Source organism: Pseudidiomarina aquimaris (assembly GCF_003987395.1).
Classification (GTDB): Bacteria; Pseudomonadota; Gammaproteobacteria; order Enterobacterales; family Alteromonadaceae; genus Pseudidiomarina; species Pseudidiomarina aquimaris.
This window is the reverse complement of sequence record NZ_PIPT01000007.1, coordinates 1-57,671: the sequence shown is the minus strand read 5'-3', so window position 1 is coordinate 57,671 and position 57,671 is coordinate 1. Positions and strand designations below refer to the sequence as shown.

Annotated in this window: 42 protein-coding genes and 1 pseudogene (1 of these 43 running past the window's edge); 24 read left to right on the top strand and 19 right to left on the bottom strand. The window is 51.2% G+C overall.

Features of this window, described 5'->3' with window-relative positions:
- The 4 genes in view from CWE21_RS09515 to CWE21_RS09500 are tightly spaced (at most 2 nt apart) and all read right to left on the bottom strand, a layout consistent with a single transcriptional unit that may run on beyond the window.
- Positions 1-562, bottom strand: the start of a protein-coding gene (locus CWE21_RS09515; protein WP_126834211.1) for a sugar MFS transporter. It extends 716 nt beyond the left edge of the window; only the first 562 of its 1,278 coding nucleotides appear in the window; its start codon is at positions 560-562; its stop codon lies off the left edge, out of view.
- 2 nt (positions 563-564) lie between these two features.
- Positions 565-1,689, bottom strand: a complete 1,125-nt coding sequence (nagA, locus tag CWE21_RS09510) for an N-acetylglucosamine-6-phosphate deacetylase (protein WP_126834210.1) — start codon at positions 1,687-1,689, stop codon at positions 565-567.
- Positions 1,689-2,684, bottom strand: coding sequence for a glucosamine-6-phosphate deaminase NagB-II (nagB-II, locus tag CWE21_RS09505; RefSeq protein ID WP_126834209.1), 996 nt, complete (start codon positions 2,682-2,684; stop codon positions 1,689-1,691). Before nagB-II ends, nagA begins: the two co-directional genes overlap by 1 nt.
- Complete coding sequence (locus CWE21_RS09500) at positions 2,681-3,595, bottom strand: glucosamine kinase nucleotide-binding domain-containing protein (protein ID WP_126834208.1); 915 nt, start codon at positions 3,593-3,595, stop codon at positions 2,681-2,683. Before CWE21_RS09500 ends, nagB-II begins: the two co-directional genes overlap by 4 nt.
- A 112-nt stretch (positions 3,596-3,707) precedes the next feature.
- Between CWE21_RS09500 and CWE21_RS09495 the strand changes: the two genes are divergently transcribed.
- From CWE21_RS09495 to CWE21_RS09480, 4 genes are all read left to right on the top strand, one after another.
- A complete protein-coding gene (locus CWE21_RS09495; RefSeq protein WP_126834207.1) occupies positions 3,708-4,991 on the top strand; it encodes a hypothetical protein in 1,284 nt (427 codons plus the stop codon).
- Positions 4,992-5,130: 139 nt separating this feature from the next.
- Positions 5,131-6,720: a sodium:solute symporter gene (locus CWE21_RS09490; RefSeq protein ID WP_126834206.1), complete on the top strand. Its 1,590-nt coding sequence runs from the start codon at positions 5,131-5,133 to the stop codon at positions 6,718-6,720.
- Between the two features lie 11 nt (positions 6,721-6,731).
- On the top strand, positions 6,732-7,655 hold the full coding sequence (gene murQ, locus CWE21_RS09485; RefSeq protein WP_126834205.1) for an N-acetylmuramic acid 6-phosphate etherase: 924 nt from the start codon (positions 6,732-6,734) through the stop codon (positions 7,653-7,655).
- On the top strand, positions 7,652-8,842 hold the full coding sequence (locus tag CWE21_RS09480; RefSeq protein WP_126834204.1) for an exo-beta-N-acetylmuramidase NamZ family protein: 1,191 nt from the start codon (positions 7,652-7,654) through the stop codon (positions 8,840-8,842). The genes murQ and CWE21_RS09480 overlap by 4 nt, the downstream gene beginning before the upstream one ends.
- Here the strand turns inward: CWE21_RS09480 and CWE21_RS09475 are convergent.
- The gene (locus CWE21_RS09475) at positions 8,839-9,687 is read right to left on the bottom strand and encodes a MurR/RpiR family transcriptional regulator (protein ID WP_126834203.1); all 849 of its coding nucleotides are present in this window, start codon (positions 9,685-9,687) and stop codon (positions 8,839-8,841) included. The two genes, CWE21_RS09480 and CWE21_RS09475, sit on opposite strands and share 4 nt — an antisense overlap.
- A gap of 119 nt (positions 9,688-9,806) precedes the next feature.
- On the opposite strand from CWE21_RS09475, the gene CWE21_RS09470 reads away from it, so the two are divergent.
- Positions 9,807-12,530, top strand: coding sequence for an FAD-binding and (Fe-S)-binding domain-containing protein (locus CWE21_RS09470; RefSeq protein WP_241970273.1), 2,724 nt, complete (start codon positions 9,807-9,809; stop codon positions 12,528-12,530).
- Between the two features lie 8 nt (positions 12,531-12,538).
- A complete protein-coding gene (locus CWE21_RS09465) occupies positions 12,539-13,699 on the top strand; it encodes a M14 family zinc carboxypeptidase (RefSeq protein WP_126834202.1) in 1,161 nt (386 codons plus the stop codon).
- Here the strand turns inward: CWE21_RS09465 and CWE21_RS09460 are convergent.
- On the bottom strand, positions 13,686-15,509 hold the full coding sequence (locus tag CWE21_RS09460; RefSeq protein ID WP_126834201.1) for a glycoside hydrolase family 3 protein: 1,824 nt from the start codon (positions 15,507-15,509) through the stop codon (positions 13,686-13,688). The genes CWE21_RS09465 and CWE21_RS09460 overlap by 14 nt on opposite strands.
- Before the next feature lie 465 nt (positions 15,510-15,974).
- On the opposite strand from CWE21_RS09460, the gene CWE21_RS09455 reads away from it, so the two are divergent.
- The 3 genes from CWE21_RS09455 (at position 15,975) to pbp4b (ending at position 22,928) form a co-directional block, all read left to right on the top strand.
- Complete coding sequence (locus tag CWE21_RS09455) at positions 15,975-18,851, top strand: TonB-dependent receptor domain-containing protein (protein WP_198675100.1); 2,877 nt, start codon at positions 15,975-15,977, stop codon at positions 18,849-18,851.
- A gap of 97 nt (positions 18,852-18,948) precedes the next feature.
- Positions 18,949-20,457, top strand: coding sequence for a tryptophan halogenase family protein (locus tag CWE21_RS09450; RefSeq protein WP_241970272.1), 1,509 nt, complete (start codon positions 18,949-18,951; stop codon positions 20,455-20,457).
- Complete coding sequence (pbp4b, locus tag CWE21_RS09445) at positions 20,454-22,928, top strand: penicillin binding protein PBP4B (RefSeq protein ID WP_126834199.1); 2,475 nt, start codon at positions 20,454-20,456, stop codon at positions 22,926-22,928. Before CWE21_RS09450 ends, pbp4b begins: the two co-directional genes overlap by 4 nt.
- Here the strand turns inward: pbp4b and CWE21_RS09440 are convergent.
- Entirely contained in the window at positions 22,915-24,270 is a 1,356-nt protein-coding gene (locus CWE21_RS09440) for an amidohydrolase family protein (protein WP_126834198.1), read from the bottom strand. The two genes, pbp4b and CWE21_RS09440, sit on opposite strands and share 14 nt — an antisense overlap.
- Positions 24,271-24,446: 176 nt before the next feature.
- Between CWE21_RS09440 and olsF the strand changes: the two genes are divergently transcribed.
- Together olsF and CWE21_RS09430 are read left to right on the top strand one after the other, a co-directional pair.
- Positions 24,447-26,183, top strand: coding sequence for a bifunctional ornithine lipid synthase OlsF (olsF, locus tag CWE21_RS09435; RefSeq protein WP_126834197.1), 1,737 nt, complete (start codon positions 24,447-24,449; stop codon positions 26,181-26,183).
- Positions 26,184-26,243: 60 nt separating this feature from the next.
- Positions 26,244-27,068 (top strand): prephenate dehydratase, encoded by an 825-nt coding sequence (locus CWE21_RS09430; protein WP_126834196.1) that lies wholly within the window; start codon positions 26,244-26,246, stop codon positions 27,066-27,068.
- A gap of 84 nt (positions 27,069-27,152) precedes the next feature.
- Here the strand turns inward: CWE21_RS09430 and cydB are convergent, their stop codons facing one another.
- A complete protein-coding gene (gene cydB, locus CWE21_RS09420; protein WP_126834194.1) occupies positions 27,153-28,154 on the bottom strand; it encodes a cytochrome d ubiquinol oxidase subunit II in 1,002 nt (333 codons plus the stop codon).
- A gap of 2 nt (positions 28,155-28,156) precedes the next feature.
- The gene (locus CWE21_RS09415; RefSeq protein WP_126834193.1) at positions 28,157-29,560 is read right to left on the bottom strand and encodes a cytochrome ubiquinol oxidase subunit I; all 1,404 of its coding nucleotides are present in this window, start codon (positions 29,558-29,560) and stop codon (positions 28,157-28,159) included.
- A 205-nt stretch (positions 29,561-29,765) separates the two neighbouring features.
- Here CWE21_RS09415 and CWE21_RS09410 point away from each other — a divergent pair, with 205 nt between their 5' ends.
- The 3 genes from CWE21_RS09410 to CWE21_RS09400 all read left to right on the top strand — a co-directional run bounded on the left by CWE21_RS09410 (position 29,766) and on the right by CWE21_RS09400 (position 32,909).
- Positions 29,766-30,266: a TIGR00645 family protein gene (locus CWE21_RS09410; RefSeq protein WP_126834192.1), complete on the top strand. Its 501-nt coding sequence runs from the start codon at positions 29,766-29,768 to the stop codon at positions 30,264-30,266.
- Positions 30,267-30,380: 114 nt separating this feature from the next.
- Complete coding sequence (locus CWE21_RS09405; protein WP_126834191.1) at positions 30,381-32,462, top strand: S9 family peptidase; 2,082 nt, start codon at positions 30,381-30,383, stop codon at positions 32,460-32,462.
- 9 nt (positions 32,463-32,471) lie between these two features.
- Positions 32,472-32,909, top strand: coding sequence for a YqaA family protein (locus CWE21_RS09400; protein WP_126834190.1), 438 nt, complete (start codon positions 32,472-32,474; stop codon positions 32,907-32,909).
- Here the strand turns inward: CWE21_RS09400 and CWE21_RS09395 are convergent.
- From CWE21_RS09395 to CWE21_RS09375, 5 genes are all read right to left on the bottom strand, one after another.
- Positions 32,875-33,978: a dipeptide epimerase gene (locus CWE21_RS09395; protein ID WP_126834189.1), complete on the bottom strand. Its 1,104-nt coding sequence runs from the start codon at positions 33,976-33,978 to the stop codon at positions 32,875-32,877. The genes CWE21_RS09400 and CWE21_RS09395 overlap by 35 nt on opposite strands.
- 12 nt (positions 33,979-33,990) lie before the next feature.
- Positions 33,991-35,433, bottom strand: coding sequence for an NlpC/P60 family protein (locus CWE21_RS09390; protein WP_198675099.1), 1,443 nt, complete (start codon positions 35,431-35,433; stop codon positions 33,991-33,993).
- Positions 35,434-35,507: 74 nt separating this feature from the next.
- Positions 35,508-36,611 carry an alanine racemase gene (alr, locus tag CWE21_RS09385; protein WP_126834188.1) on the bottom strand — a complete coding sequence of 368 codons (1,104 nt, stop codon included), beginning with the start codon at positions 36,609-36,611 and terminating at the stop codon, positions 35,508-35,510.
- A 14-nt stretch (positions 36,612-36,625) separates the two neighbouring features.
- Positions 36,626-38,239, bottom strand: a complete 1,614-nt coding sequence (locus tag CWE21_RS09380) for a serine hydrolase (RefSeq protein ID WP_126834187.1) — start codon at positions 38,237-38,239, stop codon at positions 36,626-36,628.
- 15 nt (positions 38,240-38,254) lie between these two features.
- Complete coding sequence (locus CWE21_RS09375) at positions 38,255-39,628, bottom strand: Na+/H+ antiporter NhaC family protein (protein WP_126834186.1); 1,374 nt, start codon at positions 39,626-39,628, stop codon at positions 38,255-38,257.
- Positions 39,629-39,747: 119 nt separating this feature from the next.
- On the opposite strand from CWE21_RS09375, the gene CWE21_RS09370 reads away from it, so the two are divergent.
- From CWE21_RS09370 to CWE21_RS09360, 3 genes are all read left to right on the top strand, one after another.
- The gene (locus CWE21_RS09370) at positions 39,748-40,593 is read left to right on the top strand and encodes a MurR/RpiR family transcriptional regulator (RefSeq protein WP_126834185.1); all 846 of its coding nucleotides are present in this window, start codon (positions 39,748-39,750) and stop codon (positions 40,591-40,593) included.
- 123 nt (positions 40,594-40,716) lie between these two features.
- Positions 40,717-42,834 carry a TonB-dependent receptor gene (locus CWE21_RS09365; protein WP_126834184.1) on the top strand — a complete coding sequence of 706 codons (2,118 nt, stop codon included), beginning with the start codon at positions 40,717-40,719 and terminating at the stop codon, positions 42,832-42,834.
- Positions 42,834-43,883, top strand: a complete 1,050-nt coding sequence (locus CWE21_RS09360) for a PepSY-associated TM helix domain-containing protein (protein ID WP_126834183.1) — start codon at positions 42,834-42,836, stop codon at positions 43,881-43,883. The genes CWE21_RS09365 and CWE21_RS09360 overlap by 1 nt, the downstream gene beginning before the upstream one ends.
- Here the strand turns inward: CWE21_RS09360 and dinB are convergent.
- Positions 43,880-44,962: a DNA polymerase IV gene (gene dinB / locus CWE21_RS09355; protein ID WP_126834182.1), complete on the bottom strand. Its 1,083-nt coding sequence runs from the start codon at positions 44,960-44,962 to the stop codon at positions 43,880-43,882. The two genes, CWE21_RS09360 and dinB, sit on opposite strands and share 4 nt — an antisense overlap.
- A 140-nt stretch (positions 44,963-45,102) precedes the next feature.
- Between dinB and CWE21_RS09350 the strand changes: the two genes are divergently transcribed.
- Complete coding sequence (locus CWE21_RS09350; RefSeq protein ID WP_126834359.1) at positions 45,103-45,486, top strand: c-type cytochrome; 384 nt, start codon at positions 45,103-45,105, stop codon at positions 45,484-45,486.
- 197 nt (positions 45,487-45,683) lie between these two features.
- Positions 45,684-48,260 carry a sensor domain-containing phosphodiesterase gene (locus CWE21_RS09345; protein ID WP_126834181.1) on the top strand — a complete coding sequence of 859 codons (2,577 nt, stop codon included), beginning with the start codon at positions 45,684-45,686 and terminating at the stop codon, positions 48,258-48,260.
- Here CWE21_RS09345 and rep read toward each other — a convergent pair.
- Positions 48,257-50,269 (bottom strand): DNA helicase Rep, encoded by a 2,013-nt coding sequence (rep, locus tag CWE21_RS09340; RefSeq protein WP_126834180.1) that lies wholly within the window; start codon positions 50,267-50,269, stop codon positions 48,257-48,259. The two genes, CWE21_RS09345 and rep, sit on opposite strands and share 4 nt — an antisense overlap.
- Before the next feature lie 129 nt (positions 50,270-50,398).
- Here rep and CWE21_RS09335 point away from each other — a divergent pair, with 129 nt between their 5' ends.
- Positions 50,399-50,650, top strand: coding sequence for an accessory factor UbiK family protein (locus CWE21_RS09335; protein ID WP_126834179.1), 252 nt, complete (start codon positions 50,399-50,401; stop codon positions 50,648-50,650).
- A 2-nt stretch (positions 50,651-50,652) separates the two neighbouring features.
- On the opposite strand, the gene CWE21_RS09330 is transcribed toward CWE21_RS09335, so the two are convergent.
- Positions 50,653-51,282, bottom strand: coding sequence for a hypothetical protein (locus CWE21_RS09330; protein ID WP_126834178.1), 630 nt, complete (start codon positions 51,280-51,282; stop codon positions 50,653-50,655).
- A 107-nt stretch (positions 51,283-51,389) separates the two neighbouring features.
- Between CWE21_RS09330 and CWE21_RS09325 the strand changes: the two genes are divergently transcribed.
- Complete coding sequence (locus CWE21_RS09325; protein WP_126834177.1) at positions 51,390-52,133, top strand: ferredoxin--NADP reductase; 744 nt, start codon at positions 51,390-51,392, stop codon at positions 52,131-52,133.
- Positions 52,134-52,252: 119 nt separating this feature from the next.
- Positions 52,253-53,302 (top strand): isopenicillin N synthase family dioxygenase, encoded by a 1,050-nt coding sequence (locus CWE21_RS09320; protein WP_126834176.1) that lies wholly within the window; start codon positions 52,253-52,255, stop codon positions 53,300-53,302.
- A 97-nt stretch (positions 53,303-53,399) separates the two neighbouring features.
- Here CWE21_RS09320 and CWE21_RS09315 read toward each other — a convergent pair whose 3' ends face one another.
- On the bottom strand, positions 53,400-54,167 hold the full coding sequence (locus CWE21_RS09315; protein ID WP_126834175.1) for a hypothetical protein: 768 nt from the start codon (positions 54,165-54,167) through the stop codon (positions 53,400-53,402).
- Between the two features lie 447 nt (positions 54,168-54,614).
- On the opposite strand from CWE21_RS09315, the gene CWE21_RS09310 reads away from it, so the two are divergent.
- Positions 54,615-56,147, top strand: coding sequence for an RHS repeat domain-containing protein (locus CWE21_RS09310; RefSeq protein ID WP_126834174.1), 1,533 nt, complete (start codon positions 54,615-54,617; stop codon positions 56,145-56,147).
- 519 nt (positions 56,148-56,666) lie between these two features.
- Positions 56,667-57,149 carry a hypothetical protein gene (locus CWE21_RS09305; RefSeq protein WP_126834173.1) on the top strand — a complete coding sequence of 161 codons (483 nt, stop codon included), beginning with the start codon at positions 56,667-56,669 and terminating at the stop codon, positions 57,147-57,149.
- A 119-nt stretch (positions 57,150-57,268) separates the two neighbouring features.
- On the opposite strand, the pseudogene CWE21_RS09300 reads toward CWE21_RS09305, so the two are convergent.
- A pseudogene (locus tag CWE21_RS09300) lies at positions 57,269-57,570 on the bottom strand (transposase); the annotation flags it as partial.
- Between the last annotated feature and the right edge of the window lie 101 nt (positions 57,571-57,671).

The window sequence follows — 57,671 nt, the reverse complement described above, 5'->3', positions numbered from 1 at the left end:
TGATCTTCGCGGCCATTGCCGCGACTTGGTCAGCGCGCTCGCTGGCGCTGAGCTCGGCAATGCTGGCGGCGGTGACATTCGGAAAGTCGGCCAGCACTAGCCAAGTAAAGAAGACCGGCGCAATCACGCCAGCTATCTTATTTAGAATCCCCATAATGGCGATACGGGCGGCGGCGGATTCGTGAGGACCGATACGCACAATGTAGGGGTTCGACGCGGTTTGTAAAATCGTTAGACCCGAACCGACAACAAACTGGGCCAGCAGAAAGATACTGAAGTAATGGGTTTGCGCGGCAGGTACGAAGAGCAAAAGTCCGCAACCAATGAGCGCTAAGCCAACGACCATACCGTTTTTGTAGCCAGTACGGTCAAGCACCCACGACATCGGCAATGCCATGACAACGTAGGCGATATAAAAACAGAAGGCGATGAGCAAGGCCTGAAACTCGTTCAAGTCAGAAATGATCTGTAAAAACGGTATCAAAGCGCCGTTAAGCCAGGTCACAAAACCGAAAATAAAGAATAATAAGCCAATGACGAGCATCGGAATAAAAGTGGCCATGGTTACCCTTCCTGTTGCGTAGGTTCACCGTGCAGCCAGAGCTGCGCAATGTTTAAATGTTCATCTAATAACATGAAATTGGCGACATGACCGGCGGCGATACAACCGAACTCATGTTCGAGGCCAAGCATTTTTGCGGGGGTCGTCGCTGCCATTTCGACAGCATCGGCGAGGGGTACGCCGCACATGTTGACGGTATTTTTAACGGCGTCCAGCATGGTTAAGCAGGAGCCCGCAAGGGTACCGTCTGGCGTTGTTAGCTTGTCGCCGTCGCGGAGGATCTTAGTGTCAAAAAATGGCACTTCGGTTGCCTCGGTTGCGGCCAAAGCCATGGCATCGGTGACCAGCATCATCTGCTGTTTGCCTTTTGCACGAAAGGCAATTTGGCACGCCTGCGGGTCGACATGGTAGCCATCAACAATGAGGCCGGCATAGGCGTCGCGAGCAAGACACACACCGACCATGCCTGGCGCTCGAGAGTGCAACTGCGACATCGCATTAAAGAGGTGCGTGAAACCAATAGCACCGGCATCGAGCGCTTCGTTAACTTGCTCTGCGTTGGCATCCGAGTGACCCAAGAAGACTTTGATCCCTGCGTCACTCAGCTTTTTGATGACCTGCGTTGAGGCGGTTTCTGGGGCCAAGGTGACCATGACCAGCCCGAGTTCAGGGTCGGTCAGCAGCGCGAGTTCGGCGTCGCTAGGTTCACGAATATACTTTTCACTGTGCACGCCTTTGCGCTTAACGCTCAGCCAAGGGCCTTCGAAATGCACACCCAAAATACCGGGGATGCCTTGTTGCTTGGCATCTTTCACCGCTTGGGCGGCGTCGAGCATGGCCTCAACACTATCGGTAATCAACGTAGGCATCATGCCGATCGTGCCGTACTTCAGGTGCGCGGCCATGATTTGTTGCAGCGCTTTCGGTGTACGTTCTTGGTTAAACAGCACACCACCGCCGCCATTGACTTGCACGTCGATAAAACCGGGCACCAGTCGGCCGTGATAGACCGGCAAGTCGTGCTGTGCGGGCGCATCGTGAATCGCTTTCACGCGGCCGTGTTCGAGGATGACTTGCTGATTGTGTAGCCAGCCCTGCGGCGTAAGTACGTAGTCGCAAACAAACATTAGTGTGTTTCCGTTACTTTTTTCAGGCCAGGCGGTGCATCGGGATTCAGTCCGAGCTGCCGCGCGGCGTGTTCAATATCAAGATAAAAGCGCTGCATTACCGCAAGCGGTTGCAGGCGCGGGTGAAGTGTCTCGGTGGCAGGCATTTGCACCAGGTGTGCGCCGCGTTTTTTGATATCGGCTAACTGGCGTCGGTGCATGTCACTGCCTTCATCATGAATATGCACGTTGAAAACTGTGAGATGGCGCTCGACCAGTGTTACTGGGCCGTGCAAAAATTCAGCGCTACTGAAAGCTTCGGCGTGAATGCCGAGCACTTCTTTGAGTTTGAGCGCAATTTCACGCGCGATGGCATAACCGAAGCCGCGACCGAGCACCACGCAATGGCGCAAGTCCTGTAATTGCTCTGCGTGAAGACAAGCCGGTGCACGTTGGGTTTGTTCGAGCTGCTCTGGCAGTGCGTTGAGCGCGTCTTTTAGCGCTTGGTCTTGCTGCCAAGAGGCGCAAATTTGGCTTAGCGCACTCAGGCTGGCGAGGTAACTTTTTGTTGCGGCCACGGCCAGCTCAGGGCCGGCGTGCAGGGGGAGCACGGTATCGGCGAGTTGCGCTAACGGCGAGTCGGTGACATTCACAATCGCAACAAGACGTGCGCCACCAGCTTTCGCGCGCTTCGCTTGCTCAACGATGTCGGGGCTTTGTCCCGACTGCGAGATGCAAATCGCCAGATAGCCGTTAAGTTGCAACTGGCTATCGTAAACACCCGCAACCGAAGGTGCGGCGGCAAACACCGGCGTATGAGCTTCGACTTCAAAGAGGTATTTGGCAAACACCCCGGCATGGTCAGAAGTACCGCGGCCGATCATCATGATCCCGGTCGGTGGCTGTTGGCGCAACTCAGCGCCAAGTTGTTCACAAATCGGTGCGTTTGCGGCAAGTTGTGCACGGATGATAGCAGGCGTGGCTTGCGCCTCAATCTGCATACGACTCTCAGTCATGCATTTGCTCCTTGGTTAAATGCGCCATGCTGGTAAAGCATGATGGCACCCCATTCCGGCCCGTGGGTGCTACTGGTGAGTTTTGCTTGAACGTCGCTATCGAGCAGCGGTTGCAGGGCATGCGCGACACCACCTGCCAGCACGAGCGCGCCGTTGCTCTGTTGTATTGCCTTGCGCGCGATTGCGCTAAGGTACTCACAGCCCTCTTTTACGAGCGCTTGCGCAGTGGGCTCCGCATGATGGGCTAACTCGAGAATGATCGGGCAAAGTTCACCAAACACGCCAGGATTCGCTTGGTTCAGTTTGTCGACCAGAGCGGTTGCGCTATGCGCTTGATAGTGGTCGCAAACGGCCTCGGCCAGTTGCCCTTTGGGTTGGATAGCGTCGATAGCCTCGAGGGTGTGCACTACAGCCTGCTTGCCGAGCCATGCACCACTACCTTTGTCGCCAAGTAGAAAGCCGTGACCGCCAAACTGTGTCAGCTCGCCATCTTTCAGTGCCGCGGCGCAAGAGCCCGTACCTATAACGAGAACTGCACCGTTCGCTCCGTCGTGGGCGCCGTAGAGGGCGGTGTGTAGGTCAGAGGTGAAATAAAAGCTATGAAATGGATGCTGCCATTGTTTCAGCGCATTACTGGCTGACGGCAAGTTTGCCCCGGCGAAACCGCCACAAGCGAGCGTACTTGCCAGTGTTTCCGGTGGCAGGTTGGCGTGTTCGATAGCAGCCTTGACTGAATCAAGAATTGATTGCCTTGCGACGTCGCCGTTGCGCGCAATATTAGCAGCACCCGCCACACCGGCACCCAGCAGGTTTCCTGTTGTGTCATAGAGCTCGGCGCGACACTTGGTGCCGCCGCCGTCGATTCCGACAAAATACAGCGGTGTAGGCTCTGACGATTTCTTCTGCGACATAAACTATCTTTCTTTAAGTGTTCGTGTTTTGTTATAGCAGACATACTGCCATACTTTGCCACCTGTTTTGTAATACTTTATTCTTAATCTGGGAATAATAAGGAATCAAACGATGAAAAAAACAACAAAATACGTTTTAAGCTGCTGCGCTTTGCTGCCACTCATTGCTTGCACAGCCGAAGAGCCGACGGGGCTTGCTTATTACGAACAGGTTATGGGGGCAGCACCATTGAAGCCGGCAAATGCTGAGCAGCGTTGGCAGGCCTGCGCACCTAATATCAGTGCAACCGACGCGCGCTATGCCACTGTTAGTGAAGTAGGGCGTGAGCGTGGCTGGGTCGAGCGCAGTGCGCATAATTGGGAGCACTTTGACTTCAGTGACGATGCCGGCAAGGTGTTGGTGATTGATTATGCCCAAAAAGGTGATGAGCTTGCCTTTCGCTACCTCGCAAACGACGAAACCCACGATGATCTCTATGAGCCTTGGAGCTCCTCAAAAATTATGGCCTATGCCGGTGCGATGTCTTTGTTTAGCGACAATTTCGCTCAGCCTGATACAGTCGTGGGTGAGGTCAAGCTAGCCGATCTCATTACCAGCGTGCATAGCTACGAGGCTTCTGGCGCTGCTGACGGCAACTCGAACGCGATTGCCTATTATTTTGCCAATGTCGCCGGGCGCGATTATTTGACCGCATTATTTCATGACGCCTGGCTCAACATCGGCCAGTCGGAAGTGAAATTTCGCGGTGCTTATGGACCTTCTGCGTTTGCTCCGAGTGATACCTATTGGCGCACGGCCTCGCGCTCCGTCAGTGCACAAATTGTTGCTCGCGATAGCGATCCGGGCGCACTCAGCTACCGCTGTGAAGAGTGTGGCCTGACTGGCAATAAACCGATGACGACCCTCGCTTCCGCCGAGTTTCTGAAGCGTTTGGCGACCCATAAACGCGTCCCTTCAACGCGTATGCCTGGACTGAGTGATGACGCGGTGATGATGCTCTTTTATGGTCCTGGGCACAGCGAGAATAGCGCAGATGCTGGGGGCATGATGGCGGGCGCAAGCCTAACCCCGCACCGCGCCGTCGCGCAAGCGTTGCAGGCTGAATACCCAGAGCTGGCTGACCTCAGCGTGCAAGAGACACTCGACACCGCCACTAACGGCAATTGGCGTATTTTCCATAAACTTGGCGCAGGCCCAAGTGAAACCCGCGGCACCAGTGAAGTCGTAGCGTTAGCCCACATCTGTCTACCATTGGCTGACGGTACCCGCGAGTTCACCGTTGCCGCACAAGCCAGCGTACCGGAAAACACCGAAGCCAACGTCGGCCACGCCGGTGCCAAACTCGAGACTCTGCTACGCCGCACCGTCCAACAACTCATAAGCGAACGCCCCTAACCCATGTGCGCCCGCAACCCACACCAGCGTAAAAAGAGAGGGCAGCCCTCTCTTTTTATTCCAAATTTATATTCCGTATATACATTCGTAGTGGAATAATTTATTTTAGGCGTATGATGACTCAAAGAAGCGACGGACGATGCTAGGTCAATATTCCTTTGCCGATATTCTGGTCTTTGTGGCTTACGGTTTAGTGCTGCTGGGTAGTGGCTGGTTGTTTAATCGTAAGAGTAGTTCGACACAAGACTACTTTCTTGGCGGTAACAAAATGTCGATGTGGGTGGTGGCGATTTCGGTGCTCGCCACTTCGCAATCGGCGGCGACGTTCCTCGGTGGTCCTGATCAGGGCTACCGCGGCGATCTCACCTATTTGGCGACCAATATTGGTGCGTTTATTGCGGTCGGGTTTGTCGCACTATTTCTCATTCCTAAGTTCTACGAGCAGCGCGTTTACACGGTCTACGAGTTACTTGAGCAACGCTTTGGTGAGCGAGCCAAACGCGAAGCCGGGCTGATGTATTTGTTTGGTCGGGTATTTGCCAGCGGCGCGCGCCTGTATATGGCGGCTATTGCGGTGGCCATGATCTTGTTCGGCAATATTGATGCCGATAGCGTCATCACCGCTACTTTGTTACTCACCTTCATTGGTCTCGTTTACACCGTGTATGGCGGGATTCGTACGGTTATTTACTCGGATGTGTTGCAAGCTGTGGTATACGTAAGCGCTGCAATAGCTGTAATAATCGTGCTTTACAATGCCATCCCAGTAAGCTTCGGTGAGCTGGTGAGCGCTTTGCAAAATCCAGCGCCAGGCGAGCCGTCGAAACTGACCTTGATTGATACCAACGTGGATTTCAGTAGCTCTGGGGTATTCAATATTTGGTCGGTATTGACCGGCTTTGTTTTGTTGAACATTGCAGCTTTCGGCCTCGACCAAGATATGACCCAACGGGTGCTAACCTGTAAAGATGCTAAAGAGGGTAGCAAGGCTATCTTGATGTCGGTGGTAATGGTGATTCCGGTGATGCTGCTGTTTATTATCATCGGTTTACTGTTGTTCATCTATTACCAGCGCCCCGATATTATGGCGAGCGGTCAAGCCGACGGTCCAGTACCGACCTTTGCGGGTGAAGCGGTCACTATTTTTATGTACTACGTATTGACCGAAATCCCTGCGGGCGTGCGTGGCTTGGTGACCATCGGTATTATCGCCGCGGCATTGTCGACGCTTAACTCAGGTCTCAATTCTATGTCGAGTGTGGTGATTCAAGATATCTACCGGCCGTGGCAGCAACGCAAAGGTAAACAGTATAGTGACGAGCACTATGTGAAGGCGGGCCGCGTGGGGATGGCGGTGGTCGCTGCTGCGCTCGGACTGATGGCGTGCCTATGTTATTACTGGCAGCAATATACCGAAACCCCGTTACTGCAGTTTGCCTTGAGCGTGATGGTGTTCTCATACAGCGGTCTGCTTGGCGTCTATTTTGTCACGCTGTTTAGCAAACGAGGCAGTAGTCGCTCGGTAACCACCGCACTCGTTGTTGGCTTCTTTGTCCCATTAGTGATGCAGCCGTATACGCAGCAACTATTATTACCGGCAGACTGGGTGACCGATATTGGTTTCACCTGGCAATTGATGATCGGTACTGCAATTTCAACGCTGATTTGTTTGGCCGGTAGTCAATCGAATACGGCACCAACAAATCAGCGCAAAGTAAGTGAAGCATAACCATGGAAGATATGAATAAAACTGAAGACCTGTTGGCACAACTTAACAGTATTGTTTCGGAGGGGCGTAATCCCGACACGCTCGACATTGATTTATTGTCGAGCGAGGCGATTCTCCGAAAGATTAATCACGAAGACGCTCAAGTTGCCCCAGCCGTTGCAAGTCAGATCCCGCAAATCGCACAAGCGGTCGATGCCATCGTCGACAAGTTGCAAAGTGGCGGGCGACTATTCTACATCGGCGCTGGTACCAGTGGTCGTTTAGGGATTCTTGATGCGGTTGAATGTCGGCCGACCTTTAGTGTTCCTGATGACTTGGTGCAGGGGATTATCGCCGGCGGTGAGCATGCGATTCAATTCGCCGTAGAGGGTGCTGAGGATGATCGCGAAGCGGGTGTTAACGATGTAAAAGCTGTGAACTTAAGCGCCAATGATGTACTCGTCGGGCTCTCGGCTAGTGGTCGCACCCCTTATGTTGTGGCCGCACTTGAGTATGCGAACAGCATCGGCTGCGCTACTGCGTCAATTACCTGTAATCCGAATTCGCCGTTAATGACCACCGCTAAAATAGGTATTTGCGCGGTGGTGGGGCCTGAGGCCTTAACGGGTTCAACGCGGATGAAATCAGGTACCGCACAAAAACTGGTGCTAAATATGCTGAGCACCGCAAGCATGATTCGCTTAGGCAAAACCTACGAAAACCTGATGGTTGATGTGAATGCTAGTAATGAAAAACTGCGTGCGCGGGCCATTAGAATTGTTATGCAAGCCACCTCATGCGAGCGCAACGTCGCCGAAAATGCACTCAAAAGCGCCGATAATCGTGCAAAGTTAGCAATTTTAATGATTCTTACTGGTTTGCCAGCAGAACAAGCTGAAAACTTACTACAAGAAAAGCATGGCTTTTTGCGCCGCGCCGTGGAGTCGCAACAATGAAACGCTGGTTGACCCTCCTAGTTGCTGCACTGGCGCTCACAGCTTGTGCCGATCAGTCTCAACAGTCGGCTCCAAATACCCAGCTTACGGTAGGCGCTGAACAAGCCGAGCGCTATTTGCCTCAGCTGGCTGACAAGAATGTCGCACTGGTGGTGAATCAAACTTCGCGCGCCCACGACCAGCATTTGGTGGATTATTTACTCGCGCAAAATATCCATGTCACCAAAGTGCTGGCCCCCGAGCACGGCTTCCGAGGCGATGCTGGCGCCGGAGAAACCATTGATGACGCCATTGACCCCAGTACCGGCCTACCGATCTTGTCGATTTACGGCAAAACCAAAAAGCCGACCGCCGAGATGTTAGCGGACATCGATACCATCGTTTTTGATATCCAAGACGTCGGTGCACGTTTTTACACCTACATCAGCACCATGCATTACGTGATGGAAGCGGCGGCTGAACAAGGTATCGAGATGTTGGTACTGGATCGTCCGAATCCAAACGGTGCTTTTGTTGATGGGCCGGTGCTCGAAAAACAGTTTCAGTCCTTTGTCGGTATGCACGAGATACCTTTGTTACACGGCATGACCGTCGGCGAACTGGCACAAATGATTAAAGGCGAAGGCTGGATCAACGAGGCACCAGCACTCGACCTCACGGTGGTCCCAGTCACCAATTATCGCCGCGACATGGCGTATGACTTGCCTGTTGCACCAAGCCCTAATTTGCCGAATGCCCAGGCTATCCAGCTGTATCCGTCGCTCTGTTTGTTTGAGCCTACCGCAGTAAGTATTGGCCGCGGCACGGACTTTCCGTTCCAAGTGCTAGGGCATCATCAAGTGGCGTTGGGCGACTTTCAGTTCAGTCCGCGTAGCATGCCGAACAGCGCGCCTAATCCTAAGTTAGAAGGCGAATCGCTACAAGGCCGAGACCTTCGCAACAGTCAAATACAAGGCTTCGATCTCAAGCCGTTACTTCAGGCCTACCAAGCGTTTAAAGCGGCAGGGCAAGCTGATGACTTTTTCACCTCGCCCGATTTTATGGATAAGCTGAGCGGCACCGACAAGCTGCGCAAGGCGATTATTGCCGGGGAGAGTGAGGCTGAAATTCGTGCCAGTTGGCAGGCTGATTTAGCGCAATTTAAGCAGCAACGTCAGCCGTATTTGCTATATCCAGATAACGATTAGCCTTTGCGCAATCGCGCAAAAGCTTGGTTGGTGCGTGAGAGGGTATCGCGACCGAGTTCAGAAGCTTGGATCAGCGCAATGAACAACAAGTCGATGACTAAGTTCTGGGCCGTACGCGCATGAATTGAAGATAAACGTGTCGGCTCGCTCTCAGCGACCGAATACAAACTGACGTCGGCAAGTTGAGTTATCGGCGTTTTGCCATAGCGGGTAATGCTAATTACGCTACTACCGTGACGACGCGCTTCTTTGACCACGCGCGTGACTTCATGGGTGCTACCCGATTCGCTGATGGCAACCACGACGTCACCGACATTAAAGGTCGCGGCATTGGCTAACTGAATATGGCTATCGGAGTCGGCGATAGCGTGCAGGCCGAGTTTCTGTAGCTTGTAAGATAGGTCTTTGGCAACTAAAGCTGAGCCGCCAATGCCAGAAATGAGAATACGCTGCGCATCGAGTAACTTTCGCACGGCTTGCGCAAAAGCGGCTTTTTCATTGAGGTTACGGGTTTCACTTAAGACGTTGATTTTGCCGGCAAGGAGTTTATCGGCCATCTCATTAAAATCGTCTTCTAGCGTAATTTCGCCGTGCAATCGGGCGCTTTGGTGGGCCTTTTTGTTTAGCGCGTCAATGACCGATAATTTGAACGCTGGATAGCCACGATAGCCGAGCTTTTGGGCGAACTTCACTACACTCGACTGGCTCACGCCAACGGTGCTTGCGAGTTGTTGCGAGGATAAATCGCGCAGGGCGCTCGGCGATTCCAAGGTAAAGGCCGCCAATTTAGCTTCGCTGGCGGAAAGAGAATTTTGTACGGCTTTAATTTTTGCAAATGCGGACATCGTGTCCCACCTTTAGGGTCCAAGCGTTAGCATCCGAAAGCTAACGGAATTTTTTATTCAAATATAAACTAGTTAGACTGAATAGCAAAACCCAAGTTTAAACTCATGCAGGAGCGCCTGTGAGCACAGCATTCGATAGCTTCCAACGCCAACTAGCGAACACTCTTCCGTCGACGCGTATGATCACTTCGTTAAGTCAGCGCTTGGCGTTCAGTACCGACGCAAGCTTTTACCACAAGGTGCCGCAGCTTGTTGTGCAGGTAGCGACAGTGAGCGAATTGCAAGCGTTGGTGCGGTTAGCGAGCGAACATCAGGTGCCACTCACATTTCGCGCGGCAGGGACCAGTCTATCTGGGCAAGCGATCAGTGACTCGGTGCTAGTGATGCTCACGCGCGACTGGCAGCAAATAGAAGTGTTAGAACAAGGCGACAAAATCAAACTGCAGCCGGGCGTGATTGGCGCTCATGCCAATCACAAGCTTGCCCCTTACCGCCGTAAAATAGGCCCAGACCCGGCGTCAATCAATACCTGCCAAGTGGGCGGTATTGCCGCCAATAATGCCTCGGGCATGTGTTGCGGGGTTAAGCATAATAGCTATCACACCCTAGCCGCGATTAGTTTTGTCTTAGCCGATGGCACCTATGTGGACACCACGGATGAAACCTCTGTTGCAGCCTTTCGTGCCAGTCACAGCGAATTACTGCAGGGCCTAGCCGAACTCGCCGAACAGGTACGTAACGACGACGAGCTAAGTCACACCATTGCCACGCAGTTCCGCCTGAAAAATACCATGGGCTATGGCCTCAATGCGTTACTTGATTATCACGATCCACTCGACATTCTGTGCCACTTGCTGATTGGCTCCGAGGGTACGCTAGGTTTTATCGCTGACATCACTTACCGAACGGTTGCCGTGCCAAAGGCGAGTGCCACCGGCTTGTATTTATTCCCCGACAGTCATGCGGCCTGTGCGGTGATTCCCGCACTGAAGCAGCTTGGCGTCGAAGCCGTTGAGTTGATGGATGATCGCTCGTTGTTATCGGTACAGCCATTGTTAGCAAAATTGACCGAATTGACGCCGCCACCTGGCGCGGTGGCATTACTTATCGACCTCGGACGTGATGACGAAGCAGCGCTGCAACAGGCGCAACAAGAACTGGAACATTTGCTGGCGGACTTCACAGCGCTTTGTCCGATGCGCAGCGATCCGGTGACCAGTCAGGCGCTGTGGCAAATTCGTAAAGGGCTATTCCCAGCAGTTGGCGCTGTCAGGGCGAGTGGTACCACGGTCATTATTGAAGACGTTGCAGTTCCGCTTGAAGCTTTGCCGGAAGCGGTCAATGCGCTGCAACAGTTATTCGATCAACACGGCTATGCTGAAGCGATTATTTTCGGTCATGCGCTCGATGGCAATGTGCATTTTGTCTTCACCCAAAGCTTCGCGAGCGCGCAGGAAGTTGAGCGTTATGCCGCATTTATGGATGCGGTGAGTACGCTTATTACCGAACGCTTTGCCGGTACGCTCAAAGCCGAACACGGCACTGGGCGTAATATGGCGCCCTATCTCTATGCACAATGGGGTGGTGCTGGCTTAGCGGTCATGCAACGTATTAAAGCGTTGATCGACCCGCGAGGTATTTTGAATCCTGGGGTGATCTTAAACGACGACCCACAGGCGCATTTACGCGACTTAAAAGCCATGCCTCCGGTCAATGAAACTGTCGACGCTTGTATTGAATGTGGTTTCTGTGAACCACAGTGTCCGTCGTTGCATTACACCTTGAGCCCACGCCAACGCATTGCTTTGATGCGGCGCGCGAGTCAACGCCCGCCAGCAGAGCAGCAAGAGATTGCGAAGGATTTTCAGCATTTAGGTATTGATTCCTGTGCAGCAACTGGGCTTTGTGCAACGGCCTGTCCGGTTGGTATCGACACCGGTGCGTGGATAAAAGAACTACGCGCCGAACAAGCGCGACATCCGCGGGTCGCAAAATGGCTAGCGGGGCATCAAGCGGGCGCTGAGAGGATTGCTCGCTTTGCACTCGCGGCAGGCCGCCCGCTGAGCAAATTACAGCAGCGCCGCCCCACATTCCCGCCCGTCGCCAAGGCGCCGGAAGCGACGCGAACAGTCGAGAGCTCAGAAAAGGCTATTTATTTCACCACGTGCCCAAATCGCGTCTTCGGCACGGATGGCCAAGAGCCGTTACCGCAGGTAGTTGAGCGCCTGTGCGCCCGCGCGGGTATTCAGCTTATAGTTGCACCCACCAACGGTGCCTGCTGTGGGCAGCCCTACCTAAGCAAAGGCTATCCGCAGGAAGCGCAGACGAAACAACGCGAGTTGCGCGAGCTGCTCTGGAAAGATAGCGAGCAAGGGCGGTATCCAGTGCTATTTGATGCCAGCCCATGTGCATTGCAAGCCAAGGATCTTGAGGGCTTGCGTAGCTATGAACTGGCCACTTATTTAGCGCAGTACGTTGCCAAAAAGCTCACCTTGAAGCCTCTTGACGAGCCGCTGCTGCTGCATGTCACCTGTAGTAGCCGGCACCTCGATCAGGGCAGCTCTTTGCGTGCCCTCGCGCGCCTTTGCAGTGAACAAGTGATTGAGCCCGAGCAGATCCAGTGTTGTGGTTTTGCTGGCGACAAAGGCTTCACCCAACCAGAACTGAATGCCAGTGCATTAGCGCCATTAGCCGCACAAGTTCCCTCCGGCTGTCAGCATGCGGTAAGTAACAGCCGCACCTGCGAGATCGGCTTGAGCCATCATGCGGGCAGTAACAAAGTACAGTATCGCCATATCGCTTATTTGCTTGATGCGCTCAGCACTTCAACGGCATCGACATAGGAATTTTTATGCCTCATCCGAATCAAACTTTTACTGAACTCGAGTCACGTTGGCACACCGAACGTTGGCCGCATTTAGCTAAACGCCAGCTCACCTATAATGATATCGAACCCGCTCTCGACGCTCTGGCAGCAAATGAGCAGTTGGCGCATACAGTGATTGGTAGCTCGTACTTGGGCACGCCGATTCGAAGGCTGTCACTAGGTCAGGGTCCGATGGTGGTGTTGGCGTGGACGCAAATGCACGGCAACGAGTCGACTGCGACCGCAGCGGTATTGGACTGGTTGCAATTACTGCTTAATGAGCAGCCAACAGACCTTCCTGCGGATTGGCAGGAGCTGGTCACTTTACATGTGATTCCGATGCTCAACCCTGATGGGGCTGCAGCCGGCACGCGCGAGACCGCGCAGGGCATCGATATGAATCGTGATGCGCTGGCGCAGCAAACCCCAGAAGGCCGGTTGTTATGGCAACAGGTGCAGACCTTGAAACCATCGGTGGCATTTAATTTGCACGACCAAAACCCTTACTATGCGGCAGGTGAGGGCGGTGATCCCGCGACCATAGCATTCCTAGCACCGGCTTATCATCCGGACAAACATGTGGATGGCGCACGGTTGCGGGCCAAGCAACTTATCGCCCATATGCGACAGGTTTTGTCGCACTGGCTGCCAAACGGTATTGGTCGTTACGACGATACATACTCCCAGCGCTCCTTTGGTGATGCCATTGCCGGTACGGGGGCCAGTACCATACTTATTGAAAGTGGCGAACACCGCGATGATCCAAGTCGACAAGTCGCCCGCCGACTCAATGTTATGGCTTTACAGGCGGGCTTAGCAGCGTTGCTAAGCGGTGTTTATCAGGACTACAGCCTTGCCGATTACTATGCAATTCCGGATAACGTGAGCGATGGCTTTGTCGATATAAGAATTCGTAACCTCACCATTGACGATGGCGAGCATCCGCCCTATCAGGTGGATGTTTGCTTGAACCGCGATCCTGACCACCAGCAAAGCTATTTGCTTGAATTCGTAGGTGATAGTACGGGGCAGCAGGGACTCGAAGAGGTGTCAGGTACTGGTTTAAAATGGCAACAGCTCCCGCAATTAGGCGCTGTTGCCAATTCGCTGTTGGCGCATGTGCGCGAACAGCTTAGTCAACGGTAACGGGCAAGCTGCCTGCAGCGTTGCCAGTCAATAGGGTTTCTACCAATGCGTTGAAGCTGGCGCTGGTTACTTGACCCGAAGCTTGCTGCGCTGCACTGTAATCATAGGTGGCGATGGCGGCGTCAGCGACCGCACGGAAGTCTGTGATCACATAGGGCGTACGCAACGCCACAAAAATCGTTGTTTGTTCGCGGGCTTTGGTGAAGGTTAGTAACTCTTGAAGCCACGCATGCTGATCAGCCTTGCTTGGGCGATCACGCCAACTGGCTATATCATCCATACCCCCCATCTCAGCCAAGCTGTGGTGTGGTGTGATATCACCAACGACAACTGCTGCGTCCGCTGGCCATGTTAACCAAGGTTGTCCATCAGGTAGCTCGGCCAAACTCAAACACTCACTCGTGACCTGCGGTCGTTGTTGCGCTAATGCGTTGGTAAACGCTTGGCAGCGCAGAGTATCAGGCATGACGGCATACCATTGCTGAGCTTGTAGCGGCAACACGCCGTTGTCATAAACCAGCGTTGTTGCTGCGTCAGCTAAGGTTTGTTCGGTTTGCAGGTTGTCAGCAAGTGGCAACTGTTCGAGCGCTTCAATGCGCTCGGCGAGCGTCGTGCGAGACGGAACGTCGAGTCGATACTGCGCCTTTAGCTGACGAATGCGCAGCGCTGATGCAGCGAGCTTGTCAGTGTCAATTTCGCCTTGTGCGACGGCTTCTTCCAGTCCGGCGAGGTACTGCCAAAACCCTTCAATGTCACCCGGCGTACGAATGGTATAAGGCATAAGGGCGATATCAGCGCCGGCTTTAAAGGTGGCGATACTGGCCTGAAGTGGCGCGTAATAATGGGCAACACCGGCCATATCCAGTGCATCGGTGACGATAACCCCGGTAAAGCCAAGCTCTTCGCGCAACACGCCGGTTAAGATCTTATGCGACATGGTCGCAGGCACAACGGTTTGCTCACCGTTAGAGGCGGTGAACTTGGTATCATCGAGGGCGGGGTACTGAATGTGCGCCGTCATCACCATCGCTGGCGGCGTCGCGCTTTGAATGATGCGACGGAATGGCATTAAATCAACGGCGTCTATGGTTGCGCGATCGTGCTCGACGCGCGGCAGGCCGGTATGACTGTCGACATGGGTGTCGCCATGGCCAGGAAAATGCTTAAGTGCACTCATAATGCCATGCTGTTGTAGCGTCGCCACCGTGGTTTGCCCAAGCTCGGCAACAATCGCAGGGTCTTCACCGTAGCTACGCACATTAATTACCGGATTCTCAGGGTTAACGTTCACATCAACAGTGGGGGCGAAATTCAAGTTGAAGCCAAGCATACTCAACTCGTTAGCGATGCCTTCCGCAACCTGCTCAGCCAAATCTGTACCATGTGCGGCATAACTCGCACCCAAGGCCATATTGCCGCCAAAGCGCGTCGAAATATCGGCAGGAAGTCGCGCAACGCGGCCGCCTTCTTGGTCAACGGCAATGAAGAGCGGTGGTAATTGTGCTTCGCGCATCACGGTCTGCATGTCTTCAATAAGCGTTGCGATTTGCGCGCCATTTTGAAGATTGTCAGCGAACAGAATCACCCCCCCAATTTTGCCCTTGCGCAATACTTCAGCCAGTTCTTCAGGCAACTCAGTAACTGGCGTTTTACATTCGTCGCTGGGCGTTCCATCACTACAAAAGTAACGAAAATCGAGCATCAGCTTCTGTCCCAATTGCAGGCGCTGCTGCTCCGGCGAGCTGGTTTCGGAAGGGCTACATGACACCAAAGCAAGCAGGCTAAGTAGTAAGGCAAAACGACGAATCATGGCTATACTCTTTATTCGATGATGGAAAAAGGTTACGTAAAATTCTAGAGCTATCGTACGTGAGCTTTTACAAAAAATAAATTATTCCATAGAAATGTTGGGTGCTTATTCTTCAGCGAGTAATAAGCGGAGCGCTGGTTAGACTTTATAGGCATAAATTTTTTACATAGCGGTGTACTGATGTCTGTCACATTCCGCAACAAATTCGCTTTAACTATTTAAGTTAAGGTAATTTAAGAAGAAATTCATTAGTATCATCAGAGAGGTCAAGTCGAAGACTAAAAAATGCACAGAAAATTACTTGGAATAATTTATTATTTACATTATAAGAATATGTGATACTTTCAATATATTGATGGTTCTACCATCTGTTGTAGTAATTCTTCGTCGATGACGGCGAGGGGTATAACAAGAAGACGTACTGACGATACGTACCAGATTCTTACAACGAGCGGAGATTGCAAAGTGAAACTCAATAAAATAGCACTCGTGCTGGGATTGACGACAAGTATGAGCGGCCTCGCTTATGCGCAAGATGTCGATCAAGAAGAGAACACACAGCAAAACGAAGAAGCAGAAAAAGTCGAACGCATTTCGGTAACGGGTTCGAGTATTAAGCGCACAGCAATGGAAGGTGACTTACCACTGACCGTTATTTCGCGTGAAGAAATTGATGCCCAGGGTATCACCACAGCTGAACAACTTATGTTGCAGTTGAACGTGGCTTCAAACTCAAACGATAACTTGGCGAGTAACACCGGTATCGTGAGTGGTGAAGAACGTGGTAATAACGGTGCATCAAGCGCCAACTTACGTCAGCAAGGTGCCGGTTCTACCCTAGTTCTTTTGAACGGTCGTCGTACTGCGACGCACGGTTTGAAAGGTCGTTCGGTCGACTTGAACTCAATTCCTTTCTCAGCCATCGAGCGCGTAGAAATTTTACGTGACGGTGCATCAGCGGTCTACGGTACTGATGCAATCGGTGGTGTTATCAACTTCATCTTGAAGAAAGATTTCCAAGGCGCACAACTAGGTGCTTTTGCCGATCACACTGAAGCAGGTGGCGGTAACATCTATCGTTTTAACGCCTTAGCGGGTACCGGTGATCTTTACTCAGATGGTTACAACGTGATGGCATCATTGTCTTACCGCACGGCAGAAATTCTGCGTGGTGTTGACCGTGATTTCACTAGCACTTTCCAGCCTGAGCGCGGCCTATCGCCAGATACGCGTGGTACGCCATTTGCGTCACTGAACAACCGTCCAGGTGGTGATGATCCAACAAGTCCGAACTACAACCTTATCGGTACTGGTTTGATCAACCCGAATACGGGCCTAACGAACGATGTACTGAACGTTCTAGCGTTACCAGGTATGCCAGGCTGTGACATCTATCCAAACATGGATGACGATGGCGCTGCACTTTGGAACCGTGCGCGTAACGAAGGCGTAAGCTGTGCATGGGACTATCCTCGCGCTGCTGCACTGCAACAACCAGTTGATAGCGTTGACTTCGTTGGCCGTGCAACAATGACCCTTGGCGACAGTGCCGAAGGTTTTGTTGAAATCATGGGCTCTGAAGTGACTTCACAGAAAGTCTTCGAACCAAACCAAATCACGCCTTGGTCAATCGGTTCACAAGGCTGGTATCCAAGCACCGGTGAGTCATACGACTACATCGTTGATGCGCTTAGCGATTACTACGGTGCTGACCAATTAAACATTGGTGCGCCGATTGCTTATCGTTGGCGTTGTATGGATTGTGGTCCTCGTGAAATCGAAACCACAACGACCGCAATGAAAATTCAGTTGGGCGTTGAAGGTCAAATCGGCTTCTGGGATTACCGTGTCGGTTTAGGTCATGCGACCAACGAATCTGAATCAGAGCTCGGCGGTGGTTACCACTACACTGAACTGCTTGCGCAGGGCATTGGTAGCGGTGCAATCAACCCATTCTTATTGCCAAGTCAGACACAGTCAGATGCAGGTATGGCAGCTCTCGCTGCTGCGTCAGCTGAAGGCGTTATGCTGTACGGCGGTAAAACAACATTGACTCAGTTTGATGCGTCAATCACCGGTGACTCAGGCTTTAACTTAGGCCTTGGCGGCGACAACATCTTCGTAGCTGGTGGTGTTGATATCCGTCAGGAAGGTTACGAGTTCAACGGCGACCGTCGTGCCGCTGAAAACCGCCCAGACATTTACGGTGCTCCGTTCGACAACGCTAACGCGCTTGACGATGTGGACCGTACTGTTAAGGCTGTATTCGTAGAAGCATTAGTACCGGTAGTACAAGACTTCGAAGTGAACTTAGCGGCACGTTATGACCACTATGACGGTTTCGGTGGTACCACCAACCCGAAAGTAGGCTTCACTTGGACACCGACTGATGAAATCTTGGTTCGTGGTGCGTACAGCACTGGTTTCCGTACGCCATCGTTCAACCAACTCTTTAACGGTGTAACTGAAGAACCGTACACGGGTCAGGATCTTGCCGATCCACGTGACTGTCCAAATGGTGAAGTTGACCAAAGCGATCCAAATTGTGATACGCCAATTCAACCAACCCGTTTATTTGGCGGTAAAGAAGACCTAGGTCCAGAAGAGTCTAAGCAATCAAGCTTTGGTGTGGTTTATGCGCCAACGGATAGCTTCTCAATGAACATCGACTGGTGGGAAATCATCATCGACGGCACTATCCAGATCCCTGGTTTCCGTGACCTTCTTGAGAACTATGACTTGTTCGAAGATAACTTCATTCGCGATAGCGAAGGCAACTTGGTGACGATTGACTCGCGTTACATTAACGCCGGTGAACGTCAAACCAGTGGTATCGAAGTGGGTATGCAAGCCAATGGCGAGCTGAACGAAGGCTTGTGGAGTGTGAACTTCAACGGTAGCTACTTGATTGAAGATAAGAAGAAGCTACTTGATAACGCACCTTGGGGCGAAAACCTCGTAGGTACACACTCACGCGGTAACATTCCACTGCGTTGGAAGCACACCGTGACCTTTAACTACGCGAAAGGTGACTTCGCGCACAGCTTGACGCAAATTTATCGTCACAGCTACGACGACGAGACACCACCAGGAGTACGTTCAGGTGAAGCAGATCCGTTGTACTACGACGGTGAAGTGGGTAGCTACCTGATCTACAACTACAGCGTGCGTTACATGGCGTTGGAAGATTGGGACGTGACCTTCGGTATCAAGAACTTGTTTGACCGCGATCCTCCGTTCACTGCACACCAGAACGACTACTCGCCTGGTGCAGCGTTCGACCCTCGTGTAGCCGACCCGCGTGGTCGTTCATACACCCTACAGTTGACTTACAACTTCTAAGCGTTAGAGCTTAAGTTGTAGTAAGTAGGAAAGAAGACTGCGGTCAGCTTCGGCTGGCCGCAGCTATTTTAGCCGCAATAAATCAGGTGATATGTCCATGTCTCAGCCTTATCACATCGTCATTCTTGGAGGCGGTTCGGCCGGTTGGATGACCGCTGCAGCACTCTCTAAGGTCCTTGATCGTCAGCATTACAAAATCACCTTGATTGAATCCACTGCGATTGGCACCGTTTCGGTCGGTGAGGCGACCATTCCAGGGATCCGTGAATTCAATCAGCTGCTACAAATTGACGAAAACGAATTTATTCGTGAGACACACGGTAGTTTTAAGTTAGGTATTGCCTTCGAAAATTGGCAAAACATTGGCGACGAATACATGCATCCGTTCGGCACCTATGGAGTGACCTTGAACGGCGTGCCTTTTCATCACTATTACCTGCGCCATGAGCGCGAGCAGGGCAGCGACAATGCTATTCCGCTACCGGAGCTAAATCTCGAATGGAGCGCTGCGCTGGCGCATAAATTTACTCGCCCCATCGCGGACAAACGCAGCCCGCTGGGGCATATCAAGTACGCTTACCATTTTGACGCGGCCGCTTACGCGCGTTATCTAAAAAACTATGCGACCCAAAGAGGTGTGGTAGCGCTGGAAGACCGCATGCTCGAGGCCAAACGACACGCGAATGGCTACGTTGCCTCGTTGCTATTAGAAAAGCAGGGCGAAGTAAATGGTGACTTTTTCATCGACTGTAGTGGCTTCAAAGCGTTATTGATTGGTGACACCTTAGGCGTGAGTTATCACGATTGGCGCAAATGGATGCCCTGTGACAGCGCTGTGGCGTTACCGGGTAAACATAACGCGGATGATATCTTGCCGTATACCCGCTCGATTGCGCATCACGAAGGCTGGCGCTGGAAGATTCCGCTACAGCACCGTACTGGTGAGGGCTGGGTCTATTCCAGTCGCTTCACCGAAAGTGACAAAGCCGAGCGTGAATTCCGCGAAACCATCGGTAACTTTGACAGTAAAGCGAATCACTTGCGTTGGATCAACGGGCGCCGCGATGAAGCCTGGAAGCACAACGTATGTTCCATTGGTTTGTCGGCAGGTTTTATTGAACCGCTTGAGTCGACCGGATTGCAACTGACTCAGTCAGGAATTATGCGCCTGATTAGCTTGTTACCTGGGCGTGGCAACATGACCGAGCGCGCCAAAGCTTTTAACCGCTATACCGCAGAAGAAATTACCAATATTCGCGATTTCGTCATGTGTCACTACAAACTCACGGATCGCGATGATTCAGAATTTTGGCGTTATTGCCGCGATATGGAGATTCCAGACTCGCTGCAAGAGCGGCTGGACTTATATCGCGAAAATGCCAGTATTTTCCGCAACAGCAATAATGAACTCTTTAACGAAATTAGCTGGTTCTCGATGTTCCACGGTCAGGGTTTAACTCCTGAGCAAGTGCATCCTATCGCCCAGCAGATGCCGGCTGCCACCATGCAGCAGCACTTAACAACAATCCAGCGCGTTTTTAAACAGTCGGTGGCACAGCTGCCGAGTCATGCAGATTTTATTCGGAAACATTGCCAAGCATCATGAAGTTGTTATCGAAGCCTTTAAAATTAGCTCTTGTGGCTAGCGTGTCAGCGCTGGCATTAAACAGTTGTAGCAGTACTGACTACGAACAAATGCCGTCCGCTAACCAAAGCCAACGCGTGAAGTCGTTAGTTTTGCACTACACCGCTATCGATTATGAAAAGAGTGTGCGCGCTTTAGTGGAGCCGAAAGGGCTAAGTTCGCACTACCTCGTCCCCGAACGTGGAGATCCGAGTTATCAAGAAGACCACATCAAGGTGTTTCAGTTAGTCGACGAGCATGCACGTGCATGGCATGCCGGTGATTCCTATTGGCAAGGGCGTACGGAGCTAAACGACACCTCGATCGGTATTGAAATTGTCAACGTGCCGCAATGTCAGTGGGATACTCGTCAGCAGGCAACGCGTGCCGAACATGGCGAGAACCGGCTTTGTACCTTTCCTGACTACGATCCTGAGCAAATCGAGGCGGTAATTGAGTTGTCGCAGCAGATCTTAGCGCGTCACCCAGATATTCATCCCACCGCTGTCGTCGGCCATTCTGATATCGCCTTCATGCGCAAAAATGACCCAGGTCCGCGTTTCCCTTGGTATCAGCTTTATCAGCAAGGCGTCGGTGCTTGGTATGAGCAAGACACCCTCGCGCGCTATTGGCGGCAGTTTAATCAGCAGCCGGCAAACATCGGCTTGCTGCAAGCAGCGATGCGTACCTACGGCTACGGCGTGACTGAAACCGGTGTGTTTGATGAACAAACGCGAAGCGTATTGTCAGCCTTTCAAATGCACTTCTTGCCGTGGAGTGTGAACGGTGAGAATGACAGCCAAACCACAGCCGCCGTGTTTGCGCTGCTGGAACGCTATTTCCCTAAGCAGCTTGAACCCTTGTGGCAACGCTATCAAGCCGAGAGTGCGGCAGAGAGCGAAGCGAAGCCTGCGACGGTTGCAAAGGTTAAACACGGGCAAATCGATGCCGTTTTTCCTGAGCCAGAGGAGCAGCGTTCGAGCCGCGAGTGGGTCAACGATAAATTACCTTTCAAAGCCTACGCAGGTCGCAGCGAAATTACGCTGTCGGCTGAGCAGGACGTGATCGCCGAAATTCAAATTAATGGCGAGACGTTAAACCTAGCGACGCCGCTGCAAGGGGATAAAACCTATAACTATTCGCTTAAGCGCCGCACCGAAGATGGGCTTAATACGCTGTTTGTGCAATCGATACAGCCAGAAGGATCGCAGCTTCGGGTACAGATCCCTTACCCGACATTGATAGATGCGACGGCCGAGTACCGCAACGCCTTTCGCAAAGTCGACGAGCTGATTGAACAGGATATTGCCGACGGTTTTCCGGGGGCGGTCTTGGTGGTCGTCAAAGACGGCAAAATTATTAAGCAAACGGCTTATGGCTACGCCAAACGCTACAACGAACAAGGTGAGCTATTAGATGCGCCGACACCGATGACCTTGGCAACGGGCTTCGATATTGCTTCCAACACCAAGTCCTTTGCCACCGCAATGGCCATGATGCACCTCGTTGAACGTGGCTTACTTGATGTTAACGCTCCGATTTATCATTACCTGCCTGAGTACCGCGGGCAAGGGCGTGAAGCTCGTCGGGTGCGTGACTTGCTTAACCACCACTCGGGTTATGGTCCGCAGGTGCACTTCTTCGATCCAGAGAACAAACTGGGCAAGCTCTTTTATTCGCGTGACAAAGAAAAGACGCAGCGCTTGCTCGCCACTAAGGTACCGTTTCGGGTCGGCAATGGTCTGCAAGCGACCTATAGCGATACCGGCTTCAAGTTACTTGGCACTATTATAGAGCGCATTGCAGGCGTGCCTTTGGACCAATACGTCGAACAACATATTTACGCGCCTCTTGGCCTGCACGACACGATGTTTACGCCTTTGCGCAAAGGACGTCTGCCAAGTGAGTTTGCGGCGACTGAGCTGAACGGCAACACCCGCGGTGGGCGTGTCGAGTTTCCGGGCATCCGCACTTATACATTGCAAGGCGAAGTGCATGACGAGAAGGCTTTCTATTCAATGCAGGGCGTTGCTGGTCATGCGGGCTTGTTCTCAACGGGGCCAGATTTAGCCGTACTGGTGCAAGCGCTGCTAAACGGCGGCGGTTATGGCAACGTGCACCTATTTGAAAACAGTGTGCTCGATATCTTCACCGCACCGCATGCGCGCGACCGCAGCTTTGGTTTAGGCTGGCGCCGTGCTGCCGACGGCGAGTTGCGCTGGCACTTTGGCCCTTACGCAAGCAACGAAGCATTTGGACACACCGGCTGGACTGGCACCGCTACAGTTATCGACCCGGCCCTCGACCTCGGCATCATCTTGCTGACCAACGCTCGACATTCGCCAATCATCGAAGAAGGTGACGGCTATGAGTTCCTTGGCAAGCAGTTTGAAACCGGCAATTACGGCAGCGTCATCACCGGTGTCTACGAAGCAGTACTCAATCTCGACTAACCGCATAAGCGGCGCGAATCTCGCTAAGTTTTGCGTCAATGCTGGCGCGGTCAAGCCATTGACCGCGCACCATAACGCCGGTGGGTTCGCGTAGAGCATTTGCCGATTCCAGCGGGTTGTTGCGCAGCAACATAAAGTCCGCTTGATAACCCGACGCAACGTGCCCAACCTTCAAATCATGGCTCTTGGCAAAGTAGTCAGCGGCAGCCGCGGTTGCGGTGTAGTAAATCGCTTCTAACGACATACCTGCATCTTGCATGTAACGAATTTCATGGTGAATCGAAAAGCCGGGCACACTAAACAGCTGTGGTGCATCGGTGCCAAAAACAATAGTGGCGCCACCGTCGTGCAATGCTTTTAACAGACGTTGGCGGTTTTCTTGCTGTACGGCAGCGTGTTCCGTGTTGAAGTAGCTCGAGCCTTGGCTGGGGTAGTAATTGAGCCAACCTTCACGCACTTGTTGTGGCACCAAGTCGAGCTCAGGATAGGCAGCTAGTTCTGCTGCATCGCCCGCGCCGATGAGCGTCGCCCAGAGAGCTTGCGTCGGCACCACCGCCATGTTGCTCGTCACCGTCATCTCCACTAATTGTTTTAGCTCTTCTGCGGTAATCGCACGATCGATGGCGTCAACGTAGCGTAGATAACCGTCCAAGTGGTCAATGGTTCGCTGTCCTTCAGCCATGGCAACGTCGATGCCCACCTCAACAGGAACATGCCCAGCAAAGTCGATTCCCTTGTCACGTGCCGCCGCCGCAACCGCGCGATATTCTTCTAACGCTAGACCGGGATGGATTTTCAGCAAGTCCCAACCTTCAGCGACATGTTCCTGTACCCGTTGTGCGGCTTGCTCTGGCGATTCGACGGTGGTGCCGTTGAAGCTCGGTCCGGCGAGAACTAAGGTGGGTCCCATGCGCTGGCCTGTGGCGATGTCCTCTTTCAGTTGCAACTGGTTGGTATAGCCTAGCATGCCTCGCACAGTGGTCACGCCATTGGCGATATACAAGTACAGCATGTCATCGGCATAGCGCTCGGGCATGCCGCCAAAGCTCACGGCTGCGGGCACGTGGCCATGCATCTCGGTAAAGCCGGCAATCACGTAACCGTTATTACCGTCGATCACACGCGCTAAAGCTGGTGCCGTCAAGTCAGCAGCGACCGCAACAATAACACCATTGCGGATCGCGATCGTCTGCTCGGTCAGGACTTTCGCTTGGCGACCTTCCCAGCTAATAACATTCACATTTTCTACCAGCGTTGTGGCGTTAGAGATGTGCTTCGCATGCGCAGCAGAGATAAACAGCGCAGTAGCGATCAATAGAGTAATGAAGCGTAAAGTCGACATGCGGTAATTTCCCAAGCAAGAATGAGTTAACGGTAACAGTGTAGATGAAAACGCTGTCATGTGCGTTTCGGTTCAACGTTCGTCTGTCACAAACTATTCATCCATTCTGCACAGAACTGTCATGCATTGTTGGCAGCCTATCACTGGTTTCACAACGCTCAGCGTAAAAGGTAGCTATGTTAAATGTTGACCAACTTATTCAACAAAAATTACCTCCGGTATTTCACCATCCGGCGCTGGAATCATGGTTGAAACGTCCGGTCAGCAAGTTACTTAAGCGTCTTCTTCATGCTGAAGATATTCGTAAATTCACTGCTGACTACGGGCACTTGCGTGGCCGTGACTTTGTCGATCAAGTGCTCGACTATTTTGATTTTCGTTACACTGTAGCGGATCGTGAACGTGAACATATTCCCAGCCAAGGTAAGCTCGTCATTATTGCGAATCACCCGATTGGCTCGCTAGATGGTGTTGCCTTGTTAAAGTTAGTGGCTGAGGTTCGACCCGACGTGAAGGTGATTGCGAACGACATGCTGTGGAGCCTTGAGCCGCTGCGGCCCATGCTCTTGCCGATTACGAATATGGGTGGCCGAGCGGGACGGCAGCAAATCAAAGCCATTCACGACCATTTGGCCGAGGACAAGGCGGTGATCGTTTTTCCTGCTGGTGAAGTGTCGCGGTTGCGTCCGCAGGGCGTGCGCGATACGCGCTGGGAAAGTGGCTTCTTACGTATTGCCGACAAAGCCCAAGCGCCGATTTTGCCAATTCATGTGGAGGGTCGTAACTCTTGGAGTTTTTATGCGTCATCGATGATGTATAAGCCATTGTCGACGCTGTTGCTGGTGGAAGAAATGTTCCGGCAGCGAGCTGGAGTGCTGCATTTTCGGATTGGTCGCTGTATTGCCTATCGCCATCATCATCGCACCGATCTCAGCTTAAAAAACCGCGTCCATATGCTGCGTAAACATTTATACCGGGTTGGTAGTGGTAAATCTGGCATGTTCCCAACCGAGCAGGGCATTGCGCTTGCTGAACCACGTTTGGCGTTACGTGATGCCCTGCACGAATGTGAGTATTTAGTCACAACGCCAGATGGCAAAGACCTCTATTTCACCGATTACCGCAGCGACTGTCCGCTCATGCGCGAACTGGGTCGGGTGCGCGAACTCACTTTTCGCGCTATCGGCGAAGGTACGGGGCAACGGCGCGACCTTGATCGCTATGATGTGCAATTCAGCCATCTACTGTTGTGGGATGCGCAAGCCATGGAAATTGCCGGCAGCTACCGCTTAGCGCCAGTGGCACGCATGGCGGTTCAGCAAAGCGCTGAAAACTTGTATACGGCGAGCTTATTCCAGTTTAAGCCGACCATGGAACGCTATCTTGCCCAAGGTATGGAGTTGGGGCGCAGTTTCATACAGCCGCAATACCGTAACCGCTACAGTTTGGACTATCTGTGGCAAGGCATTGGTGCCTATGTGCAAAAGCATTCCGGAGTGCGTTACCTTTTTGGGCCGGTAAGTTTGTCTGGCGAGTTTCCGCGCGCCGCGCAGGCCATGATCGTGTGGTTTTATCAACAATGGTTCCCGCCGTTGCAAGAGGTTGCAACGCCTAATCAGCCGTTTATCTATACGTCGGAAGAAGAGCAATGGCTGGCAGCGCTTTTCGAGCACCGTGATTATGCACTCGATCTGCAAACACTAAAGTTAGAGCTGCAACATTTAGGCGTTAAGCTCCCGCCTCTGTTTAAACAGTACAGTGAACTCTGCGAGCCGGGTGGCGTGCAGTTTGCATGTTTCAGTGTCGACCCAGCTTTCAATAATAGTATCGATGCACTACTCATTGTCGACTTACACCAACTTAAACCCCGCCGTAAGCAGCGTTATCTGCAAAAGCTTGCGCCGCAACACTAGCAATCCTAAGCGTTCCTGTTTACCTTAAGAGGTAGTCTTCAACGAACTACGAGATTGTTCATGCGCATTGCTACATTGGGCCCCGCTGGCACTTTTTCAGAACTTGCCGCTTGTGAATTTGGACGGCAGTTAAACGATTACACGCTAGCTTTTTATCCCGCGCTGGCACGGGTGCTGAAAGCCTTGCCGCAGGATGCTGATCTGGCCGTGGTGCCGATTGAAAATATTGTCGAAGGGGTCGTCTCGCCGGTCATCGATACCTTTGTAAAACGCCCGCTAGAGATTGTCGGTGAGCTGAGTATTCCGGTACGCTTCTCTCTGGTCGCGAATCACGCTCAGCCGGAAAAAATCTACGCACAGTTTGTCGCGCAGGGGCAGTGTAGTGACTGTTTGGGCCGTTACAATGTACCGATCATGAACACCGCCAGTAACAGTGAGGCGCTGCAGCTACTGCAACAAAGTAGAGAGCCGGCAGCCGCTGTTGTGCCTGAACATTGCCTTGGCGAGCATCACTTTGCGCATGTCGAACATGACATTACCGATTACGCGCACAATGAAACGCGCTTTGTCGCTGTGCGCGAGGCGCGCGACGAACATGAGGCGCCAAAAACAGGCGTGAATTACAAAACTTCGTTACTGATCATTGATGATACCGATCACCCAGGCTTGTTAGTCGAGCATCTGCAAGTGTTTGCCGCTTACCGCGTGAACTTAACTTCATTGGTATCGCGTCCGACCGGACAGAAATTCGGGCAATACCACTTTTACATCGAGTGCGAGGGGCACCGCGACGACACCGCTATCCGTGCCGCGCTAACGCTCATACAACTACGCAATAAGGTAATGGTGCTGGGTAGCTACCCTACAGCAGCACCCAGCGAATAAGTAAGCCGACAGAAGTGACGGCGGCAACGCCTGCGAGCCAAAAAAGCAGAAACCAGCCGAGGCGTTGCCATGTTTGTTTTGTCATTAGTCGTGATACCCCGAGTCAGCGCGAACCTTGCCGCGGAACACCCAGTAGGTGTAGCCGGTATAGGCAAAGATGATCGGTAACAAGACGGCGGCACCGACCAGCAGAAACACCAAGCTGTTATCCGGTGCTGCGGCTTCCCACAAGGTGATTTCGCGTGGCACCAAATACGGGAAGATGCTGACGGCGAAGCCACTGTAGGCAATTAGGAATAGGCCAAGTGACCATAGGTACGGGCGTCCTTGCTGCTTCTTCGTGAGTGAGTTCAACAGCCCGATAGTCAGCACCACCAATAACACCGGCAAGACCCACAAGCCAATCGAGGTCGGGAAAGTAAACCAACGTTCGTAGATATAGGCGTCTTGCCATGGTAGGAATAAGCTAACAAACACGATGCAAGCAAATAAGCCTACGCCCGCTTTGTACGCTAGAGAGTAGGCGCGTTGTTGCAGTGAACCTTCAGTTTTCATCACCAACCATGTGGCGCCGAGTAAGAGGTAGCCAACAACTACGGCAAAACCGCAGAACACTGTGAACCATGTCAGCCAATCGAACCAGCCGCCGGCGTACGCGCGGTCGACGACGCTTATGCCTTGCAGCATGGCGCCGAGCATAATGCCTTGGCTCATGGCCGCAACAAACGAGCCGATAATAAACGACCAGTCCCATACTGCTTTGCCGCGCTTTGTTTTAAAGCGGTATTCAAAGGCAACGCCGCGGAAAATAAGGCCCAATAACATGGCAATTACCGGCATATAGAGTGCAGGCATAAGCACGGCGTAGGCCAACGGAAATACCGCCAGCAACCCACCACCGCCGAGCACTAACCAAGTCTCGTTGCCATCCCAAACCGGCGCAACGGTGTTCATCATGATGTCGCGCTCTTGCTCTTTTTTGAACCACGGGAAGAGCATGGCGACGCCCAAGTCAAAGCCATCTAACGCAACGTAAGCGAAGACCGCAACTGAAATCAAAATAGCCCATATGAGTGCGTAATCCATGCTTAGTCCTCCTCGTGCATAAGGCGTTCAGCGGCCATGCCGACCGGCTTAGGTTTGGCATAGTCAGGGATATGTACTTGCTCTGGGTTTGCTGCCATCTTACGTAGAATGTAAAAGGTACCGGCACCGAAGACGAAAAAGTAAACGATGATGAAGGCAAGCAAGCTACCGCCAACACCTTCTGCGGCGATAGGGGATGCGGCGTCCTCAGTACGTAACAAACCTTGGATAACCCAGGGTTGGCGGCCTACCTCTGTTACGATCCAGCCGGCAATCACGGCAATAAAACCAGAGGGTGCCATTAGCAGCGCTGATTTATGCAGCCATGATGACTCATAAAGTTTGCCACGTGCGCGTTGCACCCCAGCCCAAATACCAATCACGACCATGAGGAGTCCGAGCCCTACCATGATTCGAAACGCCCAAAAAACGACAGGTACCGGTGGCCAATCTTCACGTGGGAAGGCGTCGAGGCCTGTCACTTCAGCATTGACATCATGTTTGAGTATAAGACTAGCGAGCCCTGGAACTTTAATGGCATAGTCGACTTCCGCAGTTTCCATATTCGGCATCCCGAACAAATAGAGAGGTGCTTGGGTTTCACTCTTGAAGTGCCCCTCCATTGCCGCAACTTTTGCCGGTTGGTGCTCTTGGGTATTCAAACCATGCAGGTCGCCAACGAAAACTTGCAGTGGTGCAACCAATATCGCCATCCACATTGCCATCGAGAACATTTTGCGGGCCGCTGCATTGCTGCGTTCTTTAAGCAAGTGCCATGCGGCAACTCCACCTACTACGAATGCGGTGGTGAGGTAAGCAGCCAATAGCATGTGAGCTAAGCGATAGGGGAAGCTTGGGTTAAAGACCACCGCGAACCAATCTTCCACCACGAATTGTCCGACATCATTCATGGCGTAGCCGGCTGGAGTTTGCATCCAACTATTGACCGACAGTATCCAAAATGCGCTGATTGCGGTACCGACGGCGACCATAAGCGTGGCGAAAAAGTGCAGCTTTTCACCGACGCGATTCATACCAAACAGCATGACACCGAGAAAACCCGCTTCTAAAAAGAAAGCAGTCAACACCTCGTAGCCCATCAATGGACCGATTACAGGACCGGCTTTATCGGAAAATACCGCCCAATTAGTGCCGAACTGGTAGCTCATCACAATGCCGGAAACTACGCCCATACCGAAAGCTACGGCGAAGATCTTCAACCAGTAACGAAGCAGCTTTTGATAAACCGGATTACGTGTTTTGAGATAAAGCCCTTCGAGTACGGCGAGATAGCTGGCGATGCCAATAGTAAAGGCAGGAAAAATAATGTGAAATGCGACTGTGAAGGCGAACTGTACGCGCGCTAAAAACAGTGCATCGGCATTGGAGAAAAGACTTTCGACCATGCGACAACCCCTAGTTATTTTAGGAACTACTTAATTGTAGGGGCTCTGTCGGAAATTTGTAGGTACAAACCTTATTTTTTGCAGGATTATTATTCAGGCGTTGCCATACCTTAAGTATGGCAATTGAGATAATAGCTCTCGTCAGCCACGCAGCAAGGCGTTACACTAGCGGTATCAACCCTGTTAACGTTTGGATGGAGTTTGCATGGAACGTTTGGTCGAAAATTTAATGTACAGTTTACGTTGGTTGCTGGCGCCGATTTATTTGGGCCTTAGTTTGGCAGTCATGCTGCTTGGCGTGAAATTCTTCCAAGAACTTTTTCACGCCGTACCGTTAATTTTCACTATGCCGGAAGTGGACTTAATCTTACTTACTCTGACGTTAATAGATATCGCTTTGGTAGGCGGATTGCTAGTGATGGTCATGCTCAGTGGTTACGAGAACTTCGTCTCGACACTTGATATTGGCGGTGATACCGAGAAGCTCGCGTGGCTTGGTAAAATTGACTCGGGTGGCCTGAAGAACAAAGTCGCTGCGTCGATAGTGGCGATTTCTTCAATTCACTTACTCAAAGTGTTTATGAATGCCGATAATGTCGATGCGGATAAAATTAAGTGGTATGTGATTATCCACTTAACTTTTGTGGGGTCGGCTTTCGCGATGGGCTACCTCGATAAACTGACCCGCAAAAAAGAAGACGATTAAACTCTTAATTCGCCACCTTGGTCGTTATTCGTTGCCTAAAACGCTGATTGTTCGGTAGGCTCATGACCTGTCCTATACGAATAAAAGCAAATCAACAGGCAACGAGAGCGACCTATGAATGCAAAACTTTTCTTTTCTTTGAGTTTGCTCGCCAGCAGCATGGCGAGCGCGTCTGCTTTAGCACAAGAACCAGCGGCAACTACAGATCACACTGTTGCGGTAACCAGTAAGCTGCAGGCGGAAGATATTTTCGCCCTAGAATTCGCCAATGATGTGCAAATTTCCCCAGATGGCCGTTATGTCGCCTATGTGCGCAACAGTTTTGACATCATGACTGACGGCACGCGACGTAGCCTATGGTTAGTCGATACACAGTCGGGGCAACACACGCCGCTGTTCGCCGATGAACACAGTTATGGCAATCCAAGCTGGTCCCCCGATGGCAAACGCTTAGCGTTTACCTCAAACCGTTCTGGGCGCAATCAGATCCATGTATTTTGGGTAGAGGAGCAACGCACTGCGGCGGTTACTGAAGTGCAGCAAAGCCCAAGTCAATTAGCCTGGTCGCGTGACGGCAAGCAATTGGCTTTTATGATGGCGGTACCCGAGCCGAAAAGTGATTTCGCTAAAAGCGTCAAGTCAGTGAAGAAGCCAGAAAAGGCCAAGTGGGGCAAAGCGCCAATTGTCGTTGAGCGCACTTTGTATCAACGTGATGGTCGCGGCGTGATGCCGTCGTCGTATAGCCAAATCTTTGTAGTGCCAAGCGAAGGCGGTAGCGCGCGGCAAGTCACCACTGGGCCTTTTCAACATCGCGGGCCTTTAACGTGGCTCGCTGACAATTCGGCGATCGTTTTCAGCGCCAACCGCAACACGGACTGGGAATATCAGTCGCGTGAAAGCGACCTGTGGCAAGTGAGCCTTGCCGATAATAGTTTGACGCAACTCACCGACTGGCCGGGCGATGAATACGCCAGCACACTGTCGGCCGATGGCGCGCAGTTAGCATTTCTACATGGTAGCAATGCGGCGGAACCCTACCGCAATGCGAGCTTGCACCGTATGGTGTTGAGCTCGGGTGCGGTGGAAGCCATTGTTGATGATTTTGACCGTTCACTGGAAAGCCCACAGTGGGTAGGCAGCGACCAGCTGACCGTGCAATATGCCGATCGCGGGCGTATCAAGGTCGCTGACGTAAGTTTAGCCGGTGAGCTCAGTACCCGCGTGAGCGATGTCGGCGGTATCTACGCTAGCCGTCCGTATACCATGGGCATGTACTCAGTCGCCGCCAATACTGGCGCAGTTGCCTATACCCAAGCCTCAGCTTACGACCTTGCCAACGTTGCCGTGCAGCATGAGGGCGCCGCACGCACTTTGACCGGTTTGAATGACGATGTGCTCGCGTATCGTGAGTTGGGTGAAGTACGTGAAATTAACTACACCTCTTCGTTTGATGGTACCGAAATTCAAGGCTGGTACATCTTGCCGCCAGGTTACGAGAAAGGTAAGCGCTACCCAACCATGGTTGAGATCCACGGCGGACCCCATTTGTCCTACGGACCGTTTTTTGCTGCAGAACATCAGCGCTATGCCGCCGAAGGGTATGTGGTGCTGTATGTGAACTACCGCGGCAGTACCTCGTATGGCAAAGACTTTGCCATGCTGCTCGATGGTCACTATTCCTCAGAGCGCGATTTTGCCGACCACATGTCCGGCATTGATCAGTTAATCGAGATGGGTATCGCTGATCCGAATAATCTTTTCATTGCCGGTGGCTCTGCTGGTGGGATTGCCACGGCTTATGCGGTTGGCTTAACTGACCGTTTCAATGCTGCAGCAGCAACCAATCCGGTCATCAACTGGGTGAGTAAAACACTGACTGCCGACAGCTCTATTGGACAGATCCAGAATCAGTTCCCAGCAATGCCATGGGAAGATTTGGCGCACTATTGGAAACGTTCTCCGTTGTCTTTAGTCGGCAATGTCACCACACCGACGCTGCTCTTCACAGGCGAGAAAGACCGCCGTACGCCAATGGCCGAAACCGAGCAGTTCTATCAAGCCTTGCAACTGCAAAAAGTGCCAACGGTCATGGTTCGCGTGCCGGATGCCTACCACGGTGTCACCGCGAAGCCGTCACGCATTGTGGCGAAAATCGAGCATACCCTTGCTTGGTTTAAGCGCTACCAGAAGGACTAGGGTACCGTTATGTACCTGAGCTTGTTCACAGTGGCCTTTTTAGCGGCCACCTTGTTGCCCGCGCAATCAGAGATCCTGGTGGTCACGGCGCAGCAGCTTGGGTACAACTCTTGGCTGATCTGGCTCGTGGCTTCGCTGGGTAATACGCTTGGTAGCGTGGTCAATTACGGCTTGGGGCGGTATTTATTGCACTACCAAGAGCGGCGCTGGTTCCCGTTCAAAGGGAAGTCACTCGAAAGGGGGCATTGGTGGTTTGAGCGTTATGGCAAATGGTCACTACTACTCGCCTGGGCACCGTTTATTGGCGATACGCTGACTTTCATTGCCGGTATGCTGCGTTTAAGGTTTTGGCAATTTCTGCTTATCGTTTGGATCAGCAAAGCAGGGCGCTACGCCCTGCTGCTGGGAGCCCTTAGCGTTCTAGGTTTATCGGCTCAAGACCCTTAACCGACTGGACGCCAAGGCCTGGAGCGTCGGCGATTGAGATCTCCGACTCTTTAAATTTCACGCTACCTTCAACTGGATCAAAGGCGCATAACGATGGACCGTCGAGATCGATTTTGGTGATGACGTTCGATTTCGCCACTGCCAAGTGAACCGCTGCAGAGACGCTGATACTCGACTCCAGCATACAACCGATCATGCACTGCATGTCGTACACAGAGCAGATGTCGGCAATCTTAATTGCATTCGAAATACCACCGGTTTTCATCAGCTTGATGTTAATGATGTCGGCAGCACGCATCTTGATAAGCTCAATAACTTCGCGTGGGCCAAAGCTACTTTCATCCGCCATGACCGGGGTATTAACGCGCTCGGTGATAAATTTCATGCCATCGATGTCGCGCGCTTTCACAGGCTGCTCGACCAATTCCAAGCGTACGCCCGCGTCTTCCAGCTTATTTAGCGCATAGACCGCCTCTTTCGGCGTCCAGCCTTGGTTCGCATCGAGGCGCAACAACGCTTTGCCTTCGACTGCAGCATAAATCGCTTTAACGCGTTCGATGTCCACACCGATGTCTTTGCCAACCTTAATTTTTAAGGTTTCAAAACCGCGGTCAATGGCTTCAAGTGAATCGGCAACCATCTTATCGATGTAGTCGACACTAATCGTAATGTCGGTTGAGATGGTCGGTACGCCGCCACCGAGCATTTTATAGAGTGGGGCGTCGTAGAGTTGGCCCCAGAGGTCATAGACAGCCATTTCGACGGCGGCCTTGGCACTGTAGTTACGAATAATACCGTTTTGAATCAAACCAACGATGTGGTTGAGTTCAGAGACATCTTGGCCGACGATTTTCGGCTTAATAATACGGTCGATGGCTTCAATGATAGAACCATGGGTATCGCCGGTAATTACTGCAGTGGCAGGCGCTTCGCCATAGCCTACATGACCCGTATCGGTATGTACCATGACCACAATGTCTTCAATGGATTCAACGGTGCGTAATGCCGTTTTAAAAGGCGTTTTCAACGGCACGCGTAACTTAGCAAGTTTGATATCGGTAATTTTCATAAAGCGTCCTGTTTAGCGTACCGACTTGATTGCGTAGATGCGATCAAGGTAGGTGTCATTTTTGCCGAAGCCTAGGGTTGTGAGCGGTGTCACTGAGACACCATTTAAGGTGCCCTCGTAATACTCACCATTGCTATCAGTGTAGCTGAGGCCGTGTACGTCATGGATAACGTAGTGTTCGCCGTTTAACTTACCTAAATACATGACCACATGTCCGGGTAGATAAATCAAGTCGCCAACGTGCGCGTTATCAAGGCGCGCCAGTTTCTCTTCGTTACTGCTGTTGTCGTCATAAACGACATTTTGACCATACTCGCCATAGCCTTGTTGGCTTGAATTACGCGGCATTTCGATGCCCATGGTGCGATAGACTTCAAGCACAAAGCCGGTGCAGTCACGGGCGTTGTAGTCATGTCCCCAACCGTAGCGCTCACCTAAGAACTTAAAGGCTTGGGTGATTACATTGGCTTCGGTATAGGGCAGGTAGCCGACATTGACGTCGTTATGGCGCGGAATCAATGCTGGGGTAAAGGCGAGTTCGCCATTCGCATCACGGATGGGCATTTCGACCGTATAGCTGGCGAATGGATTCTGTCCATGCACGTTATGGCCGGTCTGTTCGGCGCTTAGTAACGGTAAACGCGTACTCATATCGAGCTGAACTTCGGATACCGCCGGCATACTTGGCGTGTAATTAGTATGTACTTTTGCTTCGGTGACCACGGCAAATGGTTCTTTTTCAGCGAAGGCTAAGACTTCTTCACGTGGACCCAGCGCAACGTGCTTGGCTTGAATCCAAGCAAGGTAATGGAACGATTGCGCAAGGTACCATTCGCCGTCGCTGCTGGTATGCAAAATAGCTAATGGCATACCAGGGAACACGCCGGTTTCTTGGAAGCGGTCAATGTCGGTATCAAGATCTTCGCTGTAGAGTTTGTCTAATGTCGGAAACGTACGCATCGGGGTGCGCTGTACGACCAAACCGAAGCGCACCGGGTTACGCTCCGCAATCGCTGCGAAGTTACTGGCATTGCGATAGGCGGCTAATTCGTCGTCGGTGGCTTGGCGACCATCGGCAAAATGGCGTGGGTAGCTTGGCAAGCCGCTGATACTATCGATTTTTGCAGTGAGTTCTGCGGCTGTTAGCTCAGTGGGTTGCTCGGTTAAATACACCATCTCGTCTTGCAAGCGGTACGAACGCGCATTGAAGTCGGAAATTTCGTCAGCCGTCATCACCAATGCATGCGGTTGTTCGAGACGCTGCAGCCAGAATTCCGGTTCTAGGTACTGCTGCTCAACCCCTATGACATCAGTGGAATAGTTCGGCAACTGCTGCGTCTCGGCAGCAGTGACGGCGACCGATGTGTCAACGCTTTGGCTAACCGCAGCTTGCTCTGCTTGGCTGCAGGCCAATAATAGCGGACTGATGGCGAATGCGAGTGCAAGTTTCTTCACAGTAACTCCCTAGCAAGCAGTTTGATTCTTCATGAAGGAATAATATTCCTACGCATGCTCTATTTTGGCATAAATTATTTATAGTGGCGAGGAACTCTTTCACTGACGCGCGTTAATAATTCATAAGTGATCGTTCGTATCGCCTCAGCCACCTTAGCAACGGCAAGGTTAGGGCCCCAAAGTTCCGCTTCATCGCCAACCTCTAGGTGTTCTAAATCAGTGACATCAACCGTGATCATGTCCATCGAAACAGTCCCAGCGAGTGGCACTTCGACGCCATTCAGCCATACCGGCGTACCGTTCGGTGCATGACGTGGGTAACCATCTGCGTAGCCAATAGCGAGTGTGGCGATACGACTGGGCCGCGTGGCAACCCATTGACTGCCGTAGCCGACGGCTTCGCCTGCGGCGACTTCACGCACGGCCATGACCGGCGCAAGCAAGCGCATGGCTGGCAATAATGGCAACGCTTCTTGCTGTTCGGTAGGGTCGACGCCGTAGAGCATGATACCCGTGCGGCACCATTGCGAAGCTTTATCGCCTAAATCAAGCGCACTACTTAATAACGCAGCCGTGTTGGCGGCGCTTAGAGTACGAGCTGGAGTGGTGCGGGCACAGACTTCGTTGAAGCGATCGAGTTGACGCTCATTTAGCGGGTGCTGATGGCGATCGGCATTGGCAAAATGGGTCATGACCGTGACACTGCCGACCTGCGGGCAGTTCTCAAGTTGCTTGCTGACAGCTTCGATTTGCTCTGGCGCAAAACCCAAGCGATGCATGCCAGTGTCCGCCTTTAGCCATACCGCCAAAGGCTTCACAAGCCGGGCATTTAAAATCGCGTCCAGCTGTGCCTGCTGGTGCACCACGGGTTGCAAGTTGTAATGCGCACACACGGGCAACTCCGCTTCAGAAAAGCAGCCCTCGAGTAACACGATCGGCTGGATAAACCCTGCATCACGGAGCTTTAGTGCTTCATCGATAAAGGCGACACCGTACGCGTCAACACTGCCATTAATTGCATGGGCAACTTCGACAGCGCCATGACCGTAGCCGTTCGCCTTAATCACACCCATTAACTTACAATGGCCCGCATGTTTGCGAGCCATTGTTGCATTGTGACGCAGCGCGTCAGTGTCGATTTCAGCCCGTGTTGGGCGAAAGTGTAAGCCATTACTCATGCGTTATGCAGTTCCTACTCAGCCGCGGTTTGCTTGGTAAAATCTAAATCGTCGAAGTTAAAACTCCAGTCAGCGTCGGGGTCAATCGGCGCCATCAGCATGCCTTCGATATCCCCGCGCAGTGAACTGGTGAAACGCACGAACGCATCAGCGTGGTGGGTACGATCATCCCAACGCGCAGCGAAAGTATCACCATTTACATGGAATAATTCACCCGCCATACGTTCTGAGCGATGCGAGGTCCAACGCAGTTGGTTATCTTGCCATGTAACACTGACTTGGCCGAACCAGGGGTCGACATATTCACCGACCACTCGAGCAGCTTGCTCTGCAGTTACGGCGCTGGTTTCAGGCTCTTCGAATGATGCGGCACGACGCTGGCTGACTTGCTCACGCCATTCCTGCACCACTGCCAACCAATCACGCTCTGGCGCATCGGTATAGGCCTTGATTAGGGTTTGCATCATCGCTGTGCGAGCATCGCTATGGGAGCGGTTGAGCAGCACCAAGAAAGCGGTGTCGAGCTCAGGGAAGAACGATAAATAAGCGTTCATACCGTGCAGCGTACCGGTATGATGGATACGTAATAAGCCATCGACATCATGCATGCGCCAGCCCAAACCGTAGGCCGCAAAATGTGTGTTATCCCATTCGTACGCACGTGAACCAACGTTCATGATGGTCTGTGGCGACCACATTTCAGCATGCTGCTTCGCACTGATGAGCTGCTTCTGCTCGCCATCTGCGGTCACATACGCACCGCGCGCATTGTGCATTTTCATCCACTTGGTCATGGCTTGCAGGGAGCAACGGATGCCTCCAGCAGGCGCTGAAGTCAGATAATCATCGGCAAAATCGCGACGCACAACGGTAGGTTCTTCGTTTAACCAGCCGTGGGGTTGTGCGATATGCTTTTTATACTGGTCAGGCACGGGGCCGGCAAAGCAATACTCCATGCCGAGCGGACGCATGAGGTTTTCCTCGACGAAGGTTTCCCAGCGCTGTCCAGTAACGCGCTCGGTCAGCTCGCCAGCGATCACATAAAGGATATTGTCGTAGGCATATTGGGTACGAAAACCACCGTCCATCGGCAAATAGCGAAGTCCTTGGAGGATATCCTCGCGGGTGAAGTCATTTGGCGTTGGCCAGAACATTAAGTCACCCGCGCCAAGCTGCAAGCCACTTTTATGGATCAGCAAGTCGCGGATGGTGAAGTTGCGGGTGATCCAAGGGTCTTGTACACGAAACTCTGGAATATGGTCGATGACAGGATCGTCCCAGCTGATTTTGCCCTGGTCGACTAACAAAGCGAGCGCGGCGGTGGTGAAGTTCTTGGTGACCGAGGCTATCTTAAATAAGCTTTTCTCGGTAACTGCCGCAGGTTTGTTCACCTCTTGCACGCCGTACGTACCGGCAAACACCACTTCATCGCCTTCAACAATGCCAACCACCATGCCAGGTACCGTGTAGGCATCCATGACGCGCGCTGCAGTGGCATCGATTTTCGCCGCGGAAATGTTACTAGGTTCAGCGCTCGCTGTGGTACTTAACACCAGCCCAATACCGAGAGCTAAGCTACTGAGCAGCGTTCGTTTGCTATTTGTTTGTTTGCGCATAACCAATGGCATATCGTAAGCCCCTCGTTAAATCATGATAAGACTAGTCACCACGTACAGCACCAGCGTGATCGTGCCAGCGGTGAGCGCGTAAGGTAACTGGGTACGCACGTGTTCCAGCAAGTCGCAGCCAGAGGCTAACGCCGAAACTGCGGTGGTGTCTGAGATAGGTGAACAATGGTCACCGAAGACACCGCCACCCAGCACTGCCGCAAGCAACAATGGCGCTGGTAAGTCGAGTGCGAGAATCATCGGTGCCGCAATTGGGATCAAGATAGCGAAAGTACCCCAAGAGGTGCCGGTGGTGAAGGAAATCAGCGCGCCGGCAATGAATAGCATCGGCGCAATCAAGAATAACGGTAAGAATTCACCGACTAAGCCCGCCAAAAATACACCTGTGCCTAGTTCACGCAAGCTGGCGCCAAGCGCAAGTGACAACAGCACGATAGACACCAGCGGTAGCAATTCACTCATGCCTTTGAAGCCAATATCAACCAGCTGTTGGTGCGTATTACGGCGGCTGAAAATCAGCATAAAATAAGCCACCACACAGGCCAGAACTGTTGCGTAAAGCACTGATTTAGAACCGTCACCTTGGGTGATATCGCCACCGCCGGTACCGAACATGAAGGCGACCATACCGACCACCATCACGGTAAGTGGTACGAGCATATAGCGCGCTTTACTGTTGCTTGGCACATGTTCCGGAATATCTTTATGCTCGACAGGCTTTTCTTCGGTCTTGCGTAGCGGTCCATGCACGCGTCCGCTAAAGGCGGTGTAGAACACGATGATGAGGGTGACTAACGCATAGAAGTTAAATGGGATGGTGCTCCACAAGGTGCTCACACTTGAACCAGGCAGATCTTGTTGATCGAGCATGCCCAGAATGTAAGCACCCCAACCATTGAGCAGAATCAAAATACAAATCGGCGCGCTGGTGCTATCGATAATGTAAGCCAAGCGTGCACGGCTCATGCCCAGTTTTTCAAATAGACCGCGCGACAAAATACCAGCGGTCAGAACGCTTAGGTTCGATTCGATAAACACAAAAATGCCGGTAAATACCGTCATTAAGCTCGCTGACCGCTTGGTGCGGCCTAAGCCTTTCGCTAATAAGGCTTCAACGGTTGCAGCGACACCGCCGGACTCGCGAATATAGGCTAACAGAGCCCCCACCATCAGACTGAAGATGAGAATGCGGGTATTGCCGGCTGAGCCAAACACCGAAATAATGCGTTCAATCGTGGCCACAAACGTGTAGATTAACGGTTCACCGCCTTGCCAGGTTAAAAGTAGTTCGGAGGTAACAATGGCAAGCAAGAGAGCGACAATAACCTCTTTGCGCCAGAACACCACGATAATTGCTACCAATGGGGGTAGCACGGACATCCAGCTCATAAAAGCAACCTTGGTTTTGTAGTTGTAGGTGGATTTTTGCTGACCATATTGCCAACGAGTAATAAATTATTCAATATGGTCTACCGACTTTCATAGATTATGAAGATAAGCGTGCGCCTATGTCTTGTTTACTGAAAATCCGCGCCATGCGTGACGATATGTCGCTTATAGAACGCAAATTAGCTGATTTTATTCTCGATAACACGCATTTATTACGCGACTACTCGTCGCAACAATTAGCTGATGCCATCGGTGTCAGCCAATCAAGTGTGGTTAAGTTTAGCCAAAAATTAGGCTACCGCGGTTATCCTGACCTTAAATTTGCGGTGAATGAAGCGGTGATTTCAGCTTCGAGTCAACAGCGAAGGGTCACAAGTCACCCCTCCCAAGAGCGCTCTATCGCCACTTCTTTCCGCGAACTGCGTGACGCCACCTATGCCGTATTGCAAGGCGTCGCTGACCTAAATGAGACAGAAAAGCTTCAACACGCACTGAAATTACTCATTGCTGCCGAGACCATTCAAGTGGCGGGATTTGGCAAGTCAGCGATTGTTGCTAAGGACTTTGTTCTACGTCTGATGCAAATGGGCAAGGTGACGCTCAGCAGCACCGATCCTGCGCTGCAAATCCAAATGGCGACCACATTGAGTGAGGGCAACGTCTTATTTGTGGTCTCCGATGGCGGGCAAAATAGCGACATTTTGAAAATAGTGCGCCAAGCCAAGAGTAAAGGTGCCAAGGTCATCTCATTGACGCGCTACGGTAATAACCCCACGAGTATCCTCGCCGACATTCCTATCTTCGCCTTAGGTGGCGACACGCACGTGCGCACCGACAGCGTGCTTATGCAACTTGGTATGCAGCATTTATGTCATGTGCTTTACGTACAGATGTGTCAGGCTCTTAAGGTGGATGCGTTGCTGGAAGAAAGCATGAACTCACACAATCTGTTGGACACTAAATAAGTTCTAGCCCAAAAGTAAATAAAAACTATTCCTATTTAGGTATTGATCTATAAATGCGAATCGTTATCATTGGCGCACTTTCTTTTCACAAGAATCAAATTTGCGTCAATAGGATTCCTGATCATGCAAAAATCTCTGCTGAGCCTGGCCATTGCCACTTTATTGGCAAGCCCCGTTTTCGTTCCGCAAGCTGCTGCACAAACCAGCAGTGAGCCGGTAAAAGCCAATGAGCGGATCAAAATTACCGCAACCCGCACCGAACAGACCGCGGCAAGTGTGCCAGCAACGGTCACCGTGATTGATGGCGAAGATCTGCGTCAACAATTGGCCAGTGCCGACTCACTGTCTGACGTTTTGGGTAACTTAGTTCCTGCATTTTCACCGTCGCGACAAAAGCTAACGAGCGCGGGTGAAACCTTACGGGGTCGCGAGCCGTTGTATTTAATTGATGGGGTGCCACAGTCCAATCCTTTGCGTAACGGCTCACGGGCAGCGTACACGATCGATCCACTGATGATTGAGCGCGTCGAAATTATTCACGGTGCAAGTGCCATTCAAGGTTTGGGCGCCAGTGGTGGCATCATCAATATCATCACCAAGTCAGCAACCCAAGGCGCGCAACACGAAGTTACCGCGGGCTTTACTGCGCCCACCAGTGAAACCAGTGACGGCTTAGGTTATCGCGCGGGCTACCTCGTTCGTGCAGCCTCAGGTGATGTTTCTGCTGTTGCTGGCGTGCAATTGCGTAGCACTGGCATGTATGTCGACGGTAATGGCGACTTTATCGGTGTGGATACCGCGCAAGGCGATACCATGGACTCAGAAAGCTATGATGTTTTTGCAAAGTTGGGCTACCGCATTGATGATCTGCAAAGTATCGAAGCGATGGTGAACCACTTCAATATGGAAGGCAATGGTGACTTTTCTTCACTCGGTGGCGACCGCGCAATCGGTGAGCCGACGATTTCTGTGGCAGAACCAACCGCAGGAGATGCGCCACGCAACAAAGTGACCACCGCCACCTTAACCTATCGCCATGCGAATTTACTGGGTGCTGACCTCAACTGGCAGTTATTTTCACAAGACTTTTCTGCGCTCTATGGTGGTGGAACCTATGGTACCTTCCAAGACCCTGCGTACGGCGAAAACTTGTTTGATCAGTCTCGCAACGATTCCGAGAAGTACGGCTCGCGTTTGACCCTGAACTGGCGCAATGTTGGCGACTCGCCGATTGACGTTACCGCGGGGCTGGATTACCTCAATGACACCACCTTCCAAGAGCTGGCACAGACGGGTCGCCAGTGGGTTCCAGAAACAACCTTCAAAAACTGGGCGCCGTTTACGCAAGTGCGTTACCAAGCCAACGGCCTGACTTTAAGTGCTGGCTTGCGCTATGAAGATGGCACTCTGAATGTCGATGACTTCACAACCCTCGCAAGTTACGGCAGCGTTTTTGTCGAAGGCGGTGAGCCATCGTTCAACGAACTGTTACCTAATGCCGGCATCGTCTATGAGCTAAGCAACGACTGGCGCGTATTTGCTAGCTATTCAGAAGGCTTCAGCATGCCCGACGTAGGCCGTGTGCTGCGTGGTATCAGCGAGCCTGGTTTGAGCGTCAACAGTTTCCTTGATTTGCAACCGGTGATTGCGGATAACCGTGAAGTAGGGGTGGAGTACCGTAGCTCGGCAATGACCTTCAGCGCGAGTTACTTTATGTCCGACTCAGATTTAGGTGCGCGCTTACAAGCAGACGCCGACGGCTTCTACAGTGTGCAACGTGAGCGCACTGAGATCGACGGTTACGAGCTGAGCGCAAGCTATGCCTATTCGCCAGACACCAGCTTTGGGGTGAATTATGCCAAGACCAATGGTGAGTACGACAGTGATGGCGATGATCGTGTGGACGCCGAATTAGGTGGTCGCAACATTGCCCCTGAACGCGCCAACCTGTTCTGGGAACAGCAATGGGGCGCTTTAGTAAGCAGCCGTTTGCAGTACAACATGCTGTTTGACCGCGACATTTACAGTGGCGCACAAGCCATCAACAACTTTGACGGCTATGAAACGCTCGACGCACAAATCTTAATTGAGACCATGGATTACGGACAGTTCACGGTAGGCGTCGAAAACCTATTAGATGAATTTTACTTCACCTATTACGCCCAAACTGTGGGTCCTGATTCGCGTAACTTCGCTGGTCGTGGACGGACTGTCAGTGTGAATTGGAGCTATCAATTCTAATGTGGCGTCATGGTTTTGGCCGAGTGCACAAGTGGCTCGGCCTTTCCCTTGCTTTATGGATGGTGCTGGTCGCTTTGACCGGCACTTTGCTGTTATACAAGACCGAACTTTTACAGTTGCAGTATCCGCAACTGCGACTTGTTGAAATCCCCTCCGCAACCGAAGCTGCTGCTGTTTTTAATCGGTTCGATGCAGGCTATGCTTATTTGCCGCGTGCCGACAAACCATGGATCGAAGTGGTGGATGGGGCCGGGACGACCTTCTATTTCGATGGCTCCGGTAAGGAATTGCTCGCGCGTCCGCAGTTAGGTGATTGGGTGTCATGGATGGTCGAATTTCACCACCATTTGCTATTGCACGAACTTGGCAAAGACATCATGGGCATCTTGGGGTTGCTGAGCTTGCTATTAGTGATTGCGGGTGTCGTGCGCTGGTGGCCGCGTCATTGGAGCTGGCGCGTTCTGAGCGTACGTTTTGTGCGACCTGGACAGCGACAGTTTATAGCGACTTTGTGGCAGTTACATCGCAGTAGCGGCGTGCTTTTCCTGGTGCCGATTGCCGTGCTGTTGCTTACCGGCACAGCAATTATGTACGCTGCCTCCGTAAACGCCGGCTTGTCGCAGTTATTGCCACAGAAAGTGCCGCAAAACGTGCCACGGCAGGCAAAGCTACTCCCGCAAACGACTGCGGCCAATTGGCAACAACGATTTGCGATTGCCAACCAGTTCTGGCCGCAGCAAACGCCGCGCTTAGTCTATCTAGCGCCCACAGAGGAAGGCAACTACCGCATGCGCTTGCAACACGCCGACGAATGGCACCCGAATGGTCGTAGCTATTTAGTTTTTGCCTCACAGGGCTCGCTGGTTAGTGCTGATGACGTACGGGCGAAGTCATTGGGTTTTCAGCTATCACAAATGGTCTATCCATTACATATTGCAGCTGTGGGGGGATGGTCCTGGTTAGCAGCGGTGTTGTTAGGTGGTTTGGCGCTAATGCTGCTACCGTTAACTGGCGTTTGGTTTTGGTGGCGTCGTCGCGCGCACCGTTAATCAAGCTCAAGTTCCAACTGTAACTGCTCGTCTGGGTCGGGTAGGGTGATACTAATCCCAATCAGTCGTACGCCGCGTTGCTGGCGGCGCTCCCAAGCTTCGCGTAATAGCTGATAAAACAAGCTCGGAGAGGCTGTTTTAGCGGTCTTGGAAACGGTGGTTTGTTGAAAATCGCTAAACTTTAGTTTCACCGTCTGACTTTTGATCAAAACGTCTTGCCAGCGACTTTTTCCCGCGCGCTTTTGCAATTGCGGAAGCAACACCTCATCGAGAAAGCTTTCTAACTGACGTAAATGCTGAAAATCGTGGCGTAAGGTTTCCTCACAGCCGATACTTTTGCGCGTGCGCTCAGTCACCACTGGGCGTGGGTCGTTACCGGTGCAACGTTGATACAGTAACCAACCCGACTTATCACCTAATAACCGCTGCAGTCGTGTTAGGTCGGCTTGTTGAATATCTTTGCCGAGGTAATAGCCGGCGTTTTGTAGACGCTCAAGGCTCTTTGGACCCACCCCAGGTATGCGCTTAAGGCTCAGCTGACTAAGGTAGGCAACGACCTGATCGGGAGGCACGACAAATTGGCCGTCGGGTTTTTGCTCCTCGCTGGCAATTTTTGCCACCATCTTCTGGCAGCTAATCCCTGCGGATGCGGTCAGCCCCATGTCGCGTAACTGATCGCGTATCGCTGCCATAGTTAACGAAGCACTCCCTTGATATTCTTGGTTGTCGGTTAAATCAAGATAAAACTCATCGATCGATGCAGGTTCAACAATTTCGGTAACTTGACGAAGGACCGCGAGCACTTGTTTGGACAATTCGCGGTAATAGCGATGATCAGGGGCGACAAAATGCAACTGTGGGCATAAGCGACGCGCGTGCGCACCCGACATAGCACTGCGCACGCCAAATTGCCGCGCCAGATAATTCGCGGTGGCAACCACTCCGCGCTCACTGCCACCCCCGACCGCAAAGGGCTTGTGGCGCAAACTAGGGTCACGCAAAACCTCGGCGCTGGCAAAAAAAGCATCGAGATCTAAAAGGGCAATTTTCCGCGTATCATTATTTGCTGGAGAAGACATGCAACGAAATGTTTAACCTTGGACGGAATCTGGCTATAATCGCAACAACTTTGTGAGCGTGCAAGCTCATCGATATGCAACAGGAGTCCACTGTGAACGTATTTAAAGTCGTAAAATCGGGTCGTTTCCTCGCCGCTGCAATGGCCTTTGTAGTCGGCAGCGCGGGTGCCACTATGTTACCGCAAGATAGCAATGAAGACATTGCAAAACGTATCGCGCCAATCGGTCAAGTTCGTACCGGTGACGCTGCAGCTACCGCTGACAGTGGTGCAAGCGCGGGTGGCGCACGTTCGGGTGACCAGATTTATAATACTTATTGTGCCGCTTGTCATACTGGCGGCGTTTTGGGCGCGCCAAAAATTAACAATGCAGCCGATTGGGAACCACGTCTTGCACAAGGCATGGATACCGTATTGAAGCACGCCATTGAAGGCTATAACGCGATGCCTCCGAAAGGTACCTGTGGTGACTGTAGCGATGACGAAATTCAAGCTGCTATCGACTACATGATTGCCGATATCTAGGGCTGAAATTGACAAAATCATGCATCAAAAACCGCTTCGGCGGTTTTTTTGTGCATGTTGTATAACGAACTTAATGGCGAAAAACTCGGCAAAATGCTTTCTTGTAAATAAATGTAAAGATATAATCGAAGGAATGTTTGTTCACAAAAAAACATAAAATAAGATTAAAAAACGAACAAAGAGCTTGCAATAAGCCGATGAGCAACAGCCAAACGAAGAAAGTAGCCAATCCTGAAATTGCGCGCCTGCGCAAGGCTGTTGCACGCCTGAAAAACATTGCTCTGAAGTATCGCCAGTCTGAAGTGGTGCAAAAGGCACTGTTCCGAATCTCTGAACTTGCCTCGTCGGCACGCGACATGTCTGAGTTCTACCCAGCGTTACATGCCATCATTGATGAACTTATGATGGCAAAGAACTTCTATGTTTGCGTCTACGATCATGCCGACGATACCGTGCGCTTTGTCTACTTTGTTGACGAGTATGACGCCATGCCAAGCGATGAGGAATTTCCCGCTGAGGTTCTTCGGCAGGGGCTCACTGGCTATGTCATGCGTACCAGTGAACCTTTTTTGTTAAGTGAACAAAACTTCAATGAACTGGTTGAGCGTGGCGAAATCCGCGACTTAGGCTCACCACCGGTCGACTGGTTAGGGGTGCCACTGCGCAGCGGAGATCGCGTGATTGGTGCGATGGTGGTGCAAAGCTACACCGAAGAGGTGGGCTACACGACGAATGATAAAGAGCTGTTTATGTTCGTCTCGCAGCATATCGTTAACGCCCTAGAGCGTATCCAACAACGTGAATTCATGCGCGAAGAGATTGATCGGCAAACGGCAAACTTACGCGACATTAACCGCAACTTAGAAGAGCAGATTGCAGAGCGTAAACGTGCTGAGAAGCTTTCAGCGGTGTTGTACGCCATATCAGAGTTAACGAATACCTCTGAAAACATGAGTACGTTCTTTTCGCAATTACATGGGCAAATTGGCAAGCTCATGAACAACGACAACTTTTTTGTCGCGCTCTTAGACGACGATCGGCGTCATATCCACTTCCCATATTATGTCGACGAACGTGATCAGCAACTTGTGGATCGCCGCCCGTTAGGCAAGGGAATGACAGAGTATGTGATTAAAACTCAACAGCCGGCTTACATTGACGAAGCGGCTTACAGTAAGTTAGTCAAAGCCGGGGAAGTTGAGGGTCCAACCAAATACTACGGTAGCCGACCGACCCAATGGCTCGGCTCGCCGTTGGTGGTCGATGACGAAGTGATAGGCGTGCTATCGGTGCAAACCTATAAAGACGAGGTCAACTACAAACAAGATGACCTTGAGGTGTTGAACTTCGTTTCCCAGCATGTTGCTGTTGCGCTAGAGCGTCGCCGCAATGCCGACGAAGTGAAGCGCGTGAACGCCTTCCTCGAGAAGAAAGTAGCAGAGCGTACCGAAGAGTTAGTCAACGAAATTGAGCGCCGTAAGAAGATTGAAGAAAAGCTCTTTTACGATGCGCATCATGACACCTTGACCGGCTTACCTAATCGCTCGATGTTCACTGAGCGCTTGCAGCAAGCGCTGAATCAGAAGCGGCGCTTCCCGAGTCATAATTTTGCCGTGTTATTTGTCGATCTTGACCGTTTTAAAGATATCAATGATTCACTTGGACACTCTGCGGGCGATGAGTTCTTACTTGAAGCCAGTCGTCGAATCGGGGAGTGCGTGCGCGATAACGACACAGTAGCGCGACTAGGCGGTGACGAGTTTGTTATCTTGCTGAACCTCATACGGCACATGGACGACGCACGTGAAGTTGCGAGCCGCATCATTGAACATATGCGCAAGCCGTTCGTGTTCGGTGAAACCGAGCATTACTCCGGTGCCAGCGTCGGGATTGCCGAGTGCAAGTCACGTAACGATTCCGCCGAACGTTTATTGCGCGATGCTGATGCCGCCATGTATCAAGCGAAAAGCATGGGGCGTGGCCGATACGTGGTATTTGACGAAAGTATTCACAAAGATCTCGTTGCCTCTTTGCATCGTGAAACTGAATTACGCCATGCGCAGTTTGACCAAGACTTCGTATTACAGCAGTTCGATTTAGTCTCGCTGTCGACACGTCAAGCACGTGCCCGCGAAGTGCTCGTACGCTGGCAACGTGGCGAGCAGTTGCTTACCGCACAAAGTTTTCTGAATGTCGCGGAAAAAACCGGCATGATCTTGCAGCTAGACCATTGGATGTTGACGCGCTGCTGCGAAATCGTGCGTGACGAAGAGCTGCAAATCCCCATTTACGTCAGTCTATCGACCAAGCATCTTTATAAGTTAGCGGACGTAAAAGCCTTACTGGAAATCATCCGCAAGACTGGCGTACGGCCAGAGCTCTTAGTATTTGAGTTTAGTGAGACCGAGCTGAGTGACAATTCAAAACGCCAACTTACTGCCTTGCGAACCTTAGCCGATGCCGGCGTAGGACTCGCTTTGAATGAATTTGGTCGTAGTTCAGGAGCCTTGCAATATTTACTTAATTATCCGTTTACGCATGTCAAGCTTGATCCGCGCTTTGTCAGTGAAACCGCAGCATCGGAGCGCGCTGGGGTAATGGTGCGCAACGTGGTTAACCTTTGCCAGGAACTTGATATCACGGTAGCGGCGGCAGGGGTCGATACTCAGGCGCAATTAACGGCCATACGCAAAGCCGGCGTGCAAATTGGTGTAGGTAAAGAGTTAGGCGAGCCAAGATGGTTACCTGCTCGGGCGAAGCAGGAAGCGATTTAATTTTTGAGGGCGCTGCGCAGCATAGCGAGACCACTCGCTCGTGTTTCTTCTTCTTTTTCTGCCGTCACGGGTGTTTTTCCTTCCCACTCTAAGTCATCCTGCGGTAACTCAAACAGAAAACGACTGGGTTCCGGGCGAATCACGTCACCGTATTGGCGGCGTTCTTTCGCCATCGTGAAAATCAGCGACTGTTGAGCGCGGGTGATCCCCACATACGCCAGGCGACGCTCTTCTTCGACCATATTGTCGTCGATGCTGGATTGATGAGGGAGCAAACCTTCCTCCATACCGACCAAAAACACATGAGGAAATTCGAGGCCTTTGGACGCATGCAACGTCATCAGTTGCACCTGATCGCCAACATCTTCTTCTTCATTGCGTGACATGAGGTCGCGTAAACAGAGTTTGGCAACAGCTTGCTCAAAATTGAGCGGGTCATGCTCATCGTCACCCTTAAGCATCTCACCCACCCAACGTAAGAGCTCGCTGATATTTTTGTAGCGCATTTCCGCGGCAGCTTGGCTAGGGCTTGCTTCGTAGAGCCATTCTTCGTAGCCGATCTCTTTGATTAGATGATAGAGCGCGGGCATCACGTCGCGATTATCGTCACAGCGGCGAGCTGTTTGCCCCATCAAATGCGTGAAAAGCTGCACAGACTGATACTCGCGGCTACCAAGGCGGGTCTTCAGCGCTTGGTGCTGCGCCGCTTCAAGTAAACTGCAGTGCAGCTCGTGAGCCAACTCGCCAATACGTTCGACCGTATGCGGACCGACGCCACGCTTAGGAACATTGACGATACGGATGAAGGCGGTGTCATCGGTTGGGTTCATCAATAGTCGCAAATACGCCATGATATCTTTGACTTCAGCACGCGCGAAGAAACTCTGACCGCCAGTCATACGATACGGAATGCGGTTGGTAAGCAGTGCCTTTTCAAAAATTCGCGACTGATGGTTGCCACGATAGAGCACAGCAAAATGCGAATAAGGCGTGCGTTCTAAGAAGCGACGGCGGACGATTTCAGCGACCACACGCTCGGCTTCATGCTCTTCATTGCGGCCATAAATGACCCGTAATGGCACCCCATACTCCATTTCAGAGAACAACTTTTTGTCAAACACATGCGGATTGTTTTCTATGAGAATGTTTGCGGCTTTAAGAATGCGCCCGTGTGAGCGGTAGTTTTGCTCTAGCTTGATAACTTGCAGGCTGGGAAAGTCCTTTTGCAGCAGCGCGAGATTCTGTGGCTGTGCGCCACGCCATGAATAAATGGACTGATCGTCGTCACCTACCACAGTGAAACGAGCACGCTCACCGACGAGCAGCTTCACCAATTGATACTGTGACGTATTGGTATCCTGATATTCGTCCACCAGCAGATATTGAAACTTCTTCTGCCAGCGCTGACGCGAATGCTCGTTGCTGGCGAGTAATTGGGTCGGCAGCAAGATCAAATCATCGAAATCGAGCGCATTGCAGGCGCGCATGTTCTGCTGATAGCGACGATAGAATTCAGCGAACTCTTCTTCGTCGGGCGTTTTCGCGTGCGACAGCGCCTGCTGCGGCGACAACATTGCGTTCTTCCAGTTGCTGATGGTGCTTTGCAAGCGCTTCAATAGCTCTTTGTCGCCATCAAGTTCAGGTTCAGTCAGGGCTTTTAACAGTGCAAAAGAATCTTGATCGTCGAACAACGAAAAACCTGACTTAAGCCCCAGTTGCCCCACTTCTTTGCGGATGATACTGAGACCAAGTGTGTGAAACGTTGAAACTGTAAGACCGCGAGTATACTGACGTCCGAGCGTTTGTCCCACGCGCTCTTTCATCTCGCGCGCGGCTTTGTTAGTGAACGTGACCGCAGCAATATGGCGTGCTTGGTAATTACACTTGGTAATTAAATAAGCGATCTTTTCGGTGATCACCCGCGTTTTACCGCTACCAGCGCCGGCTAATACGAGAACGGGGCCGCTTATGGCTTGCACGGCTTCTTGCTGGCGCGGGTTAAGCTGCATGAGGTTCCTTTGGGTTATCAACAGAAGGTTATCAACAGAGCCTAGTGGCTGAACGACAGAACAGCAGATTTTAGCGCAAACTCCTGCTAAGCTAAAAGACTATTCCGACATTCGCCCTAGGAGTTTGAAATGGATGCGAAAAAAATTGAAGACATCGCCAAGCAAATCAACGACAGCATTCCGTCTGGCGTAAAAGACTTCGCTGGCAACATAGAGCAGCGGATTAAAACGATTCTGCAGCAGCAATTAGGTAAACTCGACGTGGTCACCCACGAAGAGCTCGACGTCCAACAGCAACTTTTGTTGCGCTTGCGTCAACGCGTAGAGCAGTTAGAGCAGCAGATCCAGCAGCTGCAGCAAGACGCGAATAGCAAAGATTAATTTTAGTTGCGGCAAGTGACCCAATCAGCACTGAGCTGCAACTCTGGCGCCGGTGGTAATTTCGCTGCGGCAGCGGCAATTTTCTGGCGATAGTCGGCAAACGTAAGTTCGCTATCGAGCAAGGCATTGACGTCGCGCTGCATAAAATACGCGCGGCGGCCGACTGCATATAACCCCGATTCTTTGTCGGCACGCAACAACGCGGTCGCATTGCGACTCACGGCATCGGCGCAACAGGCTTGGACCGCATTGCGGTAATTACGAATCATCGAATCAGGCACTTTCATTTCTTTGGGGTTGCTGGAAAACCTGCGTAGAGCTTCTATTTCTTCATAGGTTTCTGCGGTAATCCCCAGCACTTTGTCCAATAACTGTAAGGTGTCTTGCGCTAAGTAATAATTGAGTGCTTGCATACGCTCGGCAGCGACACGTTTTTCGTCTGGGCGAAAGCGATCTTCGCGGTCGAGGCTACGCCACGTTTCATTTAAAAAGCGCATTTGCTTCGGATCGGGCTGCGCGCTATCGAGGGCCGCTAAGGTGTCGGCAAACTCGCACACTTGCGGTTGCGAATAGCGCACCACTGAACGGTTTTGCTGTTCACCACAACCACTGATGGCAATGCTAGTTAACACTGCAACTAGCCATATTTTCCCGCGCATAACCTAGCCCCGAATTAAAGAAAAGCGTACTCTATCAATAAAGTTAGCTCAGTGATACACGAAACACAAAAGGTGAAAACATGGCCCAATGGATGACTGGCGAAGTCGTTGAGAACTATGCGTGGAATAACGAGCTTTTTAGCCTGCGCGTCAAGGTTCCTGAACCTTTTGAGTTCATCGCCGGGCAATTTGTACGTTTAGGCCTGCAGGAGGGCGAGCAACGCTTCCAGCGCGCCTACTCACTGGTCAACGGCCCGCAAGAACCGATTCTCGACTTTTTAGTGAACCGTGTGCATGACGGTGAGTTTTCACCTAAGTTGCATGACTTGCGCGCTGGGCAAGAAATTCAAGTCAGTCAGCCGCCAACTGGATTTTTTACGCTAAACGAAGTGCCGGAAGGCGACAGTTTGTGGCTTATTTCTACCGGTACCGGGATTGGCCCATATTTATCGATGCTTAGCACGAAAATCCCGTATGAGCGCTTTAAACGTATTCACCTGATCCACGCCGTCCGTTACGCCAACGATTTAGCCTATCAAGCGCAAATCCTCGATTGGGTAGCCGCGCACCCAGGGCAGCTCTCATACCAACCTGTCGTCAGCCGCGAGGATTCGACGGGGGCATTGCGTGGTCGCATCCCGGCATTGATCCTTGATGGCCAACTCGAGCAAGCGCTCGGCGACAAGTTGGATACAAATGCTCAGGTAATGCTTTGCGGCAATCCCGACATGATCCGCGACGCGAAGCAGGTACTCGCCGATAAAGGCTTACCGAAAAACTTACGGCGTAAGCCGGGGAATGTCACGGTAGAGCACTACTGGTAAGCGCTATAGCGAAACAATCTAAGTTAGAAAGATTGGTTCGTTCATAAATTGCCCGCAGCGGCCTATAGTGAGATGCGTCACGAAATGATACGTGACGACAGGCAACGATAGGAGCGCTTATGCACGCTGCGACATTACCGATTATTTCAATGACATCGCTGGATTCTGCTGAAGGGCTGGCGCAATTGCGTTATGCCGCAAGTGAGGTGGGCTTCTTCTATCTTGTTGATCACGGCCTGGACAGCGATCAACAGCAGCAGTACCTTACGCTCAGCAAAGAGTTCTTTCAGCTTTCAAATGCTGACAAGCAGCAAGTTGATATGATTCATTCGCCGCATTTTCGCGGCTATAACGCGGTCGGTAGTGAGATGACCGCAGGTCGACTCGATGCTCGCGAGCAATTTGATTGGATGAATGAAGAGCCAGCGCTGGCGACGAAAGATCTGCGCTATCCGTGGCAAAAACTTATCGGTCCCAATGTGTGGCCAACCGCAATGCCAGCACTCAAGCCTGCGCTTTTACAGCTTCAGCAGGACATGAGTCACATCACCGTAAATCTACTTCAGAAGCTCTGCGAGTCGTTGGGTGTTGAACGTAACGCGCTCGATGCGACCATCGGCGAGCAACCCTATACTCATGCCAAACTTATCCGCTATCCAGCCCAAGAAGCTGTTCAGCAAGGGGTGGGCGCGCACAAAGATCCAGGTTATCTGACCTTAGTCATGCAAGACGGCCAGAGTGGCCTGAAGGTGGAGCGTGGTAACGATTGGATTGACGTGAAACCTATTCCTGGCGCGCTTGTCGTCAATATTGGCGAGCTCCTAGAGCTGGCCTCCGATGGTTTCTTAAAAGCCACTAACCACAAAGTGGAAAGTCCTACCCAAGGCGTTGAGCGTTATTCGATTGCCTTCTTTATGGCGGCGCAGCTTTCGGCAACAGTGCCGGTGCTCAGCCTTCCAGCGGAACTTAAAACGCGTGCATCGGGCCCGACGATTGACCCCAACAATCCGTTGCTGACAGACGTAGGGAATAACGTGTTAAAAGGGCGCCTACGCTCGCACCCGCATGTGACCAAAAAGCACTACTGCGACAAACCATTGCGTCACCTCCTAGCGAAAAGTTTCGCACAATTGCCTACCGCTGATATCTGTGACGAGTGTCGGGTTTGAGAGCTTGAGTCTGCTCGCTTTTTACCTGCGTTGAGCATTCTTTGCTTATTCCATTGAATCGCGACACGCTTGTTGAGACAACTTAACGACCCCAACCTCATAACAGCTTATTCAATAGCTCTGTAGTCCCCGTCGGGTTATTATTCGTGAAGGCATAACCGTACCCTATGCACAGCTCTGGCTCGCAAAGCTCTCTTAACTCCTCCATTAGCTGGTCAATATAGTCTTGAAGCGGATCCTCTTCACTTGGTGGAGTAGTGTTGTCGTCCCCTTCCGTAAAAAATAAAGGAGTTATGCTAGTGCTTTCTAGTGCTTCATCTTGGCCGTTTAACTTTTTTTTTGAAACGCTGCCACTAACGACCTTGTAGTCGACCCCGAACTGTTTTAATAATTTCATGAATTCAGCTTTGCTAACGCGCACATGCATGGATTTGCAAAAGAGCTGAGTTTTTGCGGCTGGATCGAGGTCGTAAATACAGAAGTCATAGATGATTTGCTCAAGTTCAGATTCGCTATCCGGGTATCTCATCGCTAATGTAAAATGATGAGTTTCAGACGCATAGTAATAGCTAACGACCTCCGCCAGATCCAACGGAAATTGTTCTGGTGTATTTCTGTAGGTGGCAAGTTCGTACAGGTCTATTTTTTGACTCAGGCTAGCGTCAGTTGTTTCGGTTGCGCGATTAGGATCAGCATTAAACTGTAAGCCCCACTTCCCATTTGTCATCGTCACCACTTTAACTACTTTTGACGCTGGTTGTACTTGGTCTGCAACGTTGAATAGCGGAGATGCAAGGGTTTTCAAGCTGAAGGATAATAGCCCAGCAGCTAAGATAAGATAATGTTTATTATAGTAAGCAGACACCTAGGTAAACTACCTGTTAAAAATTAGTTGAAATGCTAAAGTATCCATGGTTCTACGCAATGTCAATAAAACACATCTCTAACACTTCTTCTTGAACTTTCAGGAACCTGCGGCCTCTGCCTCCGGAGGGCAGTCACCGTTACCGTGGTAAATTGACAAAGCTGGGCGTGGTAGGGGCTCAAATGGTGTTGCTGTTTTTTCTTTCTATAAAATATTCGTCCTTTTGAGACCATTTAACGACAAAACTGGTCACAGAACACCTCCCCTATAACCCACTATTTTTGACCTTTGCCTTGCGACAAAAAATCTCAATCATCGACCTAAAACCTGAGTCTTGAGGTAAAAAAATCCTACCAAGTGTGAATCAACAGTTGATTTGTTTTTTTGTGATGTTACTTGTTACGTTAGTTACCAAATAAATTAACAATAAAACTTAGCAACGATGGCTTGGGTCGCCCTTTAACGGTGCGCAATAACGGCGCACTGTTGGCTTCAAGCATGAGTTATCATGCGAACGGCAGTCTAGCTCAGGCTGTTTACGCTAACGGTCATCAGTTTACACAAGCACTGAATGCACGCGGCTTACCGCAGCAGCTTTATGTAAGCGATGGCGCACAGATCGCGCTTGACCAGTCCATGACGTACGATGCGCGAGGCAACTTAACCCAACTGACCGACGCCGCGGTGCCGAGCAATTCACGCGCCAATAGCTATGACGGACTCAGTCGCTTGGTTAGCGCCAGTGGTCTGTGGGGAAGTGGCAGCTATACCTACGATGCCCTAGGTAACCTGCGCCAGAAACAGCTCGGTTCGCGTACGGTCGGCTTGAGCTACAATAGCGTGAACCGCTTAGTGACAAGTGACGACTCTGGCGCTTCTGGCTTGCGCAGCTTTAGCTACGACAGTCGCGGCAATGTCACCGCCGCCGGCGCCTTGCAGTTTAGCTATGATGCTGAGAACCAGCCTATTGGCGTTAGTGGCAGTAGTAGCGGCAACTATGTTTACGATGGCAATCTTAAACGCGTCAAACAAACTGTAAATGGCGCGACGATATACAACGTCTACGACCAAGCCGGCCAGCTAGTGTATGTCGATAAACGCGATGCTGGCAAAAGTACGGATTACATTCACGGGGCACAGGGCACGTTAGCACGCATTACCAATAACGCCGTGACGTATTTACATCACGACAGCCTTGGTAGTGCGCAAAGTGGAACGGACAGCAGCGGTGCGATCCTCTGGCAGGAAGCCTACACGCCTTACGGCGAAGCACTTAATGACGTCTCTGCCAATCAAGACTTAGCTGGCTTTACCGGGCATATTAAAGATGATGCGACCGGCTTGAGTTATATGCAGGCACGATACTATGATCCAGTGATTGGGCGGTTTTACAGCAATGATCCCGTTGGCTCTATTGGTCACCTAGTAAGCCTCCAAGGTGTTCAAGGGTTTAATCGTTATACCTATGCGAATAACAACCCATATAAGTATACTGACCCTGATGGTAGAGAGATTAAAGTACAATGGCATGAAGTAGCCTTCGGCCACTCTCATACCTTAATCAGAATAAAACCTGACAACCAGAACGGATTAGATAAAAGCATATTCTCAAATTTTGACTCTGATGGAAAAAGATATGCCACATTAGGAGCAGGCCCAGAAGGATTTCTGGGTGAAAATTTAGTTAGTAATATCAATAGAGAGGCAGATGCTGCACCTCACTCTGGCGGCTTAGATGTTAAGGTTCCTAGCTCGTTTAAGAATGAAGATGAGTTTATTGATAAACTTTTCGAGTTAGATGGAAATTATGACGATAAGGCTGACTATGACTTTTTCCCGAGTAGTTCGGAAGAGGGCAATAACTCAAATTCTTATGTTTCAGGAATCTTGAAGGCAGTTGGAGCAACTCCGCCTACCCCTACCGTATCGACACCAGGGTATGACAAGCCACTCGATAAAAAAGAGTTTGAAAAACCATGAGAATTTTAAGGTATCCGATAACATTATTAACAGCTTTCGGCGCGATCGGTAGTTACATTGTCAAGGTTACTGAAATGCAGTACGACGATTCAATTTTCTCCCTAGCCTTTTTGATTCTAACTTGGTGCTTGTCTGCTCTTATAGGTCTTTCTGAGCAATTCCTTGTAGCTCTTAAAATTGAGTCACTAACCACCAATACTTATTGGCTTTCGTACATTTTTGGTGTAGCTATTGCCTGTATATTAGATGTCAAATTGATCAGTAAGATCTTTCGAACAAAAAAATGACTGCTCCCCGAGACGGAGAGCTACAGGGGCGATCAATTTGGAGACTACAAACATACTAGTAAACAAGATAAAGCTGCGACATATGGACAAGACAGTCGAGCATACTATATCCGTATAAGTGGACAATATTGGTCAGAAAGTCTGCATTTTAGTCCGGCGCAACCAAATAGTTGAAATATTAAAGAAGCTATAAAGAGTCATGTGAATTGGGCAAAGAATGAGAGGTAAAGTTATGAAAAGTCTTTTCGCGTCAATTTTAATTTTGATGACTGCCTCTACTTGTGCGAGCGCTAAGCTGTATCCTTATTGTAATGTCTTCATCGGGACAGCTTGCTTTGGAATGAAATCTGGTGATGAGTATAAGTATACTTCTCAAGTGGACTTTAGCTTTTATGAAATAAAACTTAGTAGTGAAGATGAGGTTAATATTTATTTGGGGTATCACCCTGCTTCTTTTGATTATGAAGGAGCCTATCTTTCAAAAGAGAGTGTCAATGGTTATTTAGTTTCAGCGTTGAAAGTTGATAACCAACATCATCGAATTTTGATCGAGCCAGCGGACAGCAGAGTCCCGTCCGTTGATCTCAATATTTCTATGTCCTCTGATGATAAAGTATTGATAACCGAGTTTATTAAAAGTTTTAGAAGCTGCACGAGGACAAAGCTCGAAACTACCTGTAAGGACAATATTTTACTCCAAAGTGTAGTGCTGTAATTTTGAATTCAAAGCTTCGCCCTCGCGGGGCCTGTCACAAAAAAAGAAATCTCATTGAAAATATGGTGTTATTTCAGCGGAAAGGTCAGTTTTTGAAACTCAAAAAGGCCAAATTTAACCAGGAAGGCAGCACAGTCTCGCTTCTCGTCTGTCACCAGCCCTTTTTTGAAAAAAGTTCCTTAATCGCTTGATTCTCAAGACTCACATCGGCGAACATCCGCTTGAGCTTGGCGTTTTCCTCTTCAAGCTCTTTAATGCGCTTCAGATCGGAGGCACTCATACCGCCATACTTCGACTTCCAGTTATAATATGTCGCAGAGCTAATACCATGTTTGCGACATATCTCTTCAACCTTGCGACCTTGCTCTGCTTCATTAAGGATCGAAACAATCTGCGTTTCGCTAAATTTTGATTTTTTCATTTTCGTCTTCTGAGGGTTATCATCTCAGAAAACTCTAATTAAGTCTGTGTCAGTTTAGGGGAAGTGGACACTTTCAAGATGGGCGACTTGAAGAGGCTTTT

What these genes read in the sequence shown, in the direction of transcription:
- nagA (WP_126834210.1), bottom strand. Translation starts at nt 1,689, where the DNA reads ATGTTTGTTTGCGACTACGTACTTACGCCGCAGGGCTGGCTACACAAT.
- nagB-II (WP_126834209.1), bottom strand. Translation starts at nt 2,684, where the DNA reads ATGACTGAGAGTCGTATGCAGATTGAGGCGCAAGCCACGCCTGCTATC.
- CWE21_RS09500 (WP_126834208.1), bottom strand. Translation starts at nt 3,595, where the DNA reads ATGTCGCAGAAGAAATCGTCAGAGCCTACACCGCTGTATTTTGTCGGA.
- CWE21_RS09495 (WP_126834207.1), top strand. Translation starts at nt 3,708, where the DNA reads ATGAAAAAAACAACAAAATACGTTTTAAGCTGCTGCGCTTTGCTGCCA.
- CWE21_RS09490 (WP_126834206.1), top strand. Translation starts at nt 5,131, where the DNA reads ATGCTAGGTCAATATTCCTTTGCCGATATTCTGGTCTTTGTGGCTTAC.
- murQ (WP_126834205.1), top strand. Translation starts at nt 6,732, where the DNA reads ATGAATAAAACTGAAGACCTGTTGGCACAACTTAACAGTATTGTTTCG.
- CWE21_RS09480 (WP_126834204.1), top strand. Translation starts at nt 7,652, where the DNA reads ATGAAACGCTGGTTGACCCTCCTAGTTGCTGCACTGGCGCTCACAGCT.
- CWE21_RS09475 (WP_126834203.1), bottom strand. Translation starts at nt 9,687, where the DNA reads ATGTCCGCATTTGCAAAAATTAAAGCCGTACAAAATTCTCTTTCCGCC.
- CWE21_RS09465 (WP_126834202.1), top strand. Translation starts at nt 12,539, where the DNA reads ATGCCTCATCCGAATCAAACTTTTACTGAACTCGAGTCACGTTGGCAC.
- CWE21_RS09460 (WP_126834201.1), bottom strand. Translation starts at nt 15,509, where the DNA reads ATGATTCGTCGTTTTGCCTTACTACTTAGCCTGCTTGCTTTGGTGTCA.
- CWE21_RS09450 (WP_241970272.1), top strand. Translation starts at nt 18,949, where the DNA reads ATGTCTCAGCCTTATCACATCGTCATTCTTGGAGGCGGTTCGGCCGGT.
- pbp4b (WP_126834199.1), top strand. Translation starts at nt 20,454, where the DNA reads ATGAAGTTGTTATCGAAGCCTTTAAAATTAGCTCTTGTGGCTAGCGTG.
- CWE21_RS09440 (WP_126834198.1), bottom strand. Translation starts at nt 24,270, where the DNA reads ATGTCGACTTTACGCTTCATTACTCTATTGATCGCTACTGCGCTGTTT.
- olsF (WP_126834197.1), top strand. Translation starts at nt 24,447, where the DNA reads ATGTTAAATGTTGACCAACTTATTCAACAAAAATTACCTCCGGTATTT.
- CWE21_RS09430 (WP_126834196.1), top strand. Translation starts at nt 26,244, where the DNA reads ATGCGCATTGCTACATTGGGCCCCGCTGGCACTTTTTCAGAACTTGCC.
- cydB (WP_126834194.1), bottom strand. Translation starts at nt 28,154, where the DNA reads ATGGATTACGCACTCATATGGGCTATTTTGATTTCAGTTGCGGTCTTC.
- CWE21_RS09415 (WP_126834193.1), bottom strand. Translation starts at nt 29,560, where the DNA reads ATGGTCGAAAGTCTTTTCTCCAATGCCGATGCACTGTTTTTAGCGCGC.
- CWE21_RS09410 (WP_126834192.1), top strand. Translation starts at nt 29,766, where the DNA reads ATGGAACGTTTGGTCGAAAATTTAATGTACAGTTTACGTTGGTTGCTG.
- CWE21_RS09405 (WP_126834191.1), top strand. Translation starts at nt 30,381, where the DNA reads ATGAATGCAAAACTTTTCTTTTCTTTGAGTTTGCTCGCCAGCAGCATG.
- CWE21_RS09400 (WP_126834190.1), top strand. Translation starts at nt 32,472, where the DNA reads ATGTACCTGAGCTTGTTCACAGTGGCCTTTTTAGCGGCCACCTTGTTG.
- CWE21_RS09395 (WP_126834189.1), bottom strand. Translation starts at nt 33,978, where the DNA reads ATGAAAATTACCGATATCAAACTTGCTAAGTTACGCGTGCCGTTGAAA.
- alr (WP_126834188.1), bottom strand. Translation starts at nt 36,611, where the DNA reads ATGAGTAATGGCTTACACTTTCGCCCAACACGGGCTGAAATCGACACT.
- CWE21_RS09380 (WP_126834187.1), bottom strand. Translation starts at nt 38,239, where the DNA reads ATGCCATTGGTTATGCGCAAACAAACAAATAGCAAACGAACGCTGCTC.
- CWE21_RS09375 (WP_126834186.1), bottom strand. Translation starts at nt 39,628, where the DNA reads ATGAGCTGGATGTCCGTGCTACCCCCATTGGTAGCAATTATCGTGGTG.
- CWE21_RS09370 (WP_126834185.1), top strand. Translation starts at nt 39,748, where the DNA reads ATGTCTTGTTTACTGAAAATCCGCGCCATGCGTGACGATATGTCGCTT.
- CWE21_RS09365 (WP_126834184.1), top strand. Translation starts at nt 40,717, where the DNA reads ATGCAAAAATCTCTGCTGAGCCTGGCCATTGCCACTTTATTGGCAAGC.
- CWE21_RS09360 (WP_126834183.1), top strand. Translation starts at nt 42,834, where the DNA reads ATGTGGCGTCATGGTTTTGGCCGAGTGCACAAGTGGCTCGGCCTTTCC.
- dinB (WP_126834182.1), bottom strand. Translation starts at nt 44,962, where the DNA reads ATGTCTTCTCCAGCAAATAATGATACGCGGAAAATTGCCCTTTTAGAT.
- CWE21_RS09350 (WP_126834359.1), top strand. Translation starts at nt 45,103, where the DNA reads ATGGCCTTTGTAGTCGGCAGCGCGGGTGCCACTATGTTACCGCAAGAT.
- CWE21_RS09345 (WP_126834181.1), top strand. Translation starts at nt 45,684, where the DNA reads ATGAGCAACAGCCAAACGAAGAAAGTAGCCAATCCTGAAATTGCGCGC.
- rep (WP_126834180.1), bottom strand. Translation starts at nt 50,269, where the DNA reads ATGCAGCTTAACCCGCGCCAGCAAGAAGCCGTGCAAGCCATAAGCGGC.
- CWE21_RS09335 (WP_126834179.1), top strand. Translation starts at nt 50,399, where the DNA reads ATGGATGCGAAAAAAATTGAAGACATCGCCAAGCAAATCAACGACAGC.
- CWE21_RS09325 (WP_126834177.1), top strand. Translation starts at nt 51,390, where the DNA reads ATGGCCCAATGGATGACTGGCGAAGTCGTTGAGAACTATGCGTGGAAT.
- CWE21_RS09320 (WP_126834176.1), top strand. Translation starts at nt 52,253, where the DNA reads ATGCACGCTGCGACATTACCGATTATTTCAATGACATCGCTGGATTCT.
- CWE21_RS09305 (WP_126834173.1), top strand. Translation starts at nt 56,667, where the DNA reads ATGAAAAGTCTTTTCGCGTCAATTTTAATTTTGATGACTGCCTCTACT.